The following is a 57671-nucleotide window of genomic DNA, read 5'->3' as shown; positions in this document are numbered from 1 at the left end:
CCGCACATCCCCATACGGCGTGCCGATGAGATGCCGGATTACATCAATGCAGCCGCCGAGGAGCCGGCCCTGCATAGTTACGTTCTGCTTACCTACAGTCTTCCAGTTGGTGACTTCGGTAAGATTGAACACATGGGGGGAAGGCTCCCCGCCTCCCCATTCCAGCTGGTACTGCTGCGAGGAATGCTGAAGTACCGATTCCCCGCTTGCTGTAGACAGCACGGATTCCCACATAGCCGTCACCGGGTCTGTCTCTTTTCCACGTAAATCAATAAAATTGGTGCCGTGAGCAGTGGCGATGCCCGTCCGGAGAGTAACAGCCAGCAGCAGCACACTGATATCAGAGTAGCCGAGAATCCATTTCACCTTCATGTGATCGAAATCTACCTGCTCCAGGATTTCGATCAGCAGTTCGCCGCCCCAAGGCGGGATGATGAGCCCGATGCTGTCATCGGCCATCATGGCATTGAATTCAGCCGCACGCACGCTTGCCGGTGCAGACTTGGCCTTATCCTGCGTCCACGCCGTTGCACCGCACACCACGCCATAACCCAGTTCCTGCAGCCGGCTGCAGGCTAGCTCGAGCAGTTCACGCAGTTCCTCCCCTACTCCTGATGAGGGTGCTGTTACACCTATAACTGCTTCTGCTTCTAATGACGGATATCTGATCATTTTTGCGTATCCTCCTTAATCCTAATAAAAAGTGATACCCAAACCATAAGCAGTTTGAATATCACCTATTTGGATTATCACTTATATGTTTGTGTATGCCATTTATCTATTTAATCGTTATGGATCGTGTATTCATCGTTGTTCCACCTTATATCCTTATCCCTCAGGTTCCCGGCTTATCACGGCTAATCTCCAGAATATCCAGGAAAAAGACGAAGATCGGAATGCCGAGAATCAGTCCCCATACGCCGATATAATGCTCGGAGAACAGCAGCACGATGAAGGTGTAGAACATTGGAAGGTTCATTTTGGAGGACATCAGCTTAGGGTTGAGGAAGTAGCCTTCCATGACATGCAGCACGGCAATCATAGCCAGTATGTAGATCGTCATCACCAGTCCGCCGGTATTGTAGCCGATGATGCATAGCGGAATAAGCGAAATGACAAAGCCGACCACTGGAATCAGGCTGAGCATGAAGATCATAATGGCGAGCGCAAAGAGATACGGGAAGGGTTCGAAAAAGAAGCCCATGATCCATAACCCGACAACCGTGAACAAAGTATTGAACAGCGCAATCAGGATCTGGGCTTCAATGACTTTACCGAAGGAGGCTATGAATTTCCTGCCGAAATACTCAAGCTCTACATAGAACCAGGAGATCTTGCTGTCTCTCAGGCGGGAGGTGAAGTTGACAATTCTGTTCTTCTCCAGGATGAAGACAAGGCTCAGAATCGTTGACAGGACGAACGTAGTTCCCCAGTCACTGATTTTGAACACATATTCAATGCCTTGATTCAAATAGCTCTGGTAGTTCAATTCCTTAACCATACTGAATAAATACTGCATAATCTCGTTCTGTGGGATGTCGTCAGAGGTTAGTGTTCCGAGAAACGCGGTTAATTGCTTAATCTGCGAGAAGACCTTGGGCAGATATTTGACAAGGGCCAGTACGATCATAGTGATGAGAGCTAAGTACAAAATAATAATGATTACCTTGCTGTTCACCTTGACATATTTGCCGATTCTTTTGCTCAAAAGCACCTGAAAGCTGTTCATTACATAAGCAATCAGGAACGTCAGCAGCACCAGATTCAGCATGTCTCTAATACTGTACAGCAGCAGTCCAATCAGTGCCAGAATTAAAAAGCGACGGACTGTTAAATTTGCAAAGTAACGCTTGAATACATCCATTGTTTCCTTGTTCCTCTCCATTCGCAGGCGATTAGGACCTTTAGTTATAGTGTACCGTAACGAAAACAATTATAGCAACTTCGGCAGAGTCAAAAATACGCGAAAAAACAAACTTTATGTCATCTTGCCAGAACATCGGCTGCTTTATGCTATAATGTGTGCGAAATCGTGAAGGTAGAAGCAATTTAATTCCAAATCAATGGAGGCTGTATCCCTTATGGGCAAAATCATCTGTATCACCGGAGCATCATCCGGCATCGGCCTGGCGTCCGCGCTGAAGTTTGCACAGGAAGGCTGGACGGTCTACGCCGGCACCCGCCATCTGGAGCGCGATCAGGAATTGTACCGCAATGTGGACAATCTGCAGTTCGTAGAACTGGAGGTTACACAGCCGGACAGTATTCAGCGGGTTATCGACCAGATTGACCAGGAGCACGGTACGCTGGATGTACTGTTCTGCAATGCCGGGTTCGGCTATCTCCGGGCACTTGGACAGGCTCCGTTCACTGATATCGAGCGCATATTCGACACTAATGTGTACGGGGTTATGCATACGATCCGGGCTGCACTGCCCCTGCTGCGCAAGACCGGCTACGGCCATATTGTGGCTACGTCCAGTGTCGGCGGGCTCATTGGACAACCGATGAACGAGATCTACTGCGCCAGCAAGTTCGCGTTGGAGGGACTGCTGGAGAGTCTGGCTACCTATTACAAGCCGCAATTCAATATCGACATTACCCTGCTTGAGCCGGGTGCCATCGCTACAGAATTCAATAAGACTGTCCTTGGGCATGTAGCAGACACCGGCGGCATCCTTGACGATGAATACAAGCCGATTCTCGATGCCTACACAGGGACGTTCCTGAAACGGAATGTAGAGCCGCAGACTGCAGAGTCCGTAGCAGACGTCATGTGGGATCTGGTCCAGCTGGAGACCAAGCCGCTGCGCCTGCGCACCTCTGAACGGGCTGAAGAATTCGTCTCCCGCAAGGTCAGTACGGACCCTACCGGACTTGACGGTGTCCTTCATATTCGCAAAATCCAGCTGGATATGTAACTGCAGCGTCAGTCTTCCGCTTCCCCGGCCAGCTCCTTCGCGATCAGCTCCTGATTGCTGCGGTGGAATTTGGACATGTTGCGCGGGAACGCACAACCTTCGATCAGAGCATCAACCGTTTCCTGGATGCCTGAAGCTACAGCCGTACGCATGTTGTGGATATACTTCAGGCTCTCTTCCCTGCGCCGCTCCAGTTCTACGCTGCTGTCCGTTGCCTCCCCGTGTCCGGGGACCAGCAGCGTGAACGGGTGCCGGGCCAATATCTGCTCCAGCTTGCCGAGCGTTGCTTCGTAAGCCAGACTGCTGTCGTAGATATAGGGGAACTCCACGTCAGACAAGTAGTCTCCGGCAATGAACAGCCCGGCAGACTCCACTATAGTAAATAGCCCATCATCCGTATGGCCCGGCGCAGCATATCCCGTCAGCTTCAAATCCCCGAATACCAGCGTCTGCCCATCCTCTTCCATCTCATGATCCACCAGCGGATACGTGATTTCATAGTCTCTCCTGAGATAATAACTATCTTCGAATACCCGGATCTGTTCAAGAATATCTTCGCGTTCCCCGGCGCTTTTGTCCGCGAATGCCCTGCTTGCGATGACTTCAGCATCCCTGAAGGCCCCATATCCGATAATATGATCGAAATCAGAATGAGTGAATAACAGGAGCAGCTTCCTCGCGCCAAGAATGTTGTCTACATACCGCCGGATTTCCTCCACCTCACGGGGCAGCCAGCAGGGATCGGTTACCAGCACACAATCGTCCGTCTCCATAACAAGTGAATTCGTCATGTACAGATCACTTTGGAACAGAGTGACAGGGCCACGCTTCCATCTAAACATCAAATACCTCCCAAAGGTCGATACACCCGCTTTATAGTTTACGATTCTTATCCTATGACTATTCTACATCTAGTGTTTCGGAAGGCAGGAACATTACAAATCATTAAAGAAACCTGCTCCTATTTGGGTTTAATTCGGCTAAAGCCTCAAGCGGCCTGTTCTTTTTACCTCTAACATTCACCAATCAGGACGGCGAACTTCCGGTAGTAACAAGTCGCGTCGTATTTTCCCACTTTATGGGCCATGTTGGACAAGCGAATTATGGGTTTAATTAGCCTAACGGGGAAGTTACCACCTTGGGGACAAAGAGCATAGATTTAAAACAGTTTTTCGACATTCAGGGAGAGAAACAACCCTAAAGTATATCAACACACGAAGCGGGCAGCACCATCTGCTCAGGCGTTGCCCGCTTCTTTATGATAGGTTTTCAACTTGGTGAGACACTGTAGCTGTCATGCGCTTTTTTCCAAATTTCCGCGTTTTTCGGATCCATTTCCTCTAAGCGTTTAAATACAGTCGGATCATTTTTAAATCTGTCAAAAAGCTGGTAATACTGAAAATCGTATGAGTTTAATTGCATGTCTTTCCAAAGTTTAGCTGCAGATGGATCATCTAAATTAGAAATTAAATATTCGACCCAGTTAGTTTTTCTTTGTTCGTTAGAAAACATCGACAATAAATTAATGTATACATTTTTAGCAGTCGTACCACCGACTTTTATGTATGGCTTACAAATTAAAGGAATGAGGTCCGTATATTTGTCCCCAAGGTCAAAAGCTAAACTGATAGCTTTGGATCTTACTCCCGCGTTTGGTTCAGTAGGTATAATTTTCGTGATTGAGTCAATAGCAGCTTTTCCGTATTTATCTCTAAACAAATCTATTATCGTATTTCTAACTATAAAGTTTTTATTCACTTCAATTTCTTTACCAAGTAAAGGGAGTTGATCAGCATTTGCAACAGACACAATTATCCTATACGCTGCTTCACTCTTAGGGGAAGTTGACAGAATTTGAGGTTCAGTTTCGTTTAAGAATAGAATAAAGTTTTTCATTAAGTATTTCGAAAAAAAATCTATCGCACTACTTTCGGAAGCTTTAGAGCTGGAAGCATATTCTGCTATTGCATGTAACAGCAGTTTGCGATCTAAATTTAACAGGTAATTTAAATTTTTTGCATCTGTCTTACTTAATGTATATGCATCTTTTTTATAAAGACTCGATAAACGGGTATTTACATCTTTTTGAAATACGGTAGTAATTCCAACGTTTACAGACAAAGCAGAAGCATAATTGAAGCAATTTAGGATTGAAAGCAGCATGGAAACAAATAATAACAATATTATTTTTTTGTAAAAAATCCTCATTTACATTCCCCCTTGTATTATTAAGCAATTAATACTCCAACACGGTATATGACTTTATCAATACTCGCAATGACTTCAGCTACAATTATAGTTCATGATAGATCACAATCAACATGCTTGTAATAGGCTCTTCTTAACCACAAAAAAAACCATACATTCCTTAATTGAAATTTATTCACACTATGCTACGATGTGTTTGATTTTCATTTTCTCCACTCCTTTGCAATAGGTGTCTACTTTTCGGAATCTTCGTACTGCGCAACAATAACTTTCCATCTCCTAATAAAATTCTGTTTTTACGATGTTTAAGCGGGTACTTATGCTTTGGAAATAAAAAATATTGGAGTTACAACTGCTAGTGGATATGAATCAATCAATGATTAAGTAAAACAAGAAGGCCAAGAAGGAGCCATTGTCGAAAACAATGGCTCCTTCTTTATGAAGTGAAATTACTATTTTGATGAACTTGATGGAACATCAGTATCAGTCGGGGTTTCATCATTTAAGGTTTTATTTAAGAGCAACGAATTGGGATAATTTTTAGAAAATTCTGCTTCATCTACTTTTAAAAAAAACTCGCCTTCAAAAATTAGTTGATTCGTATTAGGCCCGATTTCATCTATATTTCTTGCTATCTCCGATTCCTTAAAGATATTTTGTTCATCTGCTCGCACGAACATGCCATGAGGTGTATAGAATTGACTATAATACCCTTTTGCGATTTTTGATTCTACGGATTCTACGGTTTTTACTGATTCTACGGATTTATTATTTGTTGAAAAATTAGTGTTAACAGGATTTTCATCTGTCTTAATTACGGTTACCATTTCTGGATAGTAGTCTGCTTTTGAATTGGATATTAATGCCACTCCTGAAATAATAGTCACTGCAAAAGCTATTAAGTATATTTTTTTAAACATACTATCCCCACCCTTTCTATACCAACAATTATTTCCTCTTTAAAACATTATATTCACTAAGATGTTGAACGAATCGATAAGGTCCGTAAAGGAAAATATCCACTATAAAATGTGTGATTTTCCTAATTTTATTATACTGCCTTTTAAAATGCATGTGAACATCAGTTTACGATAATATTAATTTCCTTACGCATTAAATCTCCAATTCTCCTCTATCTATTATTTCCATTAAGCCTTTTAATATGTAGTCTACATGGACGCAGATCAATTCACTTACGAAGAGTAGCCGAAGTATGGTGAACAGTAATGATGTTTTTATTCCCAAAAAACTTGGTTAATAAATTCCGAAATCTAAATGTATAGTTTAGTATTTGGCAATGTATTAAAGTTACTGCAAACAAATCAAGAAATTTCACCCTTTATATAGAGGTCTCTTTGACTACTAATGCACAGTTTGCGTCAACCATCCATCACAAACGGTTTGATCAAAACTTCTCTTTATATTCTTTGAAATCAAATTTCCCGGTTTCCCGATCAACAGCGACAGACCAGTATCTTTTATGAAATGCCCCACAGTTTCTGTATTCATCATGCAAAAAGCCCTCCGGCACAAAGCCGAAGGGCTAATTCTTAACATACACATTATTAAGCAGCTTGTTTCTGCTGCTCAGCTCCACTGTTACCGCTGGATCGGCTCGATCCGGTAAGTAGCGTTGCCGCCATCTGCGGCTGATCCACCGCCGGTAATCTGCCAGCCGAAGGATAATACATCCTCCAGCCGTTGCTTCTGTGATTCCGTTAACACCGCTTCGACTGCTTCGCGGCCTTCCTCCAGCTCCAGCTTGGGCTGGGTGCGGAGTGCAACGGCAATCCAGCTGCGGATGCCGCGGATCGTGTTGTACTTGATCTGGTAGCCTTCGGTCACGGCCTGACGGAACAGCTCCGGCTGTTCACCAGCCAGCGTGGACAACTGCCCGTAATCGAACTCGTATTCACTCTCGTCAGCAGGCAGATCGCCTTCGGCAACCCGCCGCAGCAGTTCTTCATCGGACCAGCCCAGAGAGCGCAGCGATTCCACCAGCAGGGCGTCCCATTGCGATAACTTCACCTTACTCAGCGTATCAGTCATTGTATATCCTCCCTTGTTTATATAAATATAAATGCATACCTTTACCTGAATTCAGTCCGTAAAGTCACCAGCCACATAATGCCCCGGGCTCACTTCCCGCAGTATGGCGGCTTCTTCATCCCCGCGCGTTACCGAGTAGGCATCCAGCCGGATTCGCTGGCTGGCCTTCAGCGGGTCGGTCTCCAGGATGGAAGACAGCAGCGCCTTGGTATACGGATGCTGCGGATTGTCATACAGCTCATCGCTCTCCGCAACCTCAACGAGGCGGCCGCCGTACATCACGCCAATCCGGTCGGAGATATGCCGGACCATCGACAGGTCATGGGCGATGAACAGATAGGTCAGTCCGAATTCGGACTGCAGATCCTCCAGCATATTGACGACCTGGGCCTGCACAGAGACATCCAGCGCCGAGATCGGCTCGTCGCAGACGACGAACTCGGGCCGGACCGACAGCGCCCGGGCGATGGAAATCCGCTGGCGTTGCCCGCCGCTGAACTCATGCGGGAAGCGGTAGAGATGCTCTCTTTTGAGTCCCACCTTCTCCAGCAGCTCCGCTACGGCTTCCTTGCGCTCTTCGCCTGGGTAGAGTCCATGAATCCTCATCGGCTCACTGATCAATTCCAGCACATTCAGGCTGGGGTTCAGTGAAGAGTACGGGTCCTGGAAAATCGACTGAATCCGTCTGCGGAACGGCTTCAGCCCTTTCTCGCCCAGCCTGCCCAGCGGCTGCCCGTCATAGAATACCTCGCCGTCCGTGTAATCGTACAGACGGAGCAGACAGCGTCCAACCGTTGACTTGCCGCTCCCGGATTCACCCACCAGTCCAAAGGTCTCGCCCTGGCGGATCTGGAAGCTGACACCGTCCACGGCCTTAAGCACAGCCGTATCACGTCCCCGCATATCCTTGCCCTTGGAGAAATGCTTCTTCAGATTGTTCACATCTACGAGCACCTTGCTCTCACTCACCGGAATCCCTCCCCACTGTAACTGCCGCCTGCTGCTCTTCACCTTCAGCCAGCCAGCACATCGAGCGGTGGCCAGGTGCAAGCTCTACTACCGGCGGACGTTCACTGCAGCGGGCAAAAGCATGCGGGCAGCGGTCCATAAACGGACAGCCGGGCGGCGGATTCAGCAGATCGGGCGGTGTGCCTTCAATCGGAATCAGCCGCTCCCGCGATCCGCCGCCGCGCTTCGGAATCGAACGCAGCAGCCCTTGTGTATAAGGATGCTGGGGACGATAGAAGATATCCTCCACCGTGCCCTCCTCCATCACAAGTCCGCCATACATCACAATGACCCGCGTGCAGACCTGGGCCACGACACCGAGGTCATGGGTAATCAGCGCCACTGCTGTATCCGAACGTTCTTTCAGCTCCTTGAACAGATCCAGAATCTGCGCCTGAATCGTCGCATCCAGCGCCGTGGTCGGCTCATCCGCAATCAGCAGCTCCGGCTGGCAGGAGAGCGCCATCGCGATCATCACCCGCTGGCGCATGCCTCCGCTGAATTCATGCGGATACTGCTTCAGGCGCTGCTCCGGATCACGTATGCCGACCTGGCGGAGGATTTCCGCCGCTTCGGCATACGCCTCCGCTTTATTCAGTCCGCGGTGTCTGCGGATGACTTCGGTTAATTGCTGGCCTATTCTTTTGACCGGATTCAGCGAGGTCATCGGGTCCTGAAAGACCATCGCAATCCGGTTGCCGCGCAGGGTCCGCCACTGCTTCTCCGTGAGTCCCTTCAGACTCTCGCCGCGAAACTCCAGCTTACCGGCAGTCATGCGGCCCGGCGGCGTGATCAGGGACATGACCGCCTTGGCGGTAACGCTTTTGCCGCTGCCGGATTCCCCGACAATCCCCACCGTTTCACCGGCATCTATATGGAAGCTAACGCCGCGGACAGCCTGATTCTCGCCGTCCCGGGTAGCAAATGAAACCTGCAAATTCTCAACAGTCAGCAGCCGTTCAGTCATGATGTTCCACTCTCCTATCTCCGGATCAGCTTTGGTTCAAAGCCGACCCGCAAAATATCACCCAGCACATTGAAGCTCAGAACGGTCAGCAGGATCATCAGCCCCGGGAACAGCGCCAGATAAGGCGCCTCTGCAATATACCCCTGCGCGCTGTTCAGCATGCTGCCCCAGGTGGCGTTCGGCGGCTGTACCCCGAAGCCAAGGAAGCTCAGCGACGATTCCATCATAATGGCCGACGCAATATTATTCGTTGCGCCGACGATAATCACCGGCACCAGTCCCGGAAGGATATGCCGCCAGATCATGCCGAAGGAGCTTTGACCGGAGGCCTTGGCGTACAGCACATATTCGCGTTCTTTGATCGTCAAGGTCTCCGCGCGGACCACACGGGCCACGTTCATCCACATTAACAGAGCTATAATAATGATCAGGTTGCCGATGCTCGGCTTCAGGTACACGCTGAGCAGCAGCAGAATCAGGAAGGACGGAATAGACATGATAATGTCCAGCATCCGCATCAGCAGATTATCCAGCCAGCCGCCGAAATATCCGCTGATCACTCCAACCATTACACCCACAAAGGTAGCCACGACCATGGAGGCGAAACCGACGAGCAGCGAGACACGGCCGCCATATAGCGCTCTGGACAGATAATCGCGTCCATAGTCATCGGTTCCGAACAGATGTCCGGCGCCGGGCTTGGTGAGGCGGGCCATGGCATCCATGGCATTCGGATCATATCCGGACAGGAAGGCAAAGATGGCCCCCAGCGTAAAGATAGCCAATACAGCAAGAGCAGCGACACCCAGACCGTTCGTAAACAGCTCTGACTGTAGATTTTTCCATTTACTGCGATTCATGAGGTCACCCCTTTAATTTAATTCGCGGATCGACAAAGCTGTAGAGAATATCTGCCACCATATTACCGAGGATCAGCATTAAGGAAGAAAATAAGGTGATCCCCATAATGACGGGATAATCCATCCCCTTAACCGCCGTCATCCCCAGCGACCCGATGCCCGGCCACGAGAATACCGTCTCGGTGACGATGGCCCCGGCCACCAGATCCCCCATCGACATGCCCAGCAGGGTAATGACCGGCAGCAGCACATGCTTCAGGACGTGACGGAACAGGATTGTCGATTTCTTCGAGCCAAAAGCATACTGGATCTGCACATATTCCTCTTTCAATTGTCCAATCGTGCTGGAGCGGATATAACGCACATATCCTGCCAGGAAACCGAAGGCCAGCACCGAGCAGGGCAAGATCCCGTGCTTCAGCACATCCAGCGGCGATTCCACACCAATCGTGCGCATCCCCATACTCGGCAGCAGATGCAGCTTGATCGCGAACAGATACATCAGCAGGATCGCCAGCCAGAATAATGGAATGGAAATCCCCACATAGGAAATAAAGTTAATCAGCTTGTCTACCCAGCGGTTGCGGTTCGCACCGGCCACGAGGCCTAGCGGAATCGCCAGAATAACCGCCAGCGCAATAGCGCTGCCCATCAGACCGGCTGTAGCCGGCAGGCGTTCGAGGATCTGTCCCAGCACCGGCTGGTGATTGATCAGGGAATATCCGAAGTTGCCCTGCACCATTTCCTTGATCCAGATGAAATATTGAATATAGGCGGGCTTATCCAGCCCCAGATTATGGCGGATACGCTCAATATCATCGGCATGCATATTGGGTGTGACGAAAGACAGCACCGGATCACCCGGAGCCAGCTTGATCATTGTAAAACACACTACGGATACAAAAAACAGCATCGGCAGTGTTTGCAGCAACCTTCGGACGATGAGTTGTCTCATACGCAGCTTCTCCCAGCTCTTGACAGGCAAAAAATAAGCTGGAGAACCCAGCTTATTTTTTTGCCGTGCTTATTTTTTGGGGCAGATTATTTCTGGTAGATCTTGGACAGGTCTTCGAAGATAACGACCGGCTTCAATACAGCTTCATCAATGCCGCCGTAGTTCTTCGATACAGCTACAACTGTTTTAGTATACGCGATCGGGTAGATCGGCGCATCTTCAGCGACAAGCTCCTGCGCTTTCTTGTAGATCTCTGCGCGTTTTGCCGGATCAGCTTCGCCTGCACCGTCATTCATCAGCTTATCAACTTCGCTGTTCGAATAATGCGAGTAGTTGGAAGAGCTGCCCGATGTGAACAGGATACGGTAAGCATCGGGATCATATCCCATGATATAACCGGTCAATGCCAGCTCGTAGTCGGTAGATTTCAGATCAATGAACTTCTGCACCCAGGCCGAGGAGTCCATGTTCTGCAGTTCCACTTCCACGCCGACAGCCTTCAGCTTCTGCTGCACATACAGCGAGATCGCTTCCTGTGCCTTGTTACCGCTCTGTACAATGTAACGAAGCTTCAGGTTGCTCTCTCCGGCAGACGCCAGCAATTCCTTAGCCTTAGCGGCATCATTATCAAAACTAGTTACTTCATTCGTGAAATACAGCGCGTCCGGAGTCAGGAATGACTTGGCCGGGTCAGCATATTCACTGGAAGTGTACGCTGTCTGGATCAGCTCATCGCGGCTGAGGGCCAGGGACAGGGCTTGACGGACTTCTTTTTTGGCGAGGGCGCCGGTATCACTGTTCGCATTGAACATCAGATAAGCCAGACGGCCTTCACTATAAGGCAGAATTTCGAAATTGTTCGTTGCCTGAATGGTGGCTACATCCTTAGGATCCAGATACTGCACGTTGATCTCGCCGTTCTGCAGGGCAAGGTTCGCAGCATTGGTATCCTTGGCAATCCGGTAAGTTACAGAATCCAGATGCGGCTTGCCGCCGAAGTAGTTATCGAAGCGTTCCAGTGTCAGATACTCACCGGCTTTGTATTCTTTGAATTTGAAGGGACCGGAACCTACCGGAGCAGCGTTCTTGGTGCTCTTCTCAATGTCGGTTTCATTCTCAAAAATATGCTTTGGAATCGGGAATACCTGTACCAGTGTCGCTTCAAAAGCCGGGCTGACCTGCGGAAGCTGGAATTCAACGGTCAGATCATCCACTTTCACCGCTTTGATGGCTTGGTCGCCGATCAGGAAGTTGGCTCTCAGGAAGCTGTTCTGCTTCTCGTCGAGAATGCTGTCGATGGTGAACACGATATCATCCGCCGTCAGCTTCTCTCCATCATGCCAGGTAAGTCCATCCTTAAGCTTCAGTGTGTAAGTAAGATTATCCTCCGAAGGTGTCAGGCTCTCTGCCAGGTAGAAGGTCTTCTCCCCGTTATTCACCTGGAACAGCGGAGCATACAGTGCCTGGTCAATCGTCAAGCTTACACGGTCACCTGCATAGTTCGGATTAAGTACAACCGGATCAGATGCGACCCCTATAATCAAGCTTCCGCCATCCTTCGGTTCGCTGGCAGCAGGCTGCTGCGTTTCCGCCGGTGTCTGGCTGGCACCCGTATTTGTCGATGCCGCGTTATTTCCATTAGAGCATGCACTAATCATTAGTGTTAGTAGAACTAGAATGACAACCCCTGATATCCCTTTACGCATTATCTCTCTCCTCCATGTCTATGAGCAATCTCACTCGTTGTGAAAGTTATTATATATCGGAATAGTCGGGATTACAATGTATTAATTTTCCACCTGTGAAAGTTTGAACAACCGCCCGCTGTTACCCCTGAGGATTGCCGTTATCCCATACGCTGATCTCCTGCATGACATCCCCGCGCCGCAAAGCATCCACATGCTCCATTCCCTCTATTACTCTGCCGAACACTGTGTGCCAGCCGTCAAGGTAATCAAAAGTATCGTAGCAGATAAAAAACTGGCAGGAGCCCGTGCCCGGCCCGAAATGGGCCATGGATAACGCCCCGCGCACATGCTTATGCGGATTTCCTTTCGTTTCACAGGGGATTTTGTCCGTGCCGCCCCGGCCAGTACCCTCCGGACAGCCTCCCTGGGCGACAAAGCCACGGACAACGCGCTGAAAAGTCAGACCGTTGTAGAAGCCGCTGTTCGCGAGCTTTTCAAAATTGGCTACGGTTCCGGGGGCCTCCTGGTCAAATAATTCGAGCCGGATCTCTTGTCCATGTTCCAGTCTTATTCGAGCCAGCTTCATAAGGTCTCCTCCGCCTCTCCGGCTGCAGTGCCTGCGGGAACGCCGATATGAGCCACGGTCTTGGCCGCTTGCTCAGGCGCATAGATCTCCTGTACATCCTCGTCCAGCAGCGGCCGGAGTTCTCCATCCGCAGTATGTAGAAAAACCTCAGCGCGCGGATTCATCGCCAGGAGCAGGTTGATTAATTGCTGTACTTTTAACGGTGACTTGTCCATCCTCTCACTCCTGTCCTGCAGTCTGCAGAATGTCTATACCTGTCTATGCGGTATTGTACAACAGCTCTCAGGCAGACACCAATCCATATATTTCCTCCCAGGTCTCTATTTTTTGAAAAACCGGGATTAGTCCCGTACTTCTCTAAATATATTGAATACATATAATTCATATCATCTATTTGCGAATCCAAGGGGATGTTCTATTAATGTTGACCTTATCCTGGAGTGGCCTGCTATGAATGAGAACCGAACCCGGGTTCTGCTGGGCAGCCCGATCCATCAAAAACCGGCAATTCTCGAGCAGTTTCTGAACTCACTGCTGCGTCTGAACCTAACCAATATTGAGCTGCATTTCTATCTGATTGATGACAACCCGGACGAAGCTTCGAGTCAGCTGCTCCAGCAGTTCACCCAGAGCGGCAGAACGGTCTTCCTGCAGTCTTCAGGGTTTCATGATGCTTATATCCGCGATGATACGACCCATTTCTGGAATTCCAATCTGGTCTGGAAGGTGGCCGGGTTCAAGAACCTGATGATCCGGCGTGCCGAAGCCTTCGGCTATGATTATCTGTTCCTGATCGACTCCGATCTGATTCTTCATCCGGATACGCTGCTGCATCTGATCAGTACGGGCAAGGACATTATCTCCGAGGTGTTCTGGACCCAGTGGCAGCCTGGCACTCTGCTGCAGCCGCAGGTCTGGATGCATGACGAATACAACCAGTGGGAGGTGCTCCCGGGAGAGCAGCTCTCACACGAAGAGATCAACCGCCGCTTCCACGCCTTCCTGATGAAGATGCAGCAGCCGGGAATCTATGAGGTCGGCGGACTCGGCGCCTGCACCCTGATCAGCAGCCGGGCCATCGCTTCCGGTGCCAGCTACGACCGGGTCCACAACATCTCCTACTGGGGAGAAGACCGCCATTTCTGCATCCGTGCAGCGGCGCTTGGCATTCCGCTGTATGTCGACACCCACTACCCGGCGCTGCATCTCTACAGGGACAGCGACCTGCTCAAGGTGCCGGAGTTCATCCGGCAGACTTCGGGCGCGGAGGCTGGAGCTGGGCTGGAGTCGCCGGAGACGGGGCGATGTGACGGGGAATCGGAGCGGGATGCGCGGTATAGGGCGGAGCTTGAGCGGGAAGGGAAGGGCGAAGCGAACACAAGGCCGGATGGGTGGCACGAGGCGAAGCGGAGCGATGCCGAGTTAAATGAGGCAGAGCTAGGGCCCGAGGCGCGGAATGCGCCGGGGGCGGGACGGGGCGATGCGGAGACTGCGCGGGAATGGCGGAGTGACGCGGAGCTTGAGCGGGATCGACAGCTCGCGGCGGGGGCTCAGGCCGGCGGCGAGGAAACCGCTGCGCGCGAGGTTGCGCCTTCGGACAGCGGCGGCGCGGCGGACAGTTCAGACATGCAGAGCGCTGCCGATGCAGCGCCCGTGGATAAAAGAGCGCTGGATGCGAGCGCGGAGTGGGATGCGCTGTGGACCGAGGCGGAGGCCCGGCGGCGCTTGTCCAAGGAGCCGCTGCCAGAGGGCGGCGGCGAGATCGAGCTGCCGGGCACCGGTCCGGCGGCGGGCGCTGATGCGGCTGCGGCAGACGGTACAGATGCAGCAAGGCGGGGCGCTGAGCATGGAGCGGCGACCGGCTACTCCGGAGCGGCTGCTAATTCAGCAGCTGTCCGGCGGCCCAAGCTGACGCTTACGATGATCGTCAAGAATGAGGGCTCGCGGTTTCTGCGGCAGGTTCTGCAGGAGCACCGCAAATATATCGATGAAGCTGTCATTATCGACGACGGCAGCACGGATAACACAGCGGATATCTGCCGGGAGGTGCTTCAGGGCATTCCGCTGCATCTGATACGCAACAACGTCTCCAGATTCAGCAATGAATCCGAGCTGCGCCAGCAGCAGTGGGAGGCGGTCCTTCAGACGAATCCGGAGTGGATTCTGAGTCTGGATGCGGATGAAATTTTCGAGGCCGGATTTCCGGAAGAAGTGGATGCCTTGCTGCGTACGGACAATTGCGACTTGTTCTGCTTCCGGCTCTACGATTTCTGGGACGATACTCATTACCGTGAGGATATGTACTGGCGGTCCCATCAGAGCTACCGGCCGTTCCTGCTCCGCTACCGGGAGGACTTCACTTATCTCTGGAACGATCTGCCGCAGCATTGCGGGCGGCTGCCGGAGAATATTTTCGAGCTGTCCCACCAGTTAAGCAATCTGCGGCTGAAGCATCTCGGCTGGTCGAAGCCGGAATACCGGCTGGAGAAATATCTGCGCTATATGCTGCTGGACCCGGACGGCCAATACGGCTGGAAGGAACAATACCTGTCTATCCTCGACCAGCATCCCCATCTGATGCCCTGGAGCGAGTAGGCGGCGGGGATAGTAGAGCTTAGAGCTTCTATATAAACCACACTTAGGATTTCGGCCAAACAAGTAACCAATAATCGCTTAACCGCTGCTGAGGCAGCGGTCCCGCCAAGCGTCTATTTGGACTTTGAAGTTCATTCTGTATGGGGCGGGTATACAGGTAACAGGTATAAATGTTGTAAATATTACAACTCGGATTCATAAATAACGGGGTATGCGGGAGGATTGTTGTATGAAATACAATAATCCTTTCAGTTAGCCGCTTGCAGAAGATGAAATGCTGCATTTCCTGCAACAATTCTTGATTTGGGCTGATTTATTGAAGAAAATGTTGTATTTTCTGCAGGATTTAAGTCGAACGTCACAAGAAAAGCGTCCAGCCTTAAGGCGGAACGCTTTTTTCTTTGCGGATTGCAGTTGGTGCCTTACGGAGGCATCGGCCGGGTGAGTTCACATTTTAGAGCGAGTCAACCGTCTTCGCAGATTCCGGTTTCACTATAGTAACAGTCAGCTCACCGTCGGCTTCGTCAACCGTCATCACTGAGCCTTCCTCTGCTTCTCCGGCGATCAGCGCACGCGCCACCCGGGTCTCCAGGCTGCGCTGGATGAACCGCTTGAGCGGTCTTGCGCCGTACACGGAATCAAAGCCTTCCTCGGCAATGAAGCGGACGGCCTTGTCGCTCAGCGTAAGGCCGATGCCCCGCTCTACCAGGCGCAGACGGAGACCGTTCACCAGCTTAACCACGATCTGCTGGGTTTCGCCCAGCGTCAGCGGTTTGAACATCACGATATCGTCCACCCGGTTAAGGAACTCTGGCCGGAAATGGCCGCTCAGCTCCTTCATCACCCGGTCCTTCACCGCTTCGGTCAGCTCACCGTTGTCATCGATGCCCTGAATCAGATGCGGCGAGCCGATATTGGAGGTCAAAATGATGATGGTGTTCTTGAAATCGACCATCCGGCCCTGCGAGTCGGTCAGCCGCCCGTCATCCAGCAGCTGCAGGAGAATGTTGAACACATCCGGATGGGCCTTCTCCACCTCGTCCAGCAGCACAACAGTGTATGGCTGGCGGCGCACCGCTTCGGTCAGCTGGCCGCCTTCTTCATAGCCGACATATCCCGGGGGAGCACCCACAAGGCGGGAGACACTGTGCTTCTCCATGTACTCCGACATGTCGATACGGATCATGCCGTCCTCGCGGTCAAACAGCGATACGGCCAGCGCTTTGGCCAGCTCGGTCTTACCGACACCGGTCGGCCCCAGGAACAGGAACGAACCGATGGGGCGGTTCGGGTCCTTGATGCCTGCTCTTGCCCGGAGCACAGCATCCGCCACCAGCCGGACGGCCTCATCCTGGCCGACTACCCGTTCATGCAGCGTATCTTCCAGCCGCAGCAGCTTATCCCGCTCGCCTTCCACGAGACGGCTGACCGGGACGCCGGTCCAGCGCGAGACGATATCGGCGATCTCCTCTTCCGTCACGGCCTCACGCAGCAGCCGGGTCTCCTGATCCTGCTGCGCGGCTTCCTCTGCGGCCTTCAGCTGCCGCTCCAGATCAGGAATTACGCCGTAGCTCAGCTCGGCGGACTTGTTCAGATCATAGATCTCCTGCGCATCGACCAGATCCTTGCGCGCCTGCTCTAACCGCTTCTTCAGCTCGCGGATGCCCTGGATCGCCGATTTTTCCTTCTCCCAGCGGACGGTCATGCCCAGATGCTTCTCCTTGAGGTCGGCCAGCTCCCGCTGCAGGATTTCCAGACGGCGCCCACTGGCATCGTCGGTTTCTTTTTTGAGTGCAGCTTCTTCAATCTCCATCTGCATCAGGCGGCGGGTCACCTCATCCATCTCACCGGGCATGGAATCAATCTCCGTGCGGATCATCGCGCAGGCTTCATCCACCAGGTCAATCGCCTTATCCGGCAGGAACCGGTCCGTAATATAGCGGTTCGACAGGACACCGGCCGCGACGAGCGCGCTATCATGGATCTTGACTCCGTGATGCACCTCGAAGCGTTCCTTAAGACCGCGCAGAATGGAGATGGTATCCTCGACATCCGGCTCGCTGACCAGCACCTGCTGGAAGCGGCGTTCCAGCGCCGGGTCCTTCTCGATATATTTGCGGTACTCATCCAGCGTCGTCGCCCCGATACAATGCAGCTCACCCCGGGCCAGCATCGGCTTCAGCATGTTGCCCGCGTCCATGGCCCCTTCAGTCTTACCGGCACCGACAATCGTATGCAATTCATCAATGAACAGAATGATCCGGCCGTCACTCTCGCGAATTTCCTTCAATACGGCCTGCAGCCGCTCTTCGAATTCCCCGCGGTATTTGGCTCCGGCAATCAGTGCGCTCATATCCAGCGAGAAAATCGTCTTGTCCTTCAGCCCCTCCGGCACATCCCGGCGGACAATCCGGTGGGCCAGCCCTTCCACAATCGCTGTTTTCCCCACACCGGGTTCGCCGATCAGTACGGGGTTATTTTTGGTTTTGCGGGAGAGGATACGGATGACCCGGCGGATCTCCGCATCCCGTCCGATCACCGGATCAACCTTGCCCGCCCGCACCTCGGCCACCAGATCACGGCCGTATTTCTCCAGCACCTCATAGGTGGCCTCCGGCTCCCGGCTCGTCACCCGCTGGTGTCCGCGGATCTCGGCCAGCACCCCAAGCAGCTTCTCCCGGGTAACGCCCCGGCCCGTGAACAGCCCGCGCAGCTCGCGGTTCCCGCTGCCGGAGTCCGAGACCATCGCCAGCACAGCATGCTCTACGGCCACGAATTCGTCCTGCATCTTGGCCGCTTCCTTCTCGGCCTGCTCCAGCATGGCGATCAGCGCAGGCGAGGCATACCGCCGCATCGTGCCCGCTCCGCTTCCGCTTACGCTGGGCTTCCGCTGAAGCAGCACCTCCGTACCCTGCAGCAGCTCGGCTGCAGGAATATTCATCTTCTGCAGCAGCCGCGGCAGCAGGCCCTCATGCTGCTGAAGCAGTGCCTTCAGCAGATGAAGGTTATCAATCTCCTGATGTCCGCTGGCCGCAGCCAGGGACTGGGCCTCTGCGACGGCTTCCTGCAGCTTCTGTGTAAGCTTGTTGAAATCCATAAGATCATCGCCTTTCCGTAAAATTATGCCGCTGCAGCCCCAGCTGCAGCATTCCATATGTCAGTCAGCCGGATAACCGGCGTTATATTCATCATTACCCCGTTGTCGCTCTGCGCCGCTGTGCACCGCCGGGAGTCTGCCGTTTGGCTCCGGCCTGGAAGCTGCCGGAATCGGCCAATTGGCGGTACAGCTTCTTCTCCGCTTCCGAGGTTTCCGGCGGAATGACGATCTCCATCCGGAACAGGATATCACCATTCGTACCGTTAGGACGTTTAAGCCCCTTGCCGGAGAGGCGCAGCGTTCTGCCGGACGCCATACCTGCGGGAATTTTCAATTTCACCTGGCTGCCATCCGGCAGGGTCACCTTGGCTTCCCCGCCAAGTACAGCCTGCCAGGGGGCAATCTCTACCGTGCCGAGTAAATCCCCGCCGCCGTCCGGTTCATAGATGTCATGGGGCAGGAGATGCAGCGAGACCAGCAGGTCGCCTCCCTGTCCCGCCCCGCTTCCGCCGCCGGGAACCCGGATCACCGTCCCTTCGGACGAGCGTGCCGGAATCTGCACACTCAGGTCTTTGCCTGCAGCCTGAACGCTGATATTTCCGCCTTTGTAAGCCTGCTCCAGCGTAATCTCAAGCTGGGCCTGCATCGTGCTGAACTCATCCGCCCAAGGGCTTCCCCCTTGGCGGACACCGCCGCTGCCGGAGAAGAAATCGAAGCCGGCGCGGTCCGCTGCCCCCCGGCTGCCGAAGAACATCCCGAACAGATCCTCTTCGGGAATACTGCTGCCGGAAGCAGCGCCGCTGCTCCAGCCCGCGCTAAAAGGCGAATCCCAAGACGCGGAGGAGGCTGCCCCGCTGCTCCGCGGACCCCTTGCCCCAGCGTAGCCGGCCCCGTAGCGCAGCTCCTCATCATAGATTTTCCGCTTCTCTTCATCACCCAGCACTTCGTACGCTTCGGCCGCTTCCTTGAATCTGGCTTCTGCCTCCGGGGCTTTGTTGACATCGGGATGCCACTTCTTAGCCAGCTTCTGATAAGCTTTTTTGATCTCCTGCTTCGAGGCCTGCCTGCCGACGCCCAGAGTCTCGTAATAATTTGCCGCCACTGGTACCTCCTCCTTTCGTATATTGGGAAGCTTATTCTATAGGTTATAGCATTCCGCCCTGTAACAAGCCTATTCCCGGTGCCGATGATTATTCACCAAGTCCCTTTCTCCGGGAAAAGACGCATCATAGCCGGTATCCCCACTACAATGCGCCCTGTATGATCATGCTATATGAAAAGCCCGGCGAAACCACTCTGCCGCAGGGGACCGGATAGGCCGGCGGCAGAAGCCGCTTAGCCCGGGAACCCCGCTGAACCCGGCTGCTTCAGCCAGACTTGGAAGTCCTGCTTCCTTCGCCTTCCTACACCCTTCCCCGGCGCTCCGGCTCTCCGCTTCCCCCGGAGACCGTTCACCCCGGAAGCGGCACCTGCCGCTTACTGAAGCTGCGCGTCTGAAGAATGCCCGCCATCCTGAATTTCAATCCGTTTGCCCTGCGACTTCTGCCGTTTCGGCACTTCCAGGCTCAGCACCCCGTCTTTCAGTGAAGCGCGGATACCTTCCTCCGCAATATCCTGAACGTAGAAGCGGCGCACATACTCACCATACCGCCGTTCCCGGCGCACAGTCTGATGTTCCTTGTTCTCCTCGCTGTTCTCTTCTTTGCGCACTGCCTTGATCGTCAAGTAAGGGCTGGTATAATCGATGTCGATTTCTTCTTTTTTGAAGCCCGGAAGCTCGGCCTCAATCAGATACGCCCCTTCACTCTCGCGGATGTCTGTCCGGAAGGACAGCGTGGAGCTTGTCAGCGGTGCAAAGAAATCATCATTAAACACTTCGTTAAGCGACTTAGCCAGCACACCAAAAGCATCATCTCTGCGTTTACCAAAAGGAACCAAATCAAACATTATCCATTCTCCTCTCATTTGACTTTGAATTTGTTGTTGGTTTGACTTTGACTTTATTTGACCTATGGCTTTATTATAGTCGCCGGCCGCCCGGATGACAAAACTCATATAAGCCGAAAATCCCGTAAATTCCGGCGTTTCGGCTTATTTTTTAGTATAAATTTTAACATTATTAATAATTTGACCTTATTTGACCTTAACGCTTTATTTCACATGTTTTTTATCCGCACCCTCACCGCCACAGTAAATATAAAGAACTAGCGCCTAAAATATAACAAGTAAATTAAAGGAACTAGTGGGAATTGTCGATATAAGTGTAATAATAAAAATCCCGCAGCCATGCGGATATGATGAGGTGATGAGGTGGCAAAAGCAGGACTGGGCATTATCTTCTTCGTCATAGGTTTTATTCTACATAGAACTTATGCAGCAGATCCTAACGTTATTATTTCTCTTGTGATTGGAGGGCTTGGAGGAATTATCGGGTGGGCGATCGGCGGATTAATTAGGCCATTGCGCGTCAAGAAAGCTAGACCAGCTCATGATGAGGCCGCCGCTGCTTCCGAAGGGGTCCTGGAATCCTCAGATCAGCGCGCAGATGAATCAGAGCCTTCTGGCTCCGGAGGCTGGTTAGGACTTTTCGCAATAGGTATTGTTCTCTCACTCTTCGCGGGTGTGCGAATGCTTTATGGTAATTTCTCATTATTCGGCTCTGAAGGCCTTAAGCTTCTTACCGACCCTGACAGCAGCTACTACGTCGCTTCAATGCTTCCTAGTCTTGTGATAGAAACGGTATTAGTATGTATTCAGGTCGTAATGATCCTGTTCATTCTGTACCTGGGTCTCAAACATAAAAAGTTATTCAAATACATATCTATATCTTTCATCGTATATAACATCTTACTTAATACCATAGATACCTTCATGTTCAGCCATGTACAGACTACTCTTTCCGGTATCATACCGGATGATACCTCTTATACGGATATCTTCCGGTCCTTCATTTATGCTGTAATCTGGATCCCCTATTTCCTGCGGTCAAAGAGAGTCAAGAATACGTTTATTTATTAACATTTTTGTACATAGTCTCTTCAATTCTTCCGGACCTGCGGTATTGTTGAATCAGCTTTCGCAGGTCCGGTCTACCCCCGCTATTTCACATACCGCTCACGGTATTCGCTATCCAGCATGCCCATCATAATCACATCATGGTACTCATGGTTATAATAGAGCGTCTGGCGCCGTACACCCTCACGGACAAAACCGATTGATTCATACACATGCGCAGCGCGGGCATTATAGCTATAGACCTCCAGCTCAATCCGGTGCAGATTCAGAATGCCGAAGCCGTAGTCCAGCATCAGCAGCAACGCTTCCCGTCCATACCCTTTTCCCTGATGACGCTCATCCCCAATAGCAATCCGCAGATTTGCACTGCGGTTGTCAGGGTCCATATCCTGAATGGCGATATCACCGATGACCTCATCGTTCTCCCTCAAGGCAATCAGCAACAGCACCGTACTGTCGTCGCCTGATTTGCGAGCGATATAATTCCCGATCTGCTCTTTGGTGATATGCTTCTTCGTTCCTGTAAGCCTGCGGACTTCCGTACCGTAGAACATATGGTAATACATTTCGGCGTCTTCCCCGTTAAGCGGGCGCAGATATACCTTCTTCCCTGTTACAAGCCCTGAATGTCTGATCACTCCGGTCAGCCCCCAACTCTATTAGATAGTCCTATCAAAAGGCATAGTTTCCTTAAATTATATATGCCTCATATCCCCCGGTAAACTGTCAGTTAAATTAGCCAAGCCCGGAAAGCAGCTGTGCATAAAAGGATTTGACCTCAAGCGAAGGGGGAATTCCGATTTCCCGGTTCAGAATGTCGGCAAACTGCAGGTACTGACGGTTCAGGGCATCTTTGTTATTCTGGAGAGCCGAGGTTTTCATAAGCAGCATATGGGCTTCTTCATCCAGCTCATTGTGCTTCAGCAGCTTGATCAGCAGCCTTTTTGCCGTATTCGTCTCACCCTTATCCAGCAGAGCAACGCACAGTCGCCGGGTGAAGGCCGAGTACATGAGTGACAGCCGTTCAATTTCATTCCAGGCCCAAGGATACACATGGTCTCCGAATAAATCACCCATATATAATTGTTCAAGCTCAATAGCCTGTTCCAGATTAGCCTCATTTATGACAGCCAAGCTTCTGCAGCCATCCTCAAAGCTGAGAATATCCACGCTAAGTCCGCTACAGTTAAAGGCATAATGGTTGCTCTCGGAATGCAGATGCGTCTTCAGCCCATGCGTATGGAGCAGCTTGCGCAGCTGATAGACCGTTGTATTCAAATATATTTCTGCATTCTTCTGCGGCATATCGCCAAAGATATCCTCAATGAGCCGTGCGCGGGAAACAAGTCTGCCTTTATGTATGATCAGGTAGCCGAGGAGCTCAGCGCTTTTTCGCGACTTCCATTTGGTCTTGATTCTCTGAGCACCCCCGATTTCAATTCCGCCCAGGAGGCTAATCCGTGCTTCTGCGCTCAAGGCGGGCTCCCGGTTGGCTTCTGCCGCAAGCTCCAAATGAATCTGAGTAGCGGCTCTGTGTACCGTCTCATGCAGCCTCTCCTGTACCACCGGTTTCAGAATATAATCGAAGGCGTACACTTCAAAAGCGGACAGCGCATATTCCTTATGGGAAGTGATGAACACAATCCTGGTTCCCCGGCCGCTCCCCCTAAGCCTCGCTGCAAATTCCAGGCCGCTTTCTCTGGGCATGCTGATATCTACGAAGATCAGGTCCACCTCATGACTGCTCAAATAGGTAAAAGCAGAAGCCGTATCTGTGAAGCTGCCCAACATTTCAACCTCTTCCAGCTTGCCGAGCATCCGCTTTAATATGAGATGCATGGCCTTCTCATCATCGATGATGATAACCTTCATAGAATCATTCCCTTCCTAATACTGTTGCCGGCAGGAATTAATGGAGCTTCAGGAGGAAGCGGGAGCGAGAAATAGAAGGTGCTTCCCTTCGAGGGGATACTGTCGAACCACAGCTCTCCTCCGTTCAACTGTACGAACTCCCTGCACAGGGTTAGCCCCAGGCCCACCCCCCGCTCCCCGGACGTCCCGGTTGAAGAGCTCCGGTAATCATCCTCCAGCAGGGTACCCGCCTGCTCCGGAGAAATCCCTCCCCCCGTATCGCTCACAGCGATTACCATGTGACGGTCTCTCCTCTCTGCCTGTAAGCGGATGTTTCCTCCCCGGAAGGAAAATTTAATCGCATTGGACAGGAGATTACGGATAATCAGATCAAGCATTTCTTTATCCGCATAGACATAGCTCTCTTCCGGAATTTCAGAAATGATCTGAATCTGCTTGGTATCACTCCGCAGCCGCAGGAGCCGCAGGCCCGCTTGCACCGCATGGGCCAGATCCCGTTCGACCGGATCAAAAATCATACCTTCCCTCTGGCTACGGAACCAGTCCAGCAGCACTTCCACAAGCGCGAAGGTATTCTGGATCTGCTGCCCCATTTCGTGCAGGAGCTCTTCATCATGATCATCGCTTCCAGCCTGCATCTCCTCTTCAAGCAGTTCCATCAGATTGACCAGGACCGCCAAAGGATCGCGGATATCATGGGCAACAACACTAAACATCCGGTCTTTAAATATGTTCAGCTCACTTAACTGCCGGGCATTATCGCGTAGCTTTTCTTCTGCATGTACGGCCTGTGTCACGTTCCTCAGCAGAAGCATTTTTCCGACAATCTTTAGGCGCCTATTCCTGACAAGAGAGAGATGGACATTATAGAAATTGCCGTTCGGACCTGCAAGCTGAATTCTTGATGCGCTGTCCTCCCCCTGTGCGATCATCTCCAGAAGCAGTGGATACGCGGAGAAAACCTGTACGGCGGGCTGACCTGTACTTTTGTTACTCAATTCGCTGACTATTCCTTTGGCTGAGCGGTTAAAGCTGGTTAGACTGTTGTCGGTATCCAGTATAATGACCGCATCATCCATTGATTCAAACACCTGCTGAAGGGCCAGCGGCGCGAGCCGCAGCATATTGAACTGATAGATTCCCCACATATAAAAAACACCCGAGAACAGGAATCCAAAAGGTGAAATGTCGATAGGCATATAAATTACACCGCTTAAATAAATCAAGGTAAAGCCAAAGGGCCCCCACGAACCAATAATCATCAGCGCAATCTGCATCTTCATCCGGGGAACCGCCCGGAAGAACATCTGCAGCAAATAAAACATTCCTACGATAAAAAAGCTATAGGAATAGAGCACATGCAGCTTATATAACGGACCTTTAATGAGGGTGACCAGCGGAAAGCCCTCCGTATTGTTCAACGTCATGCTTGAATAGAATAAATGATGCCATTCATTGGTATTGTGGGCTGTGAAGGTTATTAGGGGAACAATCATCAATAGTGCAATATTCCTGGGACGCACCCATGACTGCCTGCCGGTATACTGCAGTACCATTATGAACCACAGCACCGTGCCGAACGGAATGCCGATATATTCAACCCGCAGCCAGAACCGGATATGCTCCACGGAGGTACTGATAATTTCGAAGGCATAGCCAAAAGAATAAAAGGAGCCCGTCAACATCCCCAGGCCGTAGCTTACCGCTATAGGAAGGTCTCTTCTTTTGAAGCACAGGTAAACCAGCAGCAATGAACAGCAGGTCGCAGCCATCAAAAGTGCCGATAAATACACATTATATGTCATAGATGGTTGACCTCTATTCAAGAAGGAATCTTGCATTCTGCGCCTCCTATCTTATCAGATACTTCTCTTTGAGAGATACTTCAAATTTTTATTTTTTCAGAAAAAGCCCGCTCAGGCCTTCGAAAAAGGCTGGGCGGGCTTTCATCAAGACATGCGGCATGTAAAAGGGCTGCAAGCTTGCTTATTTCAGGGTATCGAGGAGACTCTTCAGCTCCGGATTAGTCTCTAGAACGCGCAGTACAATTGTTAATGCTTCGGCACGGGATGCTTGCTTGGCTGGAAGAAACACTCCATTTCCTTCCCCGGTGATGATACCGGCTGCCGCTGCTTGCCCGATCTGCTCCTTGTTCCATGCCTTATCCAGATCGGAGAAGCTGGAGGAGGCCGCGGCATTTATGCTGTTCAGGTCAATAACCTTGGAGATCATGGCAATAATCTCGGCACGGGTGATCTCACGATTAGGCATGAATGTACCATTCTGGTAGCCGGAAATGATACCTTTTTGCTGCAGGGCGCGAATAGAGGCTTCAGCCCAGTGGCCGGAAGTATCACTTAAGGAGCTTCCCGATGAAGCGGTGCCTGAAAGGCCAAACACCTTGGCAAGAACTGTAGCGAACTCTGCGCGGGTGATGCTTGCTTCCGGATGGAAGCCTCCATCCTTATAGCCGTTAACCACACCTAACTTCACAAAGACATTAACTGTGGAGTCTGCCCAATGAGTGGAGGTATCGGTAAATTTCAGCGGAGCCGGGTTCAACCTGGCCTCCTCGATTTTTTGAGCAAAGCTGGTCAACACACTGGAAATATCTACAACATTACTTATGAATTGCACTCCCGGTCCTGCGGTTACAGACACGGGGGCGCTGCTAGGTGCTGGCGTTGGTGCTGCAGTTGGTGTAGGCGTTGGTGCTGCAGTCACCGTAACCAGTGCTGGTGTTGATGCTTCGGTCGGTGCCGGCGTTGGGGTCTCCTCAATCGGCGCTGGCGTTGGTGTTGGCGTCTCCTCAATCGGCGCTGGCGTCGGCGTTGGGGTCTCCTCGATCGGCGCCGGCGTTGGTGTTGGCGTCTCCTCAATCGGCGCTGGCGTTGGCGTTGGGGTCTCCTCAATCGGCGCTGGTGTTGGCGTTGGGGTCTCCTCAATCGGCGCTGGCGTTGGCGTTGGGGTCTCCTCAATCGGCGCTGGTGTTGGCGTTGGAGTCTCCTCAATCGGCGCTGGTGTTGGCGTTGGTGTTGATACCGGCACCTCCAATATAGTTAGTTCGAGGCTGCCTGTAGTGCCGGTGCCGTCTGTAGCTGCGGCTTCAACAGTTACTGTGCCTGGATCAACTGCGGTGAGTTCGCCGCTTGTTGCGTCGATAGTGGCGGACCCGCTACCGTATACAACAGACCACACGACAGCCCGGTTGGCTGCATGCAGCGGCAGTACTTCAGCACTCATAGTGAGTGAGTCACCCGCATACAGAGAGCTTGTCCCGCCAGTGCTTGTCACAGTGATGCCGATTACCTTATTGAAGACATTCTCTGCGATAATTTGAGCACCCGAGTACAAAGAAATCGGGGATGAAATATCCGCAGTTTCAGATTTGATCAGGAAGGTCACGAAACCGTTGTCTGTATACGAGGAGAAGCCTTCATAAGCATCCTTAGTACTGTTGAAATTATCCGCTGGATCCGTATTATAAAATACGGTGTCAGTGTCGGAAGAATGGGCAAATACTTCGGTACGGCCTGTTACCAGGGCGTCGTCAGTATCATAGACAGCAAAGGTAACATTCATATAGGCAGGATGATTGACATCCTGTTCCGGCTGTTTAGCCAGTTTCACATGATCTGCGGCAAAAGCAGGCTTGTATGTTTGGAATCCGGATACATTGACAGAGGGGAACGGATAAGAATAATCCGGGACCCAGCTTATACTACCGTCGCTCACATATCCGCCAACAATCGTTCTATCATTGTAAGTAGCAACCGTTACACTGCTTTCTCCGGCAACATCAGGAACTGCAGCCACAGTACCGTCCGAATACCGTAGATATAAATGCTCGGAGCTGTCCGGTTTATCAGCGGGGAAATTTAAAGTGACGGAGCTTGTGCTTACAACACATCCGCTTATCAGAACTGAAGCCATAGCCGAAAATAGCCCCAATTTCCATATTGATTTTCTCTTCACTGTTTTCTCCCATCCCTTCAAATTCACATATGTTATATTTAAAATAATTATACATAGGCTCAATGACGGGAAAATGACAAAGTTCGACACTGGAGGATATTAGTTCTAAGCAAAGAGCGCCGCCCCAGCGGGCAGCGCTCTGTTAAACTTCTTATTTAGTTAACAAACCCGGTATATTTCAATAAACGGGTCAGCATAACCACGGCTTGAGCCCGGCTGGCTTTCGCTGCGGGAACAAAGGACGCCGGTGTCATACCGGTAATAATCTCTGCTTGAACGGCTTGTGCTACTGCCCCTTGAGCCCAGCTGCTAATGTCAGCCCGGTCCTGGAAGACAGACAGCAGCTGAGTCTGCCCGCTTGCAATACCGCTAGTTCTCCCGGTGGCTGAGATCGCTCTTGAAATCATCACTGCCATTTGCTCGCGGGTAATCGTATCATTCGGCTTAAAGCTCTGATCCTGGAATCCTTCCACCAGCTTGGACTGAACTGCGGCACCAATGGCTCCGGCATACCAGTCACCCGGCTTAACATCCGTGAAGGCCGCTGCTGCTGTATCAGGGCTCAGTCCTAAAGAACGGACGAGTAATGCCGCAAATTCGGCTCTGGTTATATCACTCTCCGGAGCAAATTGGGTATCTGTAGCCCCATTTACGACCAGCTTTGAAGCGAGCAGCTCGATATCTGCCTTGGCCCAATGATTGCCGATATCATTGAATGTCCGGGCGGACGTAAGGACAGCGTACGTACTATTACCGTTACGTTTAAAAGTCACCTTGGTGGAACCATCTGCCTGCTTATCAAACAGCGCAGGTACAAAAGAAAATTGTCCTGTAGATGGATCATAAAGGACCACCGATGTATGTGTTACATCCACTGAAGACGCAAGGACAACGCTTCTGCTGACGTAAGTTGACCCAAAATGGTTCAACTCTACAGACTTTCCGTTGCCAGCCGCCGCAACTGAAAATTCAATGGCGGTTCCTAACTGGGAAGCAGAAATGCTCTGCGCACTTTGTTGAATAGCCGTGTTCACATCTGCTGCTACCGGAGAAATCCTGATTTGAATCACTATATTGTCTGCGGCTGTGCCCAGGCTTTGGGCGACTGCAGCAAAATCAAGAACACTTAGAGGCAGCGAATATTCGCCGTCATTGGTTTGCAGTGATACGATAGTATCCGGCGCTTTCAAGGCCGCTGCTGCCAAAATGGAAGCCGACAGGTTAAAACGCACACCCGCACCTGAAATATTATTGTATGCAATAAAAATAATTGGGGCTGCTCCATGATTATCCTGCGTAGCCGCAGCCGCGAAAGCTGCAGTGAGCGCTGTGTCATCTTGAGTAACTGTCATAGTCACCCGGCCATTTGCTGCCGTCTCCGATACAGCAGTATTCTTGCTTGTATCTACCTGAACGGGTGTAGCATTCGACACTGGCGGAGTGACTGGCTTGCCAGCTGCCGTGGTTGTTCCCGCTTGAGCACCGGTGCTGGTGCCGGTACTGATGCTGCCGCCATTTCCAGTGCTACCACCATTTCCGGTGCCGCCGCCGTCTCCGGTTCCGCCACCATTTCCGGTGCCACCGCCGTCTCCGGTTCCGCCACCATTTCCGGTGCCGCCGCCGTCTCCGGTTCCGCCGCCATTTCCGGTGCCGCCACCATTTCCGGTGCCGCCACCATTTCCGGTGCCACCGTCTCCATTACCGCCACCTCCGGTCGACGGAGCTTTGACGATAAGATCAGCCGTGGCAACCCGAGCGCCCGCTCCGGCTAGCACTTTATAAGTTCCGGCTACCTCACTTTTGGACAAAGTGAACGAAGTGGAGAATTGTCCATTGCTCACAGGAACAATATCATAGAACACAGTGCTTTTGACCGGCCGCTGCACTTGAATAATGACTTCATCCAGTGTAGAGTCACCGGTAATTGACACCATACCGCCAAGCTCCACAGCAGCCGGAGGATTTAGCGTCACGGCTGTGCTGTCAGCAAAGGCTGCAGCTGGTAGTACCAGTGATAAACAAAGAGCCATAATCAGAGTCAATTTCAACTTGCGCATTTTCACTTGGACATTCCCCGCTTTCCTGTTGCTCTATCATTCCTAGTCATTATAATTATTTTGAGTGGCAGCAAGTATGGCCAAATCCAGTTCCAGCGGAGTCTTTACTGTAGCCAGATTGAGTCCGAGATTCGCCGGATCATTGCCATACCGGCTAACGACATAGGCCTTTACTGTATAATTTGGATTCACCGCAGCATCACCCACATTGAAGTTAGCAGAATACGTGCCTGTGTCTAACTTCAGGTTAGCCGCAACAATACTAACAGGTGCAGTGCCGTTGAACAGTTCGAATATAATGATCTGATTTCCATTTACTTCTTCATCATAAGCATTGTTAAATAGCCGGATGGTTGCTGTAATTCCATTGTCGGAAGTAACCACCGGCGCAGTCACGTAGAATACTTCAGAGGATTTATGAGTCCTGCCTTCAAAATACTTACTACTGTACCCTTCAGCATCTACAATAACTCTATAGTAATTTCCTTCAGCGAAAATTTCCCGGGCTAATGTAAGCTTGCCTTCGCTCAGCACATATTCCGAGGCATTCAATGTTCTGTATACTCCCATATTCGAATCATATACAGTAATTTTCCCTACGTGTTCTCTCCAGGCCACATTATCTGCAAAAACAAACTCACTGTCTGTGTTGCTGAAGAAATATCCCGTAAGCTCAGGAGTATTATAGGCAATCGTTGCCTCTACTGCGCCGTTACGCTTACTATCATATAGATCGCTAAGCACGCCCGGAGATACTTTGATTTTTACGGAACCCTGCTGCTTCGCATTGTGGAAGATGATGTTAATCTGTGAGTCATGAAGAGACACTACATCCTGCGGATCCAAGGCTGAATAAGTAACGCCGTGATCAGTGGAAAGGGTGATGTACTCACTCAGATGGGACACTCCGTCAACAAGGGTCTGATCCTCCAGGGCGGTATTTGAATTAAACGCCAAGCTCAAGAACCGCCCGTCACCTGAGAAGTAGCCGCCATTATAAGAAATACCTGCTGCCGGGTTCTGGGGGTTGATCCAGTTTGTACTTACGTAATCGGTCAGAACATTCCCGGCTGCATCCATGAAATGACCCGGATTGAACTGATAATAATACTGGCGGCCTGAGAGCGGTGCCGGGAAATGCAGGATGAGCTTGGAGCCCGAGAAGGTAAACGTAACATCTGAAGGTAAGGTGTATATCCACTGGTTTCTGATTGGATCATACCACTGCACATTCTCCAGGAATTTGCTGTCATCCCCCTTAGCATTGAAGATCTCCTCATCGAATACGAAAGTAACATCCTGATAATCATCCGACACGGAATAATACAGGTATGCCGGCATGGTTGTGTCTGCCGGACTCGGGTCTATACCTCCGACAGCAGTTTCCAGAAATCCGCTGACTGTATTTTGATCCCGGACGTTTCCGGCAAGATCCTTGAAGGCTCCCCCGTTAATGACGATTTGAATCTCTGTGCCGGATAGCGCCTCAGCGAAATGAATATGCAGCTTGTTGGATTCAATGGATAATGTATCCTGAGCAACGAGAGCTTTGAAGGCTTTCTCCTGTCCGGATACTAGTGTCCGGACTAAGTAAATCTCGCTTTTCAGACTATCCTCCGAGATTGTATTATTTAACACTTCTTTATTGAAGGTAAGTTCTACGTCGTGATTGTCATTGCTGACAACCGCTGACTGGATCACCGGAGGACTCACGTGTAAATTCATTTCCGCATTAAGATTGCCTGCCGCATCCTTCAGAGTGCCGCTTGCGATCCGGATGACCGTATCGGTACCCGAAATGATTTTCATATCATTATCGTAATTTAGATATAGCTCACTGGAGTTATTCTGATAGGCAGAGCCCTCATGATCCGAAAAAGGAACAAAATGCTCCCCTTCACCAGCTACACTGATTTGGCTTTCCAGAAAAGCATTGGCTTGCTCTTCAGTTGCCCCATCAGGCACGTTAAGTGAGAAGTTCTCATCAAAGTATAAGTGCACCCAGCGGCCATCACCGGAAAGGGAACCTGTAAAAACAGGAGCGCTAATATCATGTGCAGCTATAGAAGTTACAGTGATGTCGCTCACGGAGAGACGATCTTCCTTATTCATAACAGCCCCTGCTGCGATCTGAATGCTGTTGTCTGTGCCGGTAAGCGCATTATTCAGCGTAATAATTAACGCACCATCCTCATTCATGCTGATAGCATTACTGGCGTTATCTGCCGCAAGATCAACTGGTTCCTCCGAACCGGTACGTTCAATTTGGATATCGGCCATCAGATCGGCCAGGCTGCCGGCAGGCAGTGCGTAGGTATTGAAGGTAACTGTCACAGCGGTATTATTGCTGCTCACTTCAGCCGTTGCTGAGGTAATTTGCGGGAAACCAGGTTCCGCATGGCTCGCACTGGGAGAAACCGTCAGGACAGTTACAGCTGTAAGCACCACAGCCATCATTTTCGACACGGTCTGGATGAATTTCAACCTGTTTGTTTTGCCTCTTGCTATCATTTAGATTCTCACTCCTAAAATTTTATTGTTTAAAATTGATACTAAAGTCCAGTATATATGCACCCAATGACACCAAAATGACAAAGTCCGACAAAAAAAGAGCCTCTTTATCAGAGACTCCCGGAACTTCAATTTCATATTTTAATATGGCTTCACTAAGCCCTATGTCTACGGCTTCAATGGCGAGGCTTGCAATATCACTGAGGAAATCCGCGCGGGTTATCCTGAACTCTACCAACAAAACTTGAAGTGCCTAAACCTGCTGCTCTCCCTCATGGACGAACATCTGTCTGAAGGAGAAAGTATAGAGATATATTCCTGCTGGGATAGTGAGACGTGGATGGAACGCAATGCATTGCTTGATCGGGCTCTTCATCTGCCATCCTTCGATCCGCTGACAGAGTCTATAGAATTTGTAGATAAACAGCTTATAACTATTACCAAATAAAGTGTAGACTCTATCTATCTTGTCCGCCCGGGGTCCATCCGGATACATAAATACTTAATCATCAGCCTGTCCCTCTACTTATATTGCGCCAGCATTCCCGCCAGCGTCCGTTTCACCTCCGCCACCAGCTCCGGCGGCTCCTGTACTGTGGCCTCATTGCAGAGGCCGATTACGAAACGCGCGAAGAAGCCCAGATCGCTCTGCGGGATATCCCCTTCCAGCCAGCCCGTGCCATCCCCGCGGATATGCAGCAGGGGTGAGGACCATACCTCGGCTTCGCAGGCTTGTACGCCTCCATTCCCCAGTTCAACGAACAGCCGGACAATGCTTTTATCACCCTGCTGAGTTTGACTGCTGTAATCATCCTTATTTCCCAAATGGACATGCTTCAGATCAAGCGCTTCCGGCCCCGATTCGCCGTATCCGGCAGACTGAATCCGGTCGCAGCGGAATACACGGATATCGCCGCGCAGGAAGCAATAGGCCGGGCAATACCACAAGCCATTATGGGCGTAGATGCCCACTGGCTGAATCCATCTCTCCTTACGCTGCCCCTTCGTTTCATAATCGATCAGCAGCACCTTTTGACCGGTGGCCGCTTCCAGCAACAGAGACAGATAGGGGAACTCCGCCTGTCTCGCCGGGGTGAGGAAATCAATCCGGTTCTTCATCTCGTCAATCCGGTCACGGACATCGCCGGACATATAGTTATAGAATTTATGCAGGGCAGCTAATGATTCCTCCTTGAAGGGGAGATACTTGTAGTGGCGCAGGGCATGGCTGGCGAAAAAAATCGCCACCGCCTCCTCCTCCGTGAACGCGATCGGCGGCAGAATTCTTTCGTTCAGCACCTGATAGCCTCCATGCGGCCCCACTTCGGAATAGAGCGGAACGCCTAACTCCCCCAGCTCCTGCAAATCCCTGAGGATGGTCCGGGAGGATACATTGAATTCGTCGGCCAGCTCTTTGACGGTGAATTTCCGCTTGCGGTTGACGGTCATCATCAGGTCCAGCAGCCTTTTGGATTTAGACATCAGCTTCACTCCATTTATTATTATATTCATGACAATACCTGTCACTATTATAGACTACACTATAATTAAAGCCGGTTAGTACAGGCAAATCAAATTCTAAGGAGCGATTTAGACATGACCCTGCAAGTAAATCCTTTTATTCTGGTGGACGGTACAGCAAGTGAGGCGATTGCCTTTTATCAGGAGGCGCTGGGTGCAACGCTGCTCTTCAAGCAAACTGTGGGCGAAGGCCCGCAGAACCCTGAATCCCCGATGACCGAACTGGAAAAAGCGCGTATAGCCCATTCCGTCCTGCTGGTGGGTGAAACCAAGTTTTTCGTCGCAGATCAGGAAATTGGCCAGCCGCTGAGCCATGGCAATGGCATCACCATCTGTATCACAGCGGATACTGCGGAGGAAGCGCAGCAGCTGTATGACTCGCTCAAGGCAGGCGGAACGGTTGATATTGAGCTGGCTCCGGCTTATTTCAGCCCCGCCTTTGGCATGGTTACCGATAAGTACGGTGTATGCTTCCAGATCTTCACGAAGCGGGCGCATTAAAGCTCAAGCGGGCTGGGGTGAACCCTTCAGGCGCAGGATACAAAAAGCACTGTCTCCCGGAATCTCCGGTGAGACAGTGCTTTTGGCCGTCACGGCTCCGCACCAGCCGCGCGCTAATATAATGCCCGCCACAGATAAAATGTGGCGTATGCCTCCCAGCCCTGCCAGGGCTGGGCCAGGACGAGCAGCTCCGCTGGCGTCGGCTTGCGGTCCATACCGGTGAGGAACTTGATCACGTTCTGCAGGCCGACATCGCCGACGGGATATGAGGAGCTATCCCGCAGGCAGCGCATGCGTACATACTGGGAGGTCCACGGCCCGATCCCGCGGATCTGCAGCAGCCGCTGCTCGGCGGCGGCCGGAGACGGAAGCGCCAGCAGCTCTTCACGGCTCAGCTCTCCGCTTGCAATCAGCGAGGCTACTGTGAGGATTGTCTGTGCTTTGCTGCGGGTTAGCTGCAGGGCGCATAGTTCTTCGATCTGCACCTCCGAGAAGACCTCCGGTCCGGGGAACCGGTAGTAGGTCCGTCCTCCCCACTCCAGAGATTCTCCATACACTTCGGTCAGCCGCTGCTTCAGCCTGTAGGCAAAAGCCAGATTCACCTGCTGGCCCAGAATCGCCCAGCATAACGCCTCAAACAGATCCGGGATGCCGATAATCCGCAGTCCCCGGTGCTGTCTGACCAGCGGCTGGAGCAGCGGATCTGCTTCCGCCAGCCGGTAGAACGGGGTAAGATCACGGTCCAGATCGAACCACTCTACAATATAACGGGCCAGCCATTCCTGCTCCAGGACGCCGGGGACAGCGCCGTGCAGCCGGGTTACGCTCAGCCTGTTGCCTTCAGGCACACTTAACCGGATTAGGACCGGGCCGTCCTCCAGCTTGAACATCCGGGTCACTCCCGAGTCATCCGTCTGGAACAGGCATTCCAGCGGCGAACGGTTCATGTACTCCAGACAGGCGTCCAGGTTGAAATCCTCCGGCAGCGGCAGCTCAAAAAGCAAATCGTTCATGGCCCGCCGCCTTCACATTTAGAATTCCCTCCAGCTGAAGCAGCTCCTGCTTGAGCTGCAATCCGCCCCGGTAACCGGTTAAAGTGCCGTTCGCACCGATCACCCGGTGGCAGGGCACAATGACCGGCAGCGGATTCTGTCCGTTAGCCGTACCGACAGCACGGATCGCCAGCGGTCTGCCAATCCGTGCGGCCAATTCCTTATAGGTAGCAACCTCACCATGCGGGATCGTAAGCAGCCCCCGCCATACCTCCTGCTGAAACGGAGTGCCCCATAAATCAAGCGCAAGACTATTGAAATCGACCGTATCTCCATCAAAATAACGGCGCAGCAGCTCTATAACCCCAAGCTGCTCAAACCTTCCGGCACCCTCCAGGAATTCATAGTCCGGAGCGTACATCTTCAGCCAGGCGGCGGGCAGCTGCCCTCCATCCTGCGGATAGGACACGCGGATAAGTCCCTTGCTGCTGGCCCATAGGGTCCACTCCCGATTCCCGAGATTCAGGGTATGGTGATATATCATGTTCCGGTTCGGACTCTGGTTTATATTCATATTCATCCTAATTTCCTCCCTCATTATGCTTACTGCGATACTCCGTAGGGGACAGACCGGATTTCTTGACGAACCAGGCTGCGAAGTGGGACGCGCTGCGGAATCCAACTGCCTTGCCTACATCGGCAATGCCTGTATCCGTCTCCGCCAGCAGCCTGCGGGCTTCGCCCCTGCGCAGTTCATCCAGTCTGGCAGCAGGCGACTGGCCGGTTACCCGCTTGTAGGTCCGCTGCAGATGGAACGGGCTGACCTTCAGCTGCTCCGCCATCGACTGCAGTGTCAGCTTGCTCCCGAACTGCCCATCCATAATGGCATCCGCCTGCGATGCCAGCACGGCATCCGGCCGGAGGGTGCCGCCTTCTTCGGGGCGGCATCTTTTGCAGGGCCGGAATCCCTTGCGGACAGCCTCCTGCAGGGAGCCGTAGAATACCACATTGGCTGCCTTCGGCGTTCTTGCCCGGCAGGAAGGCCGGCAGACAATACGTGTCGTCAGCACCGCTGTATAGTAAACACCGTCATAGGTCGGCTCACGCCGCACCACCGAATCGTAAATACGCTCAAATAATTGCGGCTCCATCCTGAATCACCTCTTACCGCCAGTATAAACGATTCGTTTTGGCTTATGCAGCATATTGGAATAGGAGAGCAAGATTACGACAGTGTGCAGGGGGAGCTGCAGATGTAGATGTGCCTGTAGATGCACGCTTGCTGCCTGCTGAAGTAATACAGTGTTAAACACTTCGATTAAACAGTGATTAGCTTATCTCTCCCTGCGGACTGAGATTCCGCTAATTCTCACAATCCGGGCTTTTTCCGCGCCACGCGGACTGTAAAGGCCTTATTCCCTGCTGTAAGGGGTAATTTGAGGGGGAATACGGAAAATAAAGGATCTGTAGTCCGCGACAGCTGCCAGACTGATGATTTCAGCAAAATAACGGAACTGTAGTCCGCAAGCGGAGAAATGCCCTGGCTTTTGTTAGCGGCATGTCCAATCTGCAGCCCTCAATGTACAATTTGGTTGAAATACCCCTTATTCTATGCAATAATCACTGGCGTTAAATAGAATTAAATTCCATTGAAATGTATAAGCTACGTCTCAATTTAATAGGAGGACTCAGAGGCTAATGAACCTGTCAGATATCCGCTACGAACGCTTCAGTAACAAGGACTACTCTACCGCCAGAGAATTATTAAGCCAGGATGCGGAGGCTGGCGCAGACCTCCTCCGGTTGCTTGATGAAGAACCAGAAACGTTTATTTGCGCTTTTATTAAGGATACGCTTGTTGCACTGGCTCAAATGGAAGCGCATACACATCAGTCGCATTTACAAGTATTCGTCGCTCCCCGGTATCGCGGACAAGGAATCGGCACGGCGATGGTGCAGGCTGCCGAGACACAGTTGCAGGCAGGCGGAACCCGCGCGGTCAGCACTTCTTTTCGTTCCGGGGCTCCAGCAACTCCCGGATTTGCCCGTAAGCTCGGTTTCGCTCCATATTACTCACTAGTTTATATGCAGCGGACCAGCGGGTTCTTTTCTCAGGAAGAGGTTCCCGTAAGGCTGTATACAGATGAGGACTTTCTTCCAGCCCACTCGCTCTATGCCACTGCATTTCATGAAATGCGCGTCCGTGTCGGCTGCTTCCCGGATTCTGTAGTTGCCCAGCCTAATGAGGGCAGACGAAACGCCTGGAGAGCGGACGCGGAAGACCGGTTTGTCTATGAGTTCAATGGGGAAATCGCCGCTTACAGCCACCTTCACGGGAATGAAATCAGCAGTGTCAGCGTACGTTCAGGCCTTCAGGGACGCGGGATCGGACGAGAGTTTGTGAAGTACCTATGCAATGAGATCTATCAGCGCGGCCATGCAACCGTCGTTCTGTGCTGTGTCGTTGGGAATGAAGCCCGGCAGCTCTATGACAGCCTCGGGTTTCAGGAGACGCATATTACGGAGTATATGAGAAAACCGCTGGGAAGCGTGTAAAAGGTCTGCACCAATTAAGAGTCTACAAAAGCGTTCTGCAACGAAGTTCTAGAGACCAGTTGCGGACTAAACCCTCTGGAGGTCTGGTCGCTTGGCTAAATGAATGACCACAAGTTGTAATCCACAATCCAATAGAGAACGGAGAGGTAAACAGTATGAGTAACCTGGGATCACGGAATATCAGTGTGGTAACGTTGTTCGTTGAGGATCTGCCTGGCACCATGGCATTCTATCAGGAGGTTTTTGGTCTTGAAGAGGTGTACGCGGACGAGAATTCGGCCGTCTACGATTTCGGCAATATGAGCATCAATCTGCTGCACATCTCTGAAGCTCCCGGGCTGATTGAGCCCGCTGCCGTTGCCGGCCCCGCCTCCGGATCACGGTTTCAGTTCACAATCCGCGTGGAGGATGTGGATGCGGTATGCACAGAATTAACTGCACGCGGCGTAAGCCTGCTGAACGGACCCATGAACCGGCCTTGGGGCATCCGCACAGCCAGCTTCGCAGACCCGGCAGGACATATTTGGGAGGTTGCTCAGGAGCTGGTATAAGCTGAGGCTACGGATGGACAAATCAAAGCATTCCCGGTCAGGAACAGCTCTGCCGGTTTCTCTACAATGAAATTGAAAGGAGAGGTGAGGATTTGGAAACGATCCGATTGCTTCAGCAGGCGATTGATTATGTGGAGCAGAACTTGAGCTCCGCCATAGGAGTTGAGGATATCGCCGGAGCAGCGATGACTTCGAAATACCATTTTCAGCGCATGTTCCATGCCTTGACGGGCTTCACCGTTACTGAATATGTACGCAACAGGCGGCTTACCTTAGCAGCGGAAGAGCTGGCCGGAACGGACAGCAAGGTGATCGATATCGCGCTTAAGTATGGTTATGAGACACCGGAATCCTTCGCCAAAGCGTTCCAGAGAATGCATGGGGTAACCCCGCAAATGGCGAGAAAAAAGAACGTGAAGCTCAAGTCGTTCCCCCGAATCTCCTTTCAAATTCAGATCAAAGGAGAAACCGAAATGAATTACCGGATGGTGGAAGAGAAGGGTTGCCGCGTCATTGGAAAAGAGGTGATCGTTCATAAGGATGCTTACACAGAAATACCTGCATTCACGGAGAAAATCTGGAAGGACGGGACGCATGACCGGATTAACGAATTAGCCGGAAGACCCGCAGGTTCGCTGCTGTTCGGCTATTATTACGACTTCAGCGAGGACGGAACCAAACGTTATCTGATGGGAATCGAACTGCCGGAAGGACAAGAGGTCCCACAGGAGCATGACACCCTGACTGTACCTGATCAGACTTATGCCGTATTCGATAGCCGTGATACTTTTCCGGATGACGCGGAGATAGGACTGGAGATTCTGAATGTGTGGCGGAGAATTTATTCCGAATGGTTCCCTTCGGCAGGCTTTGAGCAAGTGGAAGGACCGTGCATGGAGAGATACTACTGGACCGATGACAGCCATGAAGAATCGATCTGCGAGGTTTGGATTCCTGTGGCTAAGAAATAAAATGCTTTGGACCTGATTATATATATTTGACAGAAAACTATAAGTCTATATTTCAGCGGGAAATGCTGTTAACCTGAGGGTGCACCCGGCCGGGAGACGCTAAAGCACGAGATGAGGTTAGGTTACGTATGGTCAGTCAAGAACTGCTGGTCCAAGCTGCAGACTCCTTTGGTTTTGATGTGAAGACTTTGGTCTTCATCAGCGACTCTTGCAATGAGGTATACCGGTTTACCCTACACAATCAGCCTTACATCTTACGATTATCTGCGAAACCCCATGCATATTATGCACAAATAAAAGCTGAAGTAGACTGGGTCTGTTATCTGGCACAGAACGGTGTGCGCGCCTCCCTTCCTGTTCACACCTCGGATGGGCAGCTCACTGCTGTTTGCAGACATCAGGAACAGCGTTTTATTGCTACAGCCTTTCATATGGCACCCGGACGTTTTTTTGATAAAAGCAATCCGCAGCTGTGGGGCCCCCCGATATTCAGAAAATGGGGAGAAGCCATGGGGCAAATGCATCTGCTTACCAAGTCCTATCCTGCTGCAGACGTTGCCGAAAGAAGAGCTGACTGGGGAAAGTGGCATATTAATAATCCCAATCTGAACCAGGGTCGTTACCTGATCCTGCTGGATAAGTTGAAAGCCCTGGAGGATTCAATCTCCAATTTGCCCAAAGATGCTGCATCGTATGGATTGATCCACAATGATTTCCATCCATATAATTTCCACATCGATAATGGTGAGATTACGGTATTTGATTTCGATGACAGCATCTATGGCTGGTATGCGCTTGATATTGCCATTGCAGCAACTCATGCCGTATGGTGGGGCTCCCCGGCGGAAGACCGGCATTCCAAGCATGAGTTTGCTGAACAATTCTTAATGGAATTCCTGACGGGATACTCGAAACATAATGTTCTCACCTATAACTGGATTCAGCAGATCCCCATGTTCATGGACTACCGGAATATATGCTCTTATTTCTGGTGGCTGAGCAGCTGGGACGGGGATGAGAGCCGACTGTCGGAAGCTCAGCAAGCTGCGATTACCCATGCCGTTCATCTTATTCAGAGTGGCCAATCGTTCGATGGCTGCGATATCAAATTATAGCTTGGCAGAAGCCTGTTCACTGAGTTGTGATTAAGTGGAAAAACGTATCTTAATTTAGTTGTTTTAGCGGGTCCGCGGCAAATAAATGGATAAACGGCATTTAATTTCGTGCATTTCCTCGGCTTTGGCTTATATGAAGAAATTTAAGTGCTCTTTTTCCAACTGTTGTTTTAATAGGCGCTCTTCGTTAATCAGCAAGTGGAGAAAATCCAACTGCTATTTCCGGATGATTCAATGTTCGCTCGTTCCCGTCTATACTTTAAAAAGGCCCTCCGGAAACAGCCATAGCGGCGGTTTTCGGAGGGTCTTGCCAATGTGATTGCTGCGGCTTACGCATGCAGAAACTCCAATATATCTAATTATCGTTGTTATCCGATGTTATTATACCGCTGCTTCCTGAATCTTAGCATCTATAGGACCCTCTGCTGCCGGCGGGTTCTTTTTCTTCATATAGTCGGAGTAGTAGGCGGTTATGATTGGAACCAAAATGGACGTTACGATAACCGAGGCGGCTACCAGCGCCGTGGCTGTCTGGGCTGCGGGCAGGAACTCCGGCTTCATATTCGCGACCAGCATAGGGTTGGCGACAGCAGCTCCGGCAGTACTGGAGGCAGCAAGTCCGGCGGTGCCGTTACCGCGGCCGATGAATTTGTCGGCCAGGATCAGCGGAACACCTGTAATAATGATAACCACTACACCAAGCAGAATGCCGAGCAGGCCAGTGTCAACGATAACGCCAAGGTCAATCGAGCTGCCCAGTGCGAAACCGAAGAACGGGATAAGGGTCTGGGTGGCTTTGCCGAAATAAGCACGCAGGTCATGATCCAGGTTACCCAGGATGAAGCCGATCAGGAATGGAAGCACAGCGCCGATGAAGAGATGCGGTTCGAATACGGCAACACCGGTGCTGCCCAGAATAAGCATCGTTACGAGCGGGCCGGATTCAAGTGACATCAGCACGAATGCTCCGGATTCTTCTTTGGTACCATACTGCTGCATGATGGAAGCGTACAGGCCGCCGTTGGTCATATCCATGGCGGAGATGATGGCGAGGACTGATAATCCGGCGAAGAAGCCGGTTTGCACACCGCCCTCAGGCAGGAACTGGATCGCGATCATAGCTACAACCCACGCTACAGCAATCTTGGTTAATACAAGCGTACCCGATTTGCGGAGTACCGTTCCGGTTGCTCTTACATCAATCGCTGCGCCCATACAGAAGAACCATACGGCCAGAATCGGCACGGTTCCTGTCATCAGGCCTTTGGTGAAGCCTCCGAAATATTCGCCTGCATCAGGAAAAGCAGTGTGTATGATCGCTCCCAGGAACAGTGGAACCAGCATCATTCCGCCGGGAATCCGATCTAATGTCTTTTTGATTTTCATATGATTACCATACCTCTCTTACTCATATTGAGTTTATATAATATTGAATAATCATGCTTATTTTTCCTTATGAAGGCGCAGCAAACCAGCCCCAGCAAATTCCCCGTTCACTGCAATCCTGCTAGTCAGCAAGCGGGTTTCCTGAGATCACTTTGCCTGATGGCGCTTTCACATTTCGTACAGGTTACCTGCGGCTTAGTCCGAGCTCCGGGATCATTTTGGCGAATAAATCATCGCTTTCCTTAAGCTGTTTCGAGAAGGCTTTGCCGTCCTTCACCAGCAGTCCAAGTCCGTTCGACTTCATATATTCGCGGAAAGCCCTGTCCTCGGTCCCTTTGATAAATGCCCCGGCCAACACTTCCGCAATGGCATCCGGCGTATCCTTCGGCACAGCAAGTCCTCTCCATGTACTGGTGAAGTTCACATGTATTCCGGTCTGCTCTTCCAGAGTCGGCACATCCGGCAGCGCCTCTGAGCGTTTATCGGCGTTAACCGCCAGTGTCCGCAGCTTGCCTTCATCTACATACTTCTTCACCTCGGCGGGACTGACCGGCACCGCGTCCACGAATCCGTCCATTAAAGCGGAAACGGCTGGCCCTGCGCCTTCAAAAGGAATATGTGCAAACTTCACACCTGTCTCCCGTTCCAAGGTTACGGCGGCCAAATGCCAAATGCTCCCCGTTCCTGCGTTTCCCATTTTGAGTTCCTCTGGATGCGCTTTCGCAAAGTCGAGAAATTCATTTACGTCTTGCCATGGCGCGTCCTGTCTTACGGTAATGGCGGAAGGATCAAAATTCGTCTGTGCGATGGGTTTGAACTTCTCATAGGTAATCGGCAATAGTCCCAGATGGGGAAGAATCGTCAGCTCGGCCGGCAAAAAAGTGACGGTATAGCCATCGCCCTTGGCGCCCGCGCCTTCCATAAGTCCTACTGAGCCTCCGCCGCCCGTCCGGTTGACCACAATAATCGGCTGGCCCAGCACCTTCTCTGTCGCTTTGGCGAGTGCTCTTGCCGTGGTATCTGTTCCTCCGCCTGCCGCATAGGGCACGATCAGTGTAATCGGCCGCCCGGGAAAACCGGTGCTGGCATTCTTCTGCTCCGCATCGCCCGTCAGTTGAATGAAGGTTCTAAGGATTAGCAGAACTGCGAGTACTGATGCTGCCCAGATTCCTATTTTGGTTGTCCGCTTCAAAACCATCCCTCTTCTCTATTAACAGTAATCGGGCAGCCTGCTGAATCTTATGCTGGCCCTGCACCCGCTGCTTCACCCCCGAATTCTCTGAGCATCAGCCGCCCTTCCGGGAAGCTGTGAAAGTTTTCTCAAATAGAACTTTATCGCATTCGGGGGTGTTCCTTCAATCGTATAATCTTATTCTGAATCCTCAGAAACGCCGGAATGGCGCGGTTTTGGCCGATCTGCATACTCTTTGGAAGATTTGCTGTTCTCCCGGAACTTGCCCGGAGTCGTTGATTTAATCTTACGGAATACACGGATGAAGCTGTTCTCGTTCTGGTAACCGACCTGCAGCGCAATATCGGCGATCCGCAGGGTGCTGTCCTGCAGTAATTCACAGGCTTTATCAATTCTGAGGTTGGTCAGATAGTCATACACGGTTGTTCCGGTCTCTTCCTTGAAGATCGTACTCACCGAGGACACCCCCATATTCACATGGGAGGCGATATCCTGAAGTCCGATATTGAACTGCAGATTCTCTTCCATATACTTGATGAGATTCTGTACAAGCAGGAATTCCTTCGATTGCCGGTGTGCTCCGAACGCACCGGCCATATGAACAGCAATGCTGCATAGCATGTCCTCAATCCCGTGAAGCTCCATCGTTGACACCTGATGCCAGGTGTAGTCAGCCAGCTCGGCAGGCAGCGGGTATCCCCCGGCCGCCGTTATATGCAGAATTTCCTCCAGCAGGTCATCGACGGTGCGGAATACTTTTTGCGGCTGAATTCCTTTCTTGCGGGTCTCAGCCGACCATCTGCGGATCCACTCCTGCGCAGCCTGGGCGTCGGAAGACTTCAGGGCACTCAGCATCTCCTGCTTCCAGGCATCATCAGCCGCCCCGCTGCTCTCTTCATATTTGTTCTCCGCATGTGAATACACACGGACATGGGCATAACCTTCATATAACCGGTAGGATAGAGCCAGCTGCGCCTCTGAATAGGAACGCGGCACCTGGGCAATCGCCCCGGCCTGCTCGCCGATGCCAATGGACACTGATATATTCAGCACTTCAAGAATAAGGTCGGCCAGCTTACGCGCATCTGTATATAACGGCTTCTCTTCGCCGCCTTTAGCCTGCAGCAGGATGACCAGACTGTCCTTCTGCGGTGCCGCGATGACGGACCGCCACGAAGCTTCGAAGTATTCGTGCACAATGTTGATCATTGCGTACTTAAGCAGCAGCTGATCTTCTTCTATGAACCCCGCCGCCCATTGGGTATGACGGTCAATAGACAAGGCGAGCGTCTCGAACGGACCTTCCGTCCAGCCGCCAAAATAATGTTCAAATTTCGTCTGCGTCTCCTGGGTGCCGATACTTCGCGTAATCAGGTCCTGCACGAACTTGGAACGCAGCTCCGGCAGGCTCCAGTCCGCAACCAGCGATTTGCTCTGGAAGTCACCGACCAGCTTGCCTATAACCGGCTCCAGATCATACAGACCGCCTTGCCCGGCCGCCTTCTGTTCGGGAAGCAGCAGCTTATTAATCCGCTTGAGCGGCCGGAAGGCCGCAAAATTATAATAATAAATAGCGGATAGACCTACGGCGATGGAGATCAGGGACAGCATCAGCATCATATTGCGCGCGATCTTCACATTCTTCAGCAGTTGCTCCATTGGCACCAGCGAAATCAGCCGCCAGCCGGTCACATTCGAGAAGGTCTGGTTGGCCATATAGGCCTGTCCGCCGATCCGGACATGGGCAAACGGGCTGACATCAATATCCTCCAGTACATTCTGCATGTCCGCCAGCGGGAACGGAAGGTTCAGCTTGGGATAGATCAGCTCCCCTTCCAGGTTGTACACCAGCTGATAGTTCGAGAGATGGGTATACATTTTGGAGAAAAGCATATCGTAATCGAGATCGATCAGCACCGCGCCGGTCACTTCCCCGTTCTCTACAACCGGCCGGGCCAAAGACAGCAGCTCTGTTTCTCGGAGACGGGAGTCGGTGCCGGTGTACAGCCTTCTTTTGATCAGAAGCGGCTTCTCCTTAATCTCCCCGATCCAGGACTCCCAGGCATGCTCCGGCGCATTCTCCCAGGAGGATACGTAGCCGTAGCCGCTCGAGAGGACGGAATGATCCTTGAACTTGATCACGCTGATGGCATGCACATCCGGCTCTGTCGCCAGCGTCTTGAGATATTCCTGCGGCTCTGCGGCAATGCCGGCATTGTCCCCGGTAGCGGCTTCTATATATTTCAGTACAGCCGGGTGAAAGGATAAATCGACCGCTTTGTTATCGGATTCGCGGAAGGCCCGGTTCGTCACATCTACGTTAATCTGCAGCAATTCGACATTCGGTGTATTAAGCTCGGTATCCAGTGCGTTGCGGTACTCTCTATAGGAGAATAGCCCGATCAAAGTGATCAGAAGTGATACTCCTGCCGTCAGCATCAGAATGAGCCGGTTTTGTTTGTTGTTCAGCAGATATTTCAATTTAAATCGCAGCATTGCCTTAGCTTCATCCTTCCGGCGTTCTCTCTTGGTCCAGACCTTAGAGTAGCATGTTCACCTATACTTCAATATGGAGCATGTCATACCCTTTAAGATTTTAAGCATTTACGGATAAAATACACAGAAATGATATAATGAAAGGAATGATTCAATCCGAAACGGCGCTGCCGTCCTGTTTGCAGGGGCAGTACTGTTTCAACACCAATCTGCTACAGGAGAACGATAGCGATGCAGCCAAATTATGCCATGGATGATGCCGGATGGGACAACCTTATCTCGGATGTGGCCCGGATTTTTGATGATCTGACCCTTAAACGGGGGTTTCAATATTATAAACAAAAACGCGTGCATGCCTTCCAGATGAGGACGGACAGGAAAATCATGTCCATCGTTGAAGGCCGGGAAGATTATATGGTTGCCGTTGAGCTGGAGCATCTGCTGGAGAGCCGCTGCGACTGTCCGGTATCCGGCCCGTGCAAGCATATGGCCGCTGTGCTGATGTACTACGCGGAGCTTCAGGGCAAACCTGTACATTCGATCGCCAATGCCAAGGCACTTGTGGACATTCCCAAGATCCCTTCCGCCCCTGCTCAAGGAGTTCCGGGACGGCGCGGGGAACAGCTGAAGAAGCTGGAGGCGCTTATTCCAGAGGCCACTGTGCAGCAGTGGCGTGAATATATGGCACTCCTCATAGAGCCCCTGGCCCATACCGTGCGAAATCCGCAGTATGCCGACCGGGCGCTGGCCGCCATTTCCGGGGTCCGCCCCAAGCTGTCTCCCGCTGCCGGCCAGCTGTTCAAGCTTCATACCCATCTCTGTGTGCTGGAAAGCTTAGTTAAGCCTGGAGGACAGCCGCTGGCGGCGAACCTCTCCTCACTTGGTTATTCTGTCGGCTACTATACTTCGATTGCGATTTCCGAGCTGCAAAAGCATATCACGGACATGATGAAGAAAGGCCTGCCGCTGGCGGAGGCCCCTGAAGAATGGCCCAGAGTATACGATACAATCGCCTATCTGCGGGGCGAGATGCTGACGGAAGTCCGCGATCGTTCGCGGGATCAGCCCTACTTCTCTTACTGCTATACCCTGCTGTGGTCCAATTGGATTACGCCGAATCTAAGCGGACCGGAGCTGTATGCCGAAGAGCTGGAGCACCTGCGTCAGGCTGGAAGCGACTTAAGTACCAATGCTTCCCGCCATGCCCGTCTGCTGGCCGAGAGCCGGATGTATTATTCTCTGCATGATGATGCTGCCGCTATGGAACAGCTGCGCGCAGCAGCCGAGCGGCCCGGACTGCACCCGGAGGAGCTGATAAGCTTCCTGCCCCCGCTGGCCGAAGCCCGGCAGTGGACACGCCTCACGGCATGGCTGGCAGAGATCGGCCCGCTGCTGAGCAGCCGGCTGTACAATCTGCAGGAGTACGCCGGGTACTGGGATGAAGCGGTCCGTCATCTGCCCGAAGCCGAGCCCCGGATGTGGGATACGCTGGCCGGTATGCTGCCGCTGTCGCGCGAGATCTATGAAGAACAGCTGCTGACCTACGGCAAATGGCAGGAATGGATGGATATGCAGTTATCGGCCGGGCGGCAGCCTGCCGACTTCCGGGTCAGCGACCTGCAGCCGGTGGAGAAGAATGCACCGGAGCTGCTCCTGCCGTTCTATCATCAGGCTGTGGAACGATTCGTGCTGGACAAAAACCGGCACAGCTATAAAGCAGCGGTGAAGCTGCTGAAACGTCTGTCCAAGCTGTACAAGAAGCTGAAACGCGAAGCACGCTGGGAGGAATTCCTCGAAGCCTTCACGGACCGGCACAGCCGGCTGCGCGCTCTTCAGGAGGAACTGCGGAAAGGAAAACTGATTCCATGAACACAATGATGCGCAATATTACGGTCCAGCTCGCCTTAAGCCAGTATGGCGACGCGCTGATCTACGGTGTAGATGACCGGGATGATTATGTACCCGGCGTCCAGTTGAAGCAGATGCTGTTCGCCTGGCATGAAGAATCCTTCTATGGAACGGAGCTTACTACTTCGAAGGCGGATGAGGTCGAGCTCGTGGTGCTTCCTGCCGAGCAGGTGATTCCGTTCTTCGCCAGCCTGCGGCTGCTCCGGCATGTCGGCTGGAGCTGGCAGGGCGATGCCCAGCTCTTGAAGCGGCTGGCCCCGCTGCTGGCAGAAATGCTGGATAACAAGCAGTATGCACCCAGCTTCTCCGCCTTCCGGGAAGGCCAGCTCAGCTGGGCCTGGGAGGAGAAGGCGCTGGCGGAAGCCGCCGAAGGCAACTGGGACGATGCGGCGGCGCTGCATAGTCTTGAGGGACGCAGCGGGTTCGCCGAAGGTCTGCGGGCCGCCTTCTCAGCGGCGGTCTTCCAGCGCTATTACGGCACCGATGCGGAAGCCGGTGACCTGCGCAGTGAGTTCCCGCTGCTGTTCAGCGCGAGCCGCAGCAGTGCGGCCGGGATGGACGAAGACAGCTGGCTGATGTCCATCGGCTGGAAGGCAGACACCGCGCCGTTCCGGCCGGTGCTGCAGCTGCTTGAGCCGGACGAAGAGCTGCCGCACTGGCGGCTCCAGCTGCTTCTGCAGGACAAGCGCGACGAGTCCGCGCTTGTGCCGCTGCGGCTCACCGGGGACGGCGAGCCGCATGGCGCGCTGCCCGCATCGTGGACAGAGCATGTCCACGAGCGCGCGGCCGGGTGGCTGTCACGGCTGCGTGACAGCCTTCCCGAGCACATCGGGCGCGGCGCCGATGTGCTGGCTGAACCGCTTAGCGATGCTATCGCGTGGCGGTTCCTCACGGCCGACAGCCGGCTCCTGCTGGAGGCCGGCTGGCAGGTGCTGCTGCCGGCGTGGTGGGAAGCCGCCAGCCGCAGGAAGCCGCGCCTGCGCGCGAAGATCAGCTCCGGCACCGCCGAGGGCCGCGGGCAGTCGCTGTTCGGCCTCGATGCGCTCGTCGACTTCGACTGGCGCATCTCCATCGGCGACGCCGATCTCTCCGAGGCGGAGTTCGCCGACCTCGTCGCGCGCGGGGAACGCCTCGTCCAGTTCCGCGGCAAGTGGATACCGCTGGACCCTGCGCTGCTGGCGCAGATTCAGCGGGCCATGGCCGGGATGGACAAGTCGCAGGGCTTGTCCTTCCAGGATGTACTGCAGCTGCACCTGCTGAATAGCGGTGCAGACGCAGACGTGGAGGAGGCCGAAGCGCAGCGCGCCGAGGAGGAAGCAGCCCGCGTCCGGCTGGAGGTCGAGCTGAACGAGCATCTGGTCGGAATCATCGGCCAGCTCGGACAGCGCAGCCAGTGGCCGAAGCCGGAGGTTCCGGCCGGCCTCCATGCCGAGCTTCGCAGCTACCAGCATGAAGGCTATGCCTGGCTGGTATTCCTGCGCCGCTTCGGCCTTGGCGCTTGCCTGGCCGATGACATGGGGCTCGGCAAGACGGTGCAGCTGATCTCCTACCTGCTCCACTTGAAGGAGCAGGAGGCGGAAGCGGAAGCTTCCGGCGCACCGGTAGCCCGGCGGCAGACAGAGCCGGCCGGCTGGCCCTCGCTGATCATCTGCCCGACCTCCGTGCTCGGCAACTGGCAGAAGGAGCTGCAGCGTTTCGCCCCTTCCCTGAACGTGATGCTTCATTATGGAAGCAGACGGCTGGATGCCGGATATTTCTACGGCGCTGCTTCGCAGGCCGATGTGGTCCTCACTTCCTATGCTACCGCCGCGCTGGATCAGGAGCTGCTGAAGCAGTTCACCTGGGCGGCCGTATGCCTCGATGAAGCGCAGAATATCAAGAACGCCGGAACGAAGCAATCAGCCGCAGTGCGCAGCTTCCCGGCCCTGCACCGGATTGCCCTGACGGGGACACCGATTGAGAACAGGCTGTCCGAGCTGTGGTCGATCTATGATTTCATCACACCGGGTTATCTCGGCACTCCGAAAGGATTCCAGGACCGGTTCGCTAACGCCATTGAGAAAGAGCGGAATGCCGAAAAAACCGCAGACTTACAGCGGCTGGTCAAGCCGTTCATGCTGCGCCGCAAGAAGAAGGACCCGGCCATTCAGCTCGATCTTCCGGATAAGAATGAAATGAAAACCTACATTAATCTGACAGCAGAGCAAGCGGCGCTCTACGACCAGAACGTGAACAGTCTGCTCGAACGGATGCAGAAGCTGGAGGGCATTGAACGCAAGGGTGCCATTCTGGCCGCCTTAACCAGCCTTAAGCAGCTGTGCGACCATCCAATGCTGCTGACCAAAGAGGCGCTGCCCGAGCCGGAGGCCGGAGGCGTTCTGGACACCAGCGCCTTGATTGAACGGTCTGCGAAGCTGGAACGGCTGCTGGCGATGGTCCGCGAGCTGCGCGAAGAGAATGAGCGCTGTCTGATCTTCACCCAGTACGTCGGCATGGGCAAGATGCTGCAGGCTGTGCTCCAGCAGGAGCTGCAGGAACCGGTGCTGTATCTGAACGGCAGCACCCCGAAGAGCACCCGTGACCGCATGATTGAGCGGTTCCAGACCCCCGCACTGCCTGCCGGTGAAGCCGCAGCCGATACCGCCTCCGGGTACCAGCCGTCCGATCAGCCGAATGTATTTATCCTCTCGCTCAAAGCAGGCGGTGTCGGCCTCAATCTGACCGCCGCCAATCATGTCTTCCACTTCGACCGCTGGTGGAATCCGGCAGTGGAGAACCAGGCCACTGACCGTGCCTACCGCATGGGCCAGACCCGGGACGTGCAGGTGCATAAGTTCATCTCGCTTGGCACGCTGGAGGAGAAGATTGACGAGATGCTGGAGAGCAAGCAGCAGCTCAGCGATGATGTAATCTCCGGCTCCGAAGGCTGGATCACCGAGCTGTCTACGGACGCTCTGAAGGATTTGTTCACGCTGCGGAGGGAATGGGTGGGGTAACGGAGTTTACCACTGCTCCGACATTCTAAAAGTAGCAGCCAGATTGTCCTCCCCCGCGAGCGAACTGACCACCAGCGTAATGGGCTCCTGCTGCATGTCGTAGAGCAGCTGCTGATTCAACAGATTCACGGCAACATTCTGGTACGCACCGGCTATGCCGGAGCCGATTCCTTGAGTGATGACCCTTCCGCCAGTGACTGCTGTACATGTATAGTTCACTTGCAGCGCAGTTTCAGTGACGGGAATAGCTGTAGTCGGGGTAGGATAGTTCACAAAGGCTCCGTTGACACTTCCGCCGGTGATCACTTTATAGCGGATGGGAGTGGAGGCCAGAATCTCCAGTCCATCCGCTTTGATCTCGGCAGTCACCGCTTCGGGAATAGTCACTGCGGCACTTCTCCGGAAGCTGATGGCCGCGAAATCGCTATCAGTAACAGCTATATTCTCACGGAATTCCGATGTGATCCGGCTTACAGCAATCGGCTGCATCGGAACGGGAATCCACACCCCGCTGCTGTCAATCAGGAATACCCGTACACGGACCTGCTCCTGGGAATACACTACATTGAATTGAAAAAAATTCTGTGTAACATTATACGTTTTGGTTACGACTTCCCTGTAGTTCAACTCAAACAGTTCCTGGGCGAACAGAGTCGCCGGACTTACATCATTATTAAGCCCGGTTAAGTAGACCACTCCTCTGGAGGTTCCATTGTTCACTACCTTTACGACAGCTTGACTGATAGGCCCTGCTCCCAAGGTAGGGTTCTTTGTTAACATGTTGGTTGTCAATACGGGCACAGCTCATCACCCTCCTATTAAAGCTATTTCATATATCATATGCCGAGCAGATTAGAAGTTTCTGGTTTATTGACAGCGGGGGCATTCCACAACCCTCAGGTGCTTCCGTAACTGGGCGCAGTTGCCATTTCATACCCGCTGTGCTAAAATCAACTTAACTTTTTTAGAACGGAGGGCTCAGTGTGATAGATTATATCCGGATTCGTAACTTACGCGGCTAATTACAGCTTCATAGCGCGAAAGCTCTGCCTTGTGCAGAGGACTCAGGATAGGTCTATCCATTTTTAGAGGCAGCCCCTAGCTTTAACTTATACGCGGGATAACAGGATAATTTATAGCGTGAAGTCTATAATTTCCCTTGTATCTGAACGGAGAACCGAGGTTGCTCCGCCCGGCCCTGCGTATGCCTTTAGGAATTGCATCCCCATAGAGAATATACTGAACCGCAGCCCATGCATGGCTGGAATAGAGAACTATTCCTCCCTGACGCTGCCGGTTCTTGGCTTCATATTACCTACGGGAGTGCCATAGCTGTAGAACCGTTATTGGTGTAACGGCTCTACAGGACCCTATTCTGTTGATCCTCACAATCCTTTTAGCACAGGCAGACAGCCTGTGCTTTTTTATGTCCAAATTTAACTATGGAGGTTGATCTATATATGGAATCCGTACAACAAAAAGCAGTCATCGTCGGTGTACAGCTGCAGAATGACAATAACTTCGATTACGCCATGGAGGAGTTGCGCAATCTGGCAGCTGCCTGCGATATTGAGGTCGTGGCTGAGCTCAGCCAGAAGTCCAGCCGGGTGAACCCCTCGCATTATATCGGAACCGGCAAAATCCAGGAGCTGGCGCTGCTGATGGAGCAGCATGATGCGCCCATCGTTATCTTTAATGACGAGCTGTCGCCGTCCCAGATCCGTAATCTGGAATCAACGCTTGACCATGAGGTCATTGACCGGACGATTCTGATTCTGAACATCTTCGCGCAGCGGGCCAAAACCAAGGAAGCCCAGCTGCAGGTGGAAGTAGCACAGCTCCAGTACATGCTTCCCCGCCTGACGGGCTTGCGCGAATCTCTGGGCAGACAAGGCGGCGGAGGCGGAACCGGCCTGAAGAACAGAGGGGCCGGGGAGACGAAGCTGGAGCTGGACCGCAGAAGAATCGAGGAGCGTATCTCCGTCCTCCAGACAGAGCTGCAGGCACAGGTCTCACGGCGCCAGATTCAGCGTAAGCAGCGCCACAAGAACGAGGTGCCTGTCGTTTGTCTCGTAGGCTACACCAATACCGGCAAGTCGAGCTTAATGAATACGCTGGTGGAGACCTATCATCCCGGCTCGGGCAAAGGGGTCTTCGCCAAGGATATGCTGTTCGCCACTCTCGAAACATCGGTGCGCAGTATCGATCTGCCCGATCACAAAACCTTCCTGCTCACAGATACCGTCGGGTTCGTCAGCCAGCTGCCCCACCATCTGGTCAAGGCCTTCCGCTCTACACTGGAAGAGGTCACGGAAGCGGATCTACTGATCCATGTGGTCGACATTTCCGATCCGCAGCATGAGCAGCATATGGCTGTAACGGATGAGACCCTGAAGGCGCTGGGCGCTGACGGCATTCCCACCCTGTATGCCTACAACAAAGCCGATCTGACGGACCAGCCTTATCCGCAGGTCCAGGAGAATTCTGTAACGCTCTCTGCGCTGAAGAACCGCGGAATTACCGAGCTTACGGCGCTGATCCGCAGCCGGATCTTTACCGATTATATTCAGTGTGAGATTCTGGTCCCGTTCGACCGGGGCAGCATTGTTTCTTACTTCAATGAGCATGCCGATGTGCAGTCCGTCAGCTATGAAGAGCAGGGCACACGTCTTAAGCTGGAGTGCCGGGCCGCCGATTATGAGCGGTTCCGGGGTGATTTTGTTGAGCTTTCGCAGTAAAATCTTCTTTATGAAACAGGAGCAGGTCCCGGTAAGAGTACCGGGACCTGCTCCTGTTGTTGTATATGGAAGCAACGGAAGCAGTGAAGGCTTCCGGCAGTAAACTCCTTAAAGACCCGCGGACAGCCGATCTGTCTGACTTATTTTGCTGGGCCGGGATTTAATTGAAGCAAGAACCCTCCATCCCTTCCGCTGCTGTTCACCCGCAGTCCGCCGCCGTCATCCGTCATCTCCAGGACCGGTTCAGCATATACCTCATCTTCCTCCTCCGGCTGTACCTCCAGTGAGAATACCAGCGCCGCCTGCTGTAAAGAAGTGAAATCAATGCTCCTTCTCGGGCCTGTATAGAGAATCATATCGATATTTATGCAGTCTTCCGCATTATGAATTTCCCACGCCCAGCTGCGCACCGCACCTGCATGCCCGCTGAACGCCGCGAACCAGGTCGTCAGGTTAAACGAAGTCCCCCCAATGATGATGCTCGCCCCTTCTTCCGTAGGCCCGGCAATAATCCCATCCAGGCACCCGCCAATCTCCAGCCGCAGCCGCAGATCTGCGGCCTCAATGATGCCGCCGGTCCGGTCGAGATTCGGATGAGTATCGCCGCCGTCCGTAATGAAATCTACACCGAACAGCAAATGTCCTGCTTCCTGCAGCGATTTGAAGCGTGCTGAGCAGTAGTCATAGCCGTCATGCAGGCAGCGGAGCCGGATATAGGCCGGCTGGCCATGATTATCCGCATAGACCACCAGCGGCCGTCTTTGATTCCACAGATCACTGTGTGTGAAGGAACCGATACTAAACTGCGGGGTCATATAGGTGACCGCCCATTTGCCTCCGTCCATTTGCCCTTCCCCCTCCCTCTCCCCTTCCAAGAGCTGTCTTACTTCCTTCGTCTCAGGAATCATGAAGTCAGCCAGATAAGCAGGTGGGCACTGGATGCCGCTCCTATACCATTCTTCCTCGTAGGGCAGCTCCTTCCAGGGGAAGAACCTCACCGCTCCTCCCGTCGCCATTTGCAGAAAAGCCTTGCTCTGCTCATTCAGCAGCGCCCCGTAACTGCGGGAATGCGGCCCGGACCACTGGGCCGTGGCCGGGTGATAATAGCCCGCTACGGTCTTCCAGGTCAGCTCAAGCAGTTCTCCGGTCAGTGCTTTGACCGTGCTGTCCGTGGTCTCGGACTGAAGCTTCGACAGCTCCAGAATGGCAATGTAGGTATAGACCGGACTGTTGTATTCCTGAAAAGCCCCATGCTCCATGGTATGGGCATACAGCTTCCGAAGCCGCTCCAGACCGTATGCCGCATAATCCTCACGCCCTAATTGCTCCCCGGCAATTCTCGTAACAAAAGCTCCGATAATCGCAATATTGGTATAGTCCGGACCCACATTCCGCCTGATAATCGCCTCGCAGGCATAATCAATGGAATAGATCATGTCTTCCCGCAGGCTGTCCGGTAAGCGGTGGCCGTGGCGCGCGATCGCCTGAACCAGCCGGCTGCCGCAGAAATCGCCCCAGTTCCAGTCCGGAGGGGCCATTTGATGCAGCGGCTCCTCATAGAACCAGGACCAGATCCCGAAGGTATCATGGCTCCGGTCGGTATCCTGCAGGGAGATCACCTGCCGGATGATATCGAATGCCCGCTGTTCATAACGGGCCAGCTCCGTATCAAGCAGTCCGAGTGCATAGGAGAGTGAATCTCTGGTGGAATGGATGAACTCCGCCTGCTTAAGGGTCGTATGATAACCCGGGCTGCTGAACGGGGAACGCAGCATGCAGATGCCCGGATCATAACGGGACTCCAGTCCGGCCATTCTTTGAATCAGCAGCTGCAGATGGTTCATCTCTTTATTTACAGGCTCTGCGGTTTCCTTCACGGTCATCTTCCTCCCTCACCTTCAGAGTTCAGCGGAACCGGCTGCTGCGGGTGCTGGTGATTCAGCGCCTCTGTCAACAGCTGCATCACCAGTCCCTGACCGTACAGTGCCGGATACCTCTCAATGGCGTTGTAAGCTTTTATTGAAGGCATTACCGGGGTGCCTCCCGAGACTCCCTGCACCTCACCGTCTTCACGGATAAGCGGCAGGATTCCTTCAAGCGCCTTCCCGGCACTCTCCAGAAAAGAGTCATCCAGCAGGCCGCCCTTAACCGCCTTAAGGAAACCGCAGGCGATACCGGCGCTGGCTGACGTCTCCTGGTAATAATCCGGCCTGTCGAGCACAGTATGCCAAAGTCCATTATCTCCCTGAACCTGCCGCTGGGCGGAAGCGAGCGTACGGTAGCGGCTGCTGAGCTCTTCCGGGACGGCAACTACGCGACTGGTCTCTGCCACAATCCCGGGAACGGCCAGCGTAATCCAGGCGTTGGCCCGGGCCCAGCGGGCAGCCGACATATGGCTGCCGTCCCGGCAGTTCCAGCCGTGGAACAGCAGCCCCGTCGCCGGGTCCTGCAGCAGGCGCAGATGCAGCAGGGTCTGCTGCAGGGCGGCCTCTGCAAGCCCGCGGTCGCCGGTCAGCCCGGCAAGCCGTGCCAGGAACAGCACGGCCATATACACCGTGTCCGCCCACACCTGCTCCGGGAAGTCTACAGCCTCCGTCACGGTATGCTCCAGCGCTCCTTCCCGGGTTCGCGGCGCAGTCTCCAGCATCCAAGCGGCAATTTCCTGAGACCTGCTCAGAAACCAGGTGTCCCCGGTCAGCCGGTACAGTCCAGGAAACAGCGCATATGGAGCCAGGGAGTTGATGACCCGAACCCCCTCTGCCTTACGCTTATTCCGGTTCACCCAGAGCAGCAGATAATCAATTACCTTGTCTGCGCCGGTGGCAGTTCCGTATTCCATCAAGGAGATTACACCGACACCGGGCACCCAGTCCCAGTGATGAATATCCATCCCCCAATTGCCCTGATGCCGGACGGAAATCATATATTCGAAGATAAGATCCAGCTTCTCTTCTAACTCCTGTTTTGTACTCAAAACGTCCGAAGCCTCCTTGAACCGTGATAATCCCCCTCGAAATCCGCTTTGACCGGAGATTTGCCCTGAAACGGAATTTCGCCAAACAGCGCTTTGACCGTAAGCTCTACCGTATCCTCATGCAGCGAATAAGCATTCACCAGCGTATCGAGGAATGGAATATCCTGCAGCAGATACGGCGACGCAAATGAAATACCTACCGGCTTGATCGTCTCCGCATGCTGCATGGCCCAGATGGCTTTGGCCGCTTCGCCTACCGGACGGGCCGTATTCATCATGCCGTGCAGCGGCAGGAAAAAAGGGGCAAAAGCAGCGTCCCAGGCCACCCCGGACAACTCCCATTGCCGTAGTGTAGTCAGCGGTTCGAATTCATCGAGGATATCAACCTGCAGCCCTCTTGCCTTAAGCTGTTCAACGAAAAGATTCATCCGCTCGTATCTGCGTCCCTCCGTCACCTTGTTCAGCATGATCACCAGCACCCGGCGGACCGTCTGCGGATTCAGGGGCAGCTGGCCGGTCCGGTTGCGGACCAGCGTAATGCAGCGCCCGGCAAGCGCCCGGCTTAATTGTCTAACCTGCCGGTCCAGCTCGGGCGGCAGCTTATCCTCCAGCAGCGGTAATGCCAGCCCGTCTTCTCCCGCAGCGCCGGTAAACTGCATTCCAAGCCGGGCTTTCATCTCCAGAATCCGCCGGACGCTGGCCTTCAGCCGTTCCCTGCTTACCCGCCCGTCCGCCACCGCCTGCTCCATCACCGCGAAGTATCTCACACCCGGCCAGAGCAGCACATCCGTGCCGCAATTGAAACAATCGATCATGCGCTTCTCATAATCTCCCCAGGCCAGGAACCCGCCCATATCCAGCGCATCCGACAGCACCACCCCATCGAAGCCCATTCGTTCCCGCAGCAGCTCCGTAGTGATGCTCTCCGATACGGTTGCGGGCACCGGTTTCACGGCAGTATCCCCGTCTTCGATCCAGGGAAGGGCAATATGGCCGGTCATATAGGACATAACGCCCTGATCGATGATTCTCTGAGCCACATGTCCATATGTGGAGAACCATTCCTCTTCAGATAAGCTGTTAATCGTAGTAATGATATGCTGATCCCTGTAATCCACCCCGTCTCCGGGAAAATGCTTGGCGCAAGCCGCGATGCCATAATCCTGCATCCCGCGCATGACGGCCGTAGACAGGCGTGCCGCCCGCCCGGCATCATCCCCGAGACAACGGGTAGTAATGACAGGATTCATCCAGTTCAGCAGAAGATCAACCCCCGGTGCCAGCGCCCAGGTGAATCCGGCTGCCCGGCCTTCCATCGCTGTATATTTACCGTATTCATAAGCCAGTGCTTCATCATCGGCTGCAGCAAGGGCGAGAAGGGGCGGGAAGGCTGTGAGGCTTTTGACTGCA

At 52.7% G+C, this 57671-nt stretch carries 45 protein-coding genes (2 of these 45 cut by a window edge); 11 read left to right on the top strand and 34 right to left on the bottom strand.

Going from position 1 to position 57671, the window contains the following annotated elements:
• Window positions 1-672: the 5' portion of a S66 family peptidase gene (locus NSQ73_RS31895; protein WP_340990187.1), read on the bottom strand. Its footprint begins 384 nt before the window's first position; only the first 672 of its 1056 coding nucleotides appear in the window; the start codon lies at window positions 670-672; its stop codon lies off the left edge, out of view.
• A gap of 163 nt (window positions 673-835) precedes the next feature.
• On the bottom strand, window positions 836-1864 hold the full coding sequence (locus tag NSQ73_RS31890; protein ID WP_171720377.1) for an AI-2E family transporter: 1029 nt from the start codon (window positions 1862-1864) through the stop codon (window positions 836-838).
• 217 nt (window positions 1865-2081) lie between these two features.
• On the opposite strand from NSQ73_RS31890, the gene NSQ73_RS31885 reads away from it, so the two are divergent.
• Window positions 2082-2921: an SDR family oxidoreductase gene (locus tag NSQ73_RS31885; protein WP_340990185.1), complete on the top strand. Its 840-nt coding sequence runs from the start codon at window positions 2082-2084 to the stop codon at window positions 2919-2921.
• 8 nt (window positions 2922-2929) lie between these two features.
• On the opposite strand, the gene NSQ73_RS31880 is transcribed toward NSQ73_RS31885, so the two are convergent.
• From NSQ73_RS31880 to NSQ73_RS31825, 12 genes are all read right to left on the bottom strand, one after another.
• A complete protein-coding gene (locus NSQ73_RS31880; protein ID WP_340990183.1) occupies window positions 2930-3763 on the bottom strand; it encodes an MBL fold metallo-hydrolase in 834 nt (277 codons plus the stop codon).
• Window positions 3764-4190: 427 nt separating this feature from the next.
• A complete protein-coding gene (locus NSQ73_RS31875; RefSeq protein ID WP_340990182.1) occupies window positions 4191-5129 on the bottom strand; it encodes a hypothetical protein in 939 nt (312 codons plus the stop codon).
• Between the two features lie 452 nt (window positions 5130-5581).
• On the bottom strand, window positions 5582-6049 hold the full coding sequence (locus tag NSQ73_RS31870; RefSeq protein ID WP_340990181.1) for a hypothetical protein: 468 nt from the start codon (window positions 6047-6049) through the stop codon (window positions 5582-5584).
• A 442-nt stretch (window positions 6050-6491) separates the two neighbouring features.
• Window positions 6492-6641, bottom strand: coding sequence for a hypothetical protein (locus tag NSQ73_RS31865; protein ID WP_340990180.1), 150 nt, complete (start codon window positions 6639-6641; stop codon window positions 6492-6494).
• Window positions 6642-6728: 87 nt separating this feature from the next.
• Entirely contained in the window at window positions 6729-7178 is a 450-nt protein-coding gene (locus NSQ73_RS31860; protein WP_340990178.1) for a hypothetical protein, read from the bottom strand.
• Between the two features lie 51 nt (window positions 7179-7229).
• A complete protein-coding gene (locus NSQ73_RS31855; RefSeq protein ID WP_340990176.1) occupies window positions 7230-8147 on the bottom strand; it encodes an ABC transporter ATP-binding protein in 918 nt (305 codons plus the stop codon).
• Window positions 8140-9153, bottom strand: coding sequence for an ABC transporter ATP-binding protein (locus tag NSQ73_RS31850; RefSeq protein ID WP_340990174.1), 1014 nt, complete (start codon window positions 9151-9153; stop codon window positions 8140-8142). Before NSQ73_RS31850 ends, NSQ73_RS31855 begins: the two co-directional genes overlap by 8 nt.
• Before the next feature lie 14 nt (window positions 9154-9167).
• Window positions 9168-10013: an ABC transporter permease gene (locus NSQ73_RS31845; RefSeq protein ID WP_042210124.1), complete on the bottom strand. Its 846-nt coding sequence runs from the start codon at window positions 10011-10013 to the stop codon at window positions 9168-9170.
• Between the two features lie 4 nt (window positions 10014-10017).
• Window positions 10018-10968, bottom strand: coding sequence for an ABC transporter permease (locus tag NSQ73_RS31840; protein ID WP_039300002.1), 951 nt, complete (start codon window positions 10966-10968; stop codon window positions 10018-10020).
• 86 nt (window positions 10969-11054) lie between these two features.
• Window positions 11055-12674 (bottom strand): ABC transporter substrate-binding protein, encoded by a 1620-nt coding sequence (locus NSQ73_RS31835; protein WP_171720382.1) that lies wholly within the window; start codon window positions 12672-12674, stop codon window positions 11055-11057.
• 121 nt (window positions 12675-12795) lie between these two features.
• Window positions 12796-13242: a peptidylprolyl isomerase gene (locus NSQ73_RS31830; protein WP_340990172.1), complete on the bottom strand. Its 447-nt coding sequence runs from the start codon at window positions 13240-13242 to the stop codon at window positions 12796-12798.
• On the bottom strand, window positions 13239-13457 hold the full coding sequence (locus tag NSQ73_RS31825) for a hypothetical protein (protein ID WP_340990170.1): 219 nt from the start codon (window positions 13455-13457) through the stop codon (window positions 13239-13241). Before NSQ73_RS31825 ends, NSQ73_RS31830 begins: the two co-directional genes overlap by 4 nt.
• Window positions 13458-13692: 235 nt before the next feature.
• Between NSQ73_RS31825 and NSQ73_RS31820 the strand changes: the two genes are divergently transcribed.
• Complete coding sequence (locus NSQ73_RS31820) at window positions 13693-15837, top strand: glycosyltransferase family 2 protein (RefSeq protein WP_340990168.1); 2145 nt, start codon at window positions 13693-13695, stop codon at window positions 15835-15837.
• Window positions 15838-16291: 454 nt separating this feature from the next.
• Here the strand turns inward: NSQ73_RS31820 and clpB are convergent, their stop codons facing one another.
• From clpB to NSQ73_RS31805, 3 genes are all read right to left on the bottom strand, one after another.
• A complete protein-coding gene (clpB, locus tag NSQ73_RS31815; protein ID WP_340990167.1) occupies window positions 16292-18934 on the bottom strand; it encodes an ATP-dependent chaperone ClpB in 2643 nt (880 codons plus the stop codon).
• A 94-nt stretch (window positions 18935-19028) separates the two neighbouring features.
• Window positions 19029-20036 carry a DnaJ C-terminal domain-containing protein gene (locus tag NSQ73_RS31810; RefSeq protein ID WP_340990166.1) on the bottom strand — a complete coding sequence of 336 codons (1008 nt, stop codon included), beginning with the start codon at window positions 20034-20036 and terminating at the stop codon, window positions 19029-19031.
• 374 nt (window positions 20037-20410) lie between these two features.
• Window positions 20411-20881: an Hsp20/alpha crystallin family protein gene (locus NSQ73_RS31805; RefSeq protein WP_340990165.1), complete on the bottom strand. Its 471-nt coding sequence runs from the start codon at window positions 20879-20881 to the stop codon at window positions 20411-20413.
• A 363-nt stretch (window positions 20882-21244) separates the two neighbouring features.
• Here NSQ73_RS31805 and NSQ73_RS31800 point away from each other — a divergent pair, with 363 nt between their 5' ends.
• Entirely contained in the window at window positions 21245-21952 is a 708-nt protein-coding gene (locus NSQ73_RS31800) for a DUF2569 domain-containing protein (protein WP_340990164.1), read from the top strand.
• An 80-nt stretch (window positions 21953-22032) separates the two neighbouring features.
• Here the strand turns inward: NSQ73_RS31800 and NSQ73_RS31795 are convergent, their stop codons facing one another.
• The 7 genes from NSQ73_RS31795 to NSQ73_RS31765 form a co-directional block, all read right to left on the bottom strand.
• On the bottom strand, window positions 22033-22587 hold the full coding sequence (locus NSQ73_RS31795; RefSeq protein WP_340990163.1) for a GNAT family N-acetyltransferase: 555 nt from the start codon (window positions 22585-22587) through the stop codon (window positions 22033-22035).
• Window positions 22588-22684: 97 nt separating this feature from the next.
• The gene (locus NSQ73_RS31790) at window positions 22685-23821 is read right to left on the bottom strand and encodes a response regulator (protein ID WP_340990161.1); all 1137 of its coding nucleotides are present in this window, start codon (window positions 23819-23821) and stop codon (window positions 22685-22687) included.
• Window positions 23818-25626: a sensor histidine kinase gene (locus NSQ73_RS31785; protein ID WP_340990159.1), complete on the bottom strand. Its 1809-nt coding sequence runs from the start codon at window positions 25624-25626 to the stop codon at window positions 23818-23820. The genes NSQ73_RS31790 and NSQ73_RS31785 overlap by 4 nt, the downstream gene beginning before the upstream one ends.
• Before the next feature lie 181 nt (window positions 25627-25807).
• Window positions 25808-27637 carry an S-layer homology domain-containing protein gene (locus tag NSQ73_RS31780; RefSeq protein ID WP_340990157.1) on the bottom strand — a complete coding sequence of 610 codons (1830 nt, stop codon included), beginning with the start codon at window positions 27635-27637 and terminating at the stop codon, window positions 25808-25810.
• Between the two features lie 314 nt (window positions 27638-27951).
• On the bottom strand, window positions 27952-29853 hold the full coding sequence (locus tag NSQ73_RS31775; protein ID WP_340990715.1) for an S-layer homology domain-containing protein: 1902 nt from the start codon (window positions 29851-29853) through the stop codon (window positions 27952-27954).
• A gap of 42 nt (window positions 29854-29895) precedes the next feature.
• Window positions 29896-32364, bottom strand: coding sequence for a hemoblobin-interacting domain-containing protein (locus NSQ73_RS31770; RefSeq protein ID WP_340990155.1), 2469 nt, complete (start codon window positions 32362-32364; stop codon window positions 29896-29898).
• 522 nt (window positions 32365-32886) lie between these two features.
• Entirely contained in the window at window positions 32887-33846 is a 960-nt protein-coding gene (locus NSQ73_RS31765; protein WP_340990154.1) for a helix-turn-helix transcriptional regulator, read from the bottom strand.
• Window positions 33847-33960: 114 nt separating this feature from the next.
• On the opposite strand from NSQ73_RS31765, the gene NSQ73_RS31760 reads away from it, so the two are divergent.
• The gene (locus tag NSQ73_RS31760) at window positions 33961-34386 is read left to right on the top strand and encodes a VOC family protein (protein WP_340990152.1); all 426 of its coding nucleotides are present in this window, start codon (window positions 33961-33963) and stop codon (window positions 34384-34386) included.
• Between the two features lie 113 nt (window positions 34387-34499).
• On the opposite strand, the gene NSQ73_RS31755 is transcribed toward NSQ73_RS31760, so the two are convergent.
• The 3 genes from NSQ73_RS31755 to NSQ73_RS31745 are packed head-to-tail and all read right to left on the bottom strand — an operon-like array spanning window position 34500 to window position 36529.
• The gene (locus NSQ73_RS31755) at window positions 34500-35399 is read right to left on the bottom strand and encodes a DNA-3-methyladenine glycosylase family protein (protein WP_340990150.1); all 900 of its coding nucleotides are present in this window, start codon (window positions 35397-35399) and stop codon (window positions 34500-34502) included.
• Window positions 35380-35958: a methylated-DNA--[protein]-cysteine S-methyltransferase gene (locus NSQ73_RS31750; RefSeq protein WP_340990148.1), complete on the bottom strand. Its 579-nt coding sequence runs from the start codon at window positions 35956-35958 to the stop codon at window positions 35380-35382. The genes NSQ73_RS31755 and NSQ73_RS31750 overlap by 20 nt, the downstream gene beginning before the upstream one ends.
• A gap of 1 nt (window position 35959) precedes the next feature.
• The gene (locus NSQ73_RS31745) at window positions 35960-36529 is read right to left on the bottom strand and encodes a bifunctional transcriptional activator/DNA repair enzyme AdaA (protein WP_340990147.1); all 570 of its coding nucleotides are present in this window, start codon (window positions 36527-36529) and stop codon (window positions 35960-35962) included.
• A 547-nt stretch (window positions 36530-37076) separates the two neighbouring features.
• Here NSQ73_RS31745 and NSQ73_RS31740 point away from each other — a divergent pair.
• From NSQ73_RS31740 to NSQ73_RS31725, 4 genes are all read left to right on the top strand, one after another.
• On the top strand, window positions 37077-37934 hold the full coding sequence (locus tag NSQ73_RS31740; protein WP_340990145.1) for a GNAT family N-acetyltransferase: 858 nt from the start codon (window positions 37077-37079) through the stop codon (window positions 37932-37934).
• A gap of 155 nt (window positions 37935-38089) precedes the next feature.
• Entirely contained in the window at window positions 38090-38485 is a 396-nt protein-coding gene (locus NSQ73_RS31735; RefSeq protein ID WP_076243486.1) for a VOC family protein, read from the top strand.
• Between the two features lie 92 nt (window positions 38486-38577).
• A complete protein-coding gene (locus tag NSQ73_RS31730; protein WP_340990144.1) occupies window positions 38578-39456 on the top strand; it encodes an AraC family transcriptional regulator in 879 nt (292 codons plus the stop codon).
• Between the two features lie 128 nt (window positions 39457-39584).
• Entirely contained in the window at window positions 39585-40571 is a 987-nt protein-coding gene (locus NSQ73_RS31725) for a phosphotransferase enzyme family protein (RefSeq protein WP_340990143.1), read from the top strand.
• Window positions 40572-40952: 381 nt separating this feature from the next.
• On the opposite strand, the gene kdgT is transcribed toward NSQ73_RS31725, so the two are convergent.
• From kdgT to NSQ73_RS31710, 3 genes are all read right to left on the bottom strand, one after another.
• Entirely contained in the window at window positions 40953-41957 is a 1005-nt protein-coding gene (gene kdgT, locus NSQ73_RS31720) for a 2-keto-3-deoxygluconate transporter (RefSeq protein ID WP_039299959.1), read from the bottom strand.
• A gap of 184 nt (window positions 41958-42141) precedes the next feature.
• A complete protein-coding gene (locus tag NSQ73_RS31715; protein ID WP_340990141.1) occupies window positions 42142-43155 on the bottom strand; it encodes a tripartite tricarboxylate transporter substrate binding protein in 1014 nt (337 codons plus the stop codon).
• A 171-nt stretch (window positions 43156-43326) separates the two neighbouring features.
• The gene (locus NSQ73_RS31710; protein ID WP_340990139.1) at window positions 43327-45645 is read right to left on the bottom strand and encodes a helix-turn-helix domain-containing protein; all 2319 of its coding nucleotides are present in this window, start codon (window positions 45643-45645) and stop codon (window positions 43327-43329) included.
• A gap of 231 nt (window positions 45646-45876) precedes the next feature.
• Here NSQ73_RS31710 and NSQ73_RS31705 point away from each other — a divergent pair, with 231 nt between their 5' ends.
• Both NSQ73_RS31705 and NSQ73_RS31700 read left to right on the top strand, forming a co-directional pair.
• Window positions 45877-47514: an SWIM zinc finger family protein gene (locus NSQ73_RS31705; protein WP_340990137.1), complete on the top strand. Its 1638-nt coding sequence runs from the start codon at window positions 45877-45879 to the stop codon at window positions 47512-47514.
• Window positions 47511-50549, top strand: a complete 3039-nt coding sequence (locus tag NSQ73_RS31700) for a DEAD/DEAH box helicase (protein ID WP_340990135.1) — start codon at window positions 47511-47513, stop codon at window positions 50547-50549. Before NSQ73_RS31705 ends, NSQ73_RS31700 begins: the two co-directional genes overlap by 4 nt.
• A 6-nt stretch (window positions 50550-50555) precedes the next feature.
• Here NSQ73_RS31700 and NSQ73_RS31695 read toward each other — a convergent pair whose 3' ends face one another.
• On the bottom strand, window positions 50556-51350 hold the full coding sequence (locus NSQ73_RS31695) for a hypothetical protein (RefSeq protein ID WP_340990134.1): 795 nt from the start codon (window positions 51348-51350) through the stop codon (window positions 50556-50558).
• A gap of 659 nt (window positions 51351-52009) precedes the next feature.
• On the opposite strand from NSQ73_RS31695, the gene hflX reads away from it, so the two are divergent.
• Window positions 52010-53287 (top strand): GTPase HflX, encoded by a 1278-nt coding sequence (gene hflX, locus NSQ73_RS31690; RefSeq protein WP_171720403.1) that lies wholly within the window; start codon window positions 52010-52012, stop codon window positions 53285-53287.
• 140 nt (window positions 53288-53427) lie between these two features.
• Here the strand turns inward: hflX and NSQ73_RS31685 are convergent, their stop codons facing one another.
• The 3 genes in view from NSQ73_RS31685 to NSQ73_RS31675 are tightly spaced (at most 2 nt apart) and all read right to left on the bottom strand, a layout consistent with a single transcriptional unit that may run on beyond the window.
• Window positions 53428-55164 (bottom strand): hypothetical protein, encoded by a 1737-nt coding sequence (locus NSQ73_RS31685; RefSeq protein WP_340990133.1) that lies wholly within the window; start codon window positions 55162-55164, stop codon window positions 53428-53430.
• Window positions 55165-55166: 2 nt separating this feature from the next.
• A complete protein-coding gene (locus NSQ73_RS31680; RefSeq protein ID WP_340990132.1) occupies window positions 55167-56261 on the bottom strand; it encodes a glycoside hydrolase family 88 protein in 1095 nt (364 codons plus the stop codon).
• A protein-coding gene (locus tag NSQ73_RS31675; protein ID WP_340990130.1) for a glycoside hydrolase family 3 protein crosses the window boundary here: on the bottom strand, window positions 56258-57671 show its 3' portion. 308 nt of this gene lie beyond the right edge of the window; 1414 of the gene's 1722 nt are visible here — the last part of the coding sequence; its start codon lies beyond the right edge, outside the window; it ends in the stop codon at window positions 56258-56260. Before NSQ73_RS31675 ends, NSQ73_RS31680 begins: the two co-directional genes overlap by 4 nt.

This window comes from Paenibacillus sp. FSL R10-2736 (assembly GCF_038000245.1).
Taxonomy (GTDB): Bacteria; Bacillota; Bacilli; order Paenibacillales; family Paenibacillaceae; genus Paenibacillus_AQ; species Paenibacillus_AQ phytohabitans.
The sequence above is the reverse complement of the archived record's forward strand: the minus strand, read 5'-3'. Positions and strand labels throughout refer to the sequence as shown.

What these genes read in the sequence shown, in the direction of transcription:
- NSQ73_RS31890 (WP_171720377.1), bottom strand. Translation starts at nt 1,864, where the DNA reads ATGGATGTATTCAAGCGTTACTTTGCAAATTTAACAGTCCGTCGCTTT.
- NSQ73_RS31885 (WP_340990185.1), top strand. Translation starts at nt 2,082, where the DNA reads ATGGGCAAAATCATCTGTATCACCGGAGCATCATCCGGCATCGGCCTG.
- NSQ73_RS31880 (WP_340990183.1), bottom strand. Translation starts at nt 3,763, where the DNA reads ATGTTTAGATGGAAGCGTGGCCCTGTCACTCTGTTCCAAAGTGATCTG.
- NSQ73_RS31875 (WP_340990182.1), bottom strand. Translation starts at nt 5,129, where the DNA reads ATGAGGATTTTTTACAAAAAAATAATATTGTTATTATTTGTTTCCATG.
- NSQ73_RS31870 (WP_340990181.1), bottom strand. Translation starts at nt 6,049, where the DNA reads ATGTTTAAAAAAATATACTTAATAGCTTTTGCAGTGACTATTATTTCA.
- NSQ73_RS31865 (WP_340990180.1), bottom strand. Translation starts at nt 6,641, where the DNA reads ATGATGAATACAGAAACTGTGGGGCATTTCATAAAAGATACTGGTCTG.
- NSQ73_RS31860 (WP_340990178.1), bottom strand. Translation starts at nt 7,178, where the DNA reads ATGACTGATACGCTGAGTAAGGTGAAGTTATCGCAATGGGACGCCCTG.
- NSQ73_RS31850 (WP_340990174.1), bottom strand. Translation starts at nt 9,153, where the DNA reads ATGACTGAACGGCTGCTGACTGTTGAGAATTTGCAGGTTTCATTTGCT.
- NSQ73_RS31845 (WP_042210124.1), bottom strand. Translation starts at nt 10,013, where the DNA reads ATGAATCGCAGTAAATGGAAAAATCTACAGTCAGAGCTGTTTACGAAC.
- NSQ73_RS31840 (WP_039300002.1), bottom strand. Translation starts at nt 10,968, where the DNA reads ATGAGACAACTCATCGTCCGAAGGTTGCTGCAAACACTGCCGATGCTG.
- NSQ73_RS31835 (WP_171720382.1), bottom strand. Translation starts at nt 12,674, where the DNA reads ATGCGTAAAGGGATATCAGGGGTTGTCATTCTAGTTCTACTAACACTA.
- NSQ73_RS31830 (WP_340990172.1), bottom strand. Translation starts at nt 13,242, where the DNA reads ATGAAGCTGGCTCGAATAAGACTGGAACATGGACAAGAGATCCGGCTC.
- NSQ73_RS31825 (WP_340990170.1), bottom strand. Translation starts at nt 13,457, where the DNA reads ATGGACAAGTCACCGTTAAAAGTACAGCAATTAATCAACCTGCTCCTG.
- NSQ73_RS31820 (WP_340990168.1), top strand. Translation starts at nt 13,693, where the DNA reads ATGAATGAGAACCGAACCCGGGTTCTGCTGGGCAGCCCGATCCATCAA.
- clpB (WP_340990167.1), bottom strand. Translation starts at nt 18,934, where the DNA reads ATGGATTTCAACAAGCTTACACAGAAGCTGCAGGAAGCCGTCGCAGAG.
- NSQ73_RS31805 (WP_340990165.1), bottom strand. Translation starts at nt 20,881, where the DNA reads ATGTTTGATTTGGTTCCTTTTGGTAAACGCAGAGATGATGCTTTTGGT.
- NSQ73_RS31790 (WP_340990161.1), bottom strand. Translation starts at nt 23,821, where the DNA reads ATGAAGGTTATCATCATCGATGATGAGAAGGCCATGCATCTCATATTA.
- NSQ73_RS31785 (WP_340990159.1), bottom strand. Translation starts at nt 25,626, where the DNA reads ATGACATATAATGTGTATTTATCGGCACTTTTGATGGCTGCGACCTGC.
- NSQ73_RS31775 (WP_340990715.1), bottom strand. Translation starts at nt 29,853, where the DNA reads ATGCGCAAGTTGAAATTGACTCTGATTATGGCTCTTTGTTTATCACTG.
- NSQ73_RS31770 (WP_340990155.1), bottom strand. Translation starts at nt 32,364, where the DNA reads ATGATAGCAAGAGGCAAAACAAACAGGTTGAAATTCATCCAGACCGTG.
- NSQ73_RS31765 (WP_340990154.1), bottom strand. Translation starts at nt 33,846, where the DNA reads ATGTCTAAATCCAAAAGGCTGCTGGACCTGATGATGACCGTCAACCGC.
- NSQ73_RS31760 (WP_340990152.1), top strand. Translation starts at nt 33,961, where the DNA reads ATGACCCTGCAAGTAAATCCTTTTATTCTGGTGGACGGTACAGCAAGT.
- NSQ73_RS31755 (WP_340990150.1), bottom strand. Translation starts at nt 35,399, where the DNA reads ATGAACGATTTGCTTTTTGAGCTGCCGCTGCCGGAGGATTTCAACCTG.
- NSQ73_RS31750 (WP_340990148.1), bottom strand. Translation starts at nt 35,958, where the DNA reads ATGAATATGAATATAAACCAGAGTCCGAACCGGAACATGATATATCAC.
- NSQ73_RS31745 (WP_340990147.1), bottom strand. Translation starts at nt 36,529, where the DNA reads ATGGAGCCGCAATTATTTGAGCGTATTTACGATTCGGTGGTGCGGCGT.
- NSQ73_RS31740 (WP_340990145.1), top strand. Translation starts at nt 37,077, where the DNA reads ATGAACCTGTCAGATATCCGCTACGAACGCTTCAGTAACAAGGACTAC.
- NSQ73_RS31735 (WP_076243486.1), top strand. Translation starts at nt 38,090, where the DNA reads ATGAGTAACCTGGGATCACGGAATATCAGTGTGGTAACGTTGTTCGTT.
- NSQ73_RS31725 (WP_340990143.1), top strand. Translation starts at nt 39,585, where the DNA reads ATGGTCAGTCAAGAACTGCTGGTCCAAGCTGCAGACTCCTTTGGTTTT.
- kdgT (WP_039299959.1), bottom strand. Translation starts at nt 41,957, where the DNA reads ATGAAAATCAAAAAGACATTAGATCGGATTCCCGGCGGAATGATGCTG.
- NSQ73_RS31715 (WP_340990141.1), bottom strand. Translation starts at nt 43,155, where the DNA reads ATGGTTTTGAAGCGGACAACCAAAATAGGAATCTGGGCAGCATCAGTA.
- NSQ73_RS31710 (WP_340990139.1), bottom strand. Translation starts at nt 45,645, where the DNA reads ATGCTGCGATTTAAATTGAAATATCTGCTGAACAACAAACAAAACCGG.
- NSQ73_RS31705 (WP_340990137.1), top strand. Translation starts at nt 45,877, where the DNA reads ATGCAGCCAAATTATGCCATGGATGATGCCGGATGGGACAACCTTATC.
- NSQ73_RS31700 (WP_340990135.1), top strand. Translation starts at nt 47,511, where the DNA reads ATGAACACAATGATGCGCAATATTACGGTCCAGCTCGCCTTAAGCCAG.
- hflX (WP_171720403.1), top strand. Translation starts at nt 52,010, where the DNA reads ATGGAATCCGTACAACAAAAAGCAGTCATCGTCGGTGTACAGCTGCAG.